This is a genomic window from Streptomyces sp. NPDC021225, assembly GCF_044332865.1.
Lineage (GTDB): Bacteria > Actinomycetota > Actinomycetes > Streptomycetales > Streptomycetaceae > Streptomyces.
The window spans coordinates 399,302-456,972 of the sequence record NZ_JBIRPV010000004.1 but is presented as its reverse complement, the minus strand read 5'-3'; the positions used below and the strand labels follow the sequence as shown (position 1 = coordinate 456,972).

Sequence of the window (57,671 nt, the reverse complement as noted above, 5' to 3'; positions counted from 1 at the left end):
CGTCGGGTCGGCGGCCGGGGACGGGGCCGAGGTGCCGGGGGGCGGCGGCAGGGGGCGCGCGTCGAGCGCGCCCTGCGAGCCCTGGGCGGAGAAGCCGAGATACGAGCCGATGGCCTCCAGGTCCAGCGGGTCGAAGCCGCGCTGGGCCGGGGTGTTCTTGATGCCGAAGGCGGCGAGCGACTCGGTCTTCAGCCGCGCGCGGGACCCCGTGTTCGCGCTGTCGAGGTCGGACCACCACGGGACGGGCGCCTCGTTGCCGGTCACCTCGGCGTTCTTGACCACCCACTGCCCGGCGAGGGTCGGCACCTTGTTGACGGTGATCCGCTGATAGCCGATCTTCGGGTCGTGCCAGGCCTTCATCCGCTTGGCCTGGTGGTTCCCGGACTCCTCCAGGTAGCGCACCTGATGTCCGATCAGGGCGTAGCCCTCCAGGTTGCCGCTGCGGAAACCAAGGTGCTTCAGGTTGCCGCCGGAGGCCTGGGAGAGGTGGTCGAAGACCTGGAACTGGACCTCGCGCGTCTCGTCGGGGAACGCCTGCCGCCAGTCGTCCGTCTTCCAGAACTCCGTGAGGTCGTGGACGTTGTCATAGCCGTCGGCGAGCCGCTTCAGCGCGCCGCTCTGCGCGCTGTCGCCCGCGATGATCACATTCGTGCCCGGTGGCAGATGGTCGATGATCTGCCGCAGCCCGGTCGTGCCGCTGTCGTGCTGGGGGTGCGCGTCGCCCTCCTGACGGCTGCCCAGCCGCGACCACAGCACCACATGCGGGCCGCCCTCCGGCACTCCGCGGGCCGCGAGGAAGCGCCGCACCCGCTCGGTGTGGTGGTTGTCCAGGCCCCAGGCGCCACGGATCTTCGCCCGCGAGCGCCCCTGGCCGTCCCATACCTGCGCCACCTCGCTCGTGGCGTACTTCGTCGGCTTCTGGAACCGGGTGCTGCGCAGCCCCGCCGGCACGGGCGGGCTCATCGCGTCGTAGGGCAGGGCCTCGTAGCCGTTGGCGGTCTGTGTGTACAGCTGGTGCGGGTCGTCGGTGTGGAGGGTGTGGAGCCGGTCCTCCTGTGCGCGCAGCTCGGCGTCGCGCCGGGCGGTGAGCCGGTCCCGCTCCTGTGCGCGCTCGCTCGGCGACAGCCCGGTGTTCGCCTCGAGTTCGGCCATCGCCCGGGCGTGGCGGGCGTGCACCGGGGCGGTGAGGGTCTTCCGGAGGAACGGCCCGACCTGGTCGCGGGTGCGCGGTCCGGTCACCACGCCGACGTGCAGCTTCGGGTTGAGCGAGAGGGCGGTGGCCAGGCCGAACATGTCGCCGGTGAAGTTGCCCGCCGTCAGGACCAGGGCGCGGTGCGGGCCGGACCCGGCCCGGAAGCTGTCGGCGAGGTCGGTGAGGGTGGTGCGCAGCCGTTGGACGTCCTCCGGGGTGGCGCCGAACTCACGCCACTGGGCCTCCAGGGCCTCGCGCGCGGCCCTGGTCCCCATCAGCCCGTTCAGCACGTCGATGAACTGGCTCGTCACATCCGCCTTCGCCTGGGCCGGCCGCTGGGCGGCGTACTCCGAGCCCCGCCGCCGCACCAGCTCGTCGGCGAGCGCCGCGTCCAGGCCCGGGTGCCCGCCCAGCGCCCACAGCAGGTCGAACAGGTCCGAGCCGCGCTTGTGCCGGTCCGGCCGCGCGGCCAGCGCGTACGCCGTGTCGACCAGGGAGTCGACGAGGGACGGGACGGCGATGCCGTCGGCCTCGTCCGTGTCGCGGTACGGGTCGGTGCTCGGGCCGATGGTGATGTCGACGCCGTTGATCCGTCCGCTGAGCGCGCGGGGGTCGCGCCCGTCCTGCCGCAGGACGCCCAGCGGGGCGCCGGGCGGGCTCGGGAAGTGCTCGGCCAGGGCCCGGTTGAGCAGGTCCTCGTGGAGCCGCACATCCGGGGTGGCGAGCCGGAAGTCCAGGCCCGCGAGGGGGCGCGGACTGCCGAAGCGCAGATTGGCCTGGGCGCCGCCGGTGAGCACGACGGGCCCCTGGACGTCCCGCGTCCGCCCGTCGCCCGGGAACAGCCCGTTGATGAGCGCGGCCACGTCGCGGCCCACCGTGAGCGCCCGCGCGTTGGCCTCCGGCGTGGTCGCCGGGTCGTACGGGGGACGCGGCGGGCCGGCCGGCCCGGACGCGGGGGCGGTGGCCGACTGCGCCGACTCGATGCGGATCTCCCGGCTGACGGTTCCGCGGTGGCCGTCGGCGTTGAAGGAGAGCAGCACCTTGTGGGTGGCCCCCGCCGTGAGCTTGGCCTTGGGCTTGGGCACGGTGAAATCGCCCGCCCGGTCCGTGGCGCCGAGCCGCTCCAGGACCGCGGTCATCAGCTGCGGCGCGGTCACGCTGGCGCCGTCCACCGTGATGGTGAGTGGCCCGCCACCGGGGCCCTGGCGCTCGACCGCCCGGTCCCACAGCTCCTTGATGTCCTCGACGTCCTTGGGCGCCGCGGTGACCCCGACGTTCGCCTGGGACGGCGGATGCGCCGGTCGCAGCTGGGCGGGCGGCAGCAGATCGGCCGGGTCGCCGGAGGTGGTGGTCGGCAGGGGCCGGGCCGAGACCGGGTGGTCGGGCACGGCGGGACCGGAGTCGGCGGCGTCCTCGATGGTCCGCAGGTAGTGCGCCGGCACGGCGCGGTCGGGCAGCGTGTTCGGATCGGCCATGATCCCGACGCTGTCGACCGAGCCGTTCTCGATGCGGCGGAAGAGCGAGGAGGGGTCGAGCGACCGGTCCCCCAGACCGGCGAAGTGCATCAGCTCATGCAGCGACCGGGCGTCGTTCTTGCGGCGGCGCACCGCGTTCTCCTCCGGCCCGAGAGACGGGTCGTCGGAGTACAGCCGGAAAGAGAACTGGTCGAACTCGGTGGGGTCGGCGGTCGAGCTGAGCTCGATGGCCTCCGGGTGGTCGGGCGCGTGGACGAAGTTCACGTCGATGTGGAGCTGGTCGCCCGAGCGCGGCAGCGTCAGCCCGTGGTTGATGTGGGTGTCCAGCAGTTCGCGCATCCGGCCCTCGAAGCCGGGGAGCCGGTCGGCGGGGAACCCTTCGCCGAACCGCACCGGCAGATTCAGCGTCAGGTTGCGCACCCAGCGGCCGTCGTCGGCCTGGACCCGCCGGATCCACGCACGGATGACGGTGTCGCGCCCGCCCAGCGTCTGCGGCCCGCGGCCCGGACCCTCAGCCAGCGGGTCGGCGGCCGGGTCGTAGCGCTCGGTCCACAGGGGCGCCGAGGGCGCCCCCTCCCGCCGGGGGCGCCACTGCTCGGGGCGCACCGGGTCGACGACGGGCTCCACCATCACCGGCTTGCGCGGAGCGGGGTCGACCGGCGACGAGGAGGCCGTGGCCAGGACCGTCGGCTCGGGCACGGGGGCCGGGTCGGTGTCGACGGTCTCGGTGAGGGCGGCGGGGCCGTCGGCCTCGGTGAGGGTGCTGGTGGGTGTCGTGGACGTCGTGGCGATGGCCACGGGCGGGGTGGGCTGGGTGTGGTCGGCCACGGAGGGGGTGGGCGGCGGCGCCTGGTCGGCCACGGCCGGGCCGGTGTCGGTCAGGTCCTCGACGGTCTGGAGGTGGTCAGGGCGTACGGCGGGGCCTGGCAGCGCGTCCGGATCCACGTCGAGGCCGGCGTAGCGCAGTACCTGGCGCAGCGCGGTCCCGTCGTTGCGGAGCTGGCGCCGGGCGCGCTCGGGTCCGCCGAGTGACGGGTCATCCGGGGACATCCGGACGTGGCGCTGATCGGACGGGGCGGGGTTGGCCGTCTCGGTCAGCTCGATGGCCTCGGCGTTGCCGGGGTCGTGGACGAGGTTCAGGTCGATGTACAGCTGGTCGCCGGAGCGCGGCAGTGGCAGGCCGTGGTTGACCTGGGTGTCCAGCAGTCCGCGCATCCGCTCCTGGAACTCCTGGAGCCGGTCGGCGGAGAACCCGTCGCCGAACCGCACCGGGAGGTCCAGGGTCAGGTTGCGCACCCAGCGGCCGTCGTCGGCCTGGACGCGCTGGACCGTGGTGCGGACGACCGTCGGGTCCTGGGCGGGCTGGGTCACCGGGCCGCCGTGACCCTGTTCCTGGCTCTGGTCCTGGTCCTGGTCCTGGTCCTGCGTCTGGTCGTCGGCGGCGGGCCGGATCTCGGTGTGTATCTCGGTCGGGGACCCCTGCTGCCGCCCGCGCCACTGCTCGGGGCGTACCGGATCCCGGACCGGGTCCGCAGCCGCCGGGTTGTCGTCGCTGTCCTGGGTGATGGTGTCCGGGGCGGGGGTCGTGTCCGGCGTGTCGTCGGGGGTCGCGTCGAACCCGTCTCCGTACAGGTCCGTGTCGCGGCCGCGTGGCGAGGCGTACGGCGTCGTCGAGGGGGTCGGGGTGGGCGTGGCGGACGGTGTGCCCGGGGGCACGAGCGCGGTGGGGCCGGCCGACGCGGGATCCGGGAGCGGGTTGCTGTCGGCTGTGGTGTCCCGCCGCGGGGTGTTCGACGACAGCGGCAGCGGGTCGGGGGCCCCGGCCTTGGGAATGGTCAGCGGCACGGCGCCCGGGGCGGTGCCTGGGTCGGTGCCCTCGTATGCGTCCCAGTCGGTGATGTCCGAGTACGCGTCCGAGTTCGAGGTCGAGTTCGAGGTCGAACTCAGAATCGAGTCCGTGTCGCTGTCGGAGTACGGGGCGTTCTCCGGGTCGAAGTCCGGGTAGAGATCCGGGACGTCGCCCGCCGGGATGTCGACGTCGTTGTTGTGGACGATCGGAGGGGTGACCGTCGTGTGCACGGGTGTGGGGGGTGGCGTCGTGATCGGGGGCGGCGTCGGGGTGTGGGAGGTCGGGGTGTCGTTGGTGACCGTGTCGACGGTGGCCGGCCCGCCGGAGCCGGTGCCACCACCGCCCCCGCCCAGGACGGAGTTGGGCCCCGGTCGGTCGTTGAACAGCATGATGCTGAAGAGATTGCCGCCGATGAACTTGGTGTTCAGGCCCTTGCCGAGGTAGCCGAGTCCGCTGCCGATGATGTGCTCGGAGGCGCCGCCGAGACCACCGCTCACGATGGTCATGGGGTCGAACTTCCAGTTGCCTTCGAAGAGGCCGTTGATCAGGAACTCGGCGAACGCCTCTCCGACGCCCTCGCTTCCGAAGCTGTTGAAGAGCTCCGCGCCGAAGTTCCCCCACTTGTTGTCGCCGAAGTTGTTGAAGATGTTCTTGAAGAGGGGCCCGAGTACCGAAGAGAGGCCGCTGATGAAGAACCCGGCCAGGGCACCGAAGGCGGCGGACTTGCCGATGTTGCCCCAGTCGATCCCGTCGGGGCGGCGATCTCCCTTGTTCAGGCCCAGCATCGCCATCCGTACCGCGAAGGTCGTGAAAGCCTCCTGAAGTGCCTCGCTGAACGTGGGCGCCAGATGGGTCATCCGCAGCAGCCGGTCCAGGATGATCAGCACCGCCAGACGGCTTCTGGTCCTCGCCAGGACGGCGTCGCCGAAGGACAGCCCGCCGGTGAAGAACGCCATGGCGGCGATGAAGGCCAGCTCGATGATCAGTTGGATGATCTCGGCAATGACCTCCCACTTGCTCTCCATGATGTTTCTGGAGTGCCCGACCTGCCCCTTGCTGATCTCCCTCAGGTTGTCGGCGAACTCCCCCATGGCGTCCTGGCCACCGGCGCCGGTGAGCATCGCCATCGCCTGCTTGTAGACGTCGGCCACCTGCGTCGGCAGCGCGCCGTCGACCCGGTTGACCGAGTCCATGATGCGATCGCGCAGGTCAAGCAGCGCCTGCGCGTACTCGTCGAACGGCATGCTGCTGCCATAGGCCATGTCCGAGGACGCCTGCGGCGGCTCGAGGCCCAGGGCGAACAGCATCTTGCGGACGTCATCGGGAAATTCGATGGAGTCCTCGGGGACGGAGCCTCCCCGGTCGGCACCGCTCAATGTTTTCCGCCGCCGCCTTGGGTGCCGTCCCCGCCCACGGAGTTCACGGCCTGCCGCAGTTCGTCCACGCTGTCCAAGGCGAAGGACTCCGCCCCCCGGACCTCCTGGAGTTCCTGGAGGCGGCCCTCGACCACGCCGATGACGGCGTCGGAGATGGCGAAGAAGGTGTCGCTGACGCCCTCGACGGTCTTCTCGTACTGGGGGCCGTACCCCTCGGCGACTTCGTCGTCGATCCCGTACCACCGCCGCGTGGGTTGCAGGGCCGAGGTGAATCCGCTCGGGAGCTCCCTCGCCTGCTTGGCGATGGCTCGGATCTCATCCATCATGGCGATCAGCCGGGCCGGGTCGGCCTCGTACCGCTCGCCGCCGTAACCGTAACTCACCGTGGCCTACCTCCGGTCCCCGTCCTCGTGGATCTCGTCTCTCAGCCGGTCGCTGGAACGGGTATGCGCGGCCCGGCCCTTCGAGGCGGTGTCCGCGAGCGGTGCGAAGATCTCGTCCCATTCGATGCCGACACCGTCGAGGCGCGGGGCGCCGCTCACACTGTCGGACAGCGGCCGGAAGGTGTCCATGACCGTCTGGGCCATCTGCGCCTGGGCCTGGGTCACCGCCTCCAGCACCGAGGCCGCGAGCTGCGCGGCAGCCATGGTGCGGTACCTGCCGTCGAGGAACTTCACATCGGCGAGCTGTCCCTGCGCGCCGACGGTCGCCTCGACCGCGCGGTCCCGCGAGCGCACGGTGACGGAGGCCGTCCTGAGCTGCGCCTTGGCCTGCGCCACGGCCTGCTGGGTCCGCTCCATGTCAGCCATGGCCCGGGCCAGCTGATCCTTGATCGATTCCCTGTCCATCGCTACGCCTTCCTCGCCGCTCTCAACGCCCGATGACGGCTGGAGCGCCGCCCTCGTCCGTGCCCCAGACGTCCTCGTCCTCCTCCAGCCACGCCGCCCGTTCGCGGTCGGAGCTCTGGGTCTGCGGCTGGCCGCCGCCCATGCCGCCGCCCATCGGCGGGGCGAAGGGCATGCCACCGGCGGTGGACATCCCGCCGCCGCGCGCGGCGACGATCTCCTCTTCCTGGTAGCTCGAACCGGACGGCCGGGAGCCGCCGAGGCGCCGCACGATCGGCTGGGTGGGGTCGTCGTACACCCCGCGGACCCGCTCGGTGTCGCCGGAACCGGCGCCGCCGCTCATGGACCCGTTCATCCGGGTGCCGGGGGGCAGCATCGGCATGCCGCCACCGGACGAGCTGCCGTCCGCACCATATCCGTTGCCGGACGGCGTGCTGTTGTACGGGGTGGAGTCGTACAGGTCGTCCTCATAGCCGCCGCCGTACAGGCCGTCGTACGAGGAAGAGCTCGACGGCGAGTGGAGGTTGGAGGAGCTGCCGAGGTTGCTCGGCAGGGTCTCGCCCGACTCGATCGGGGTGGTGGTCGTGGTCCCGTCGGGCTGGCGGTTGGTGATCAGCCCCTGCTCCGGGTCGATCCGGGTGCTGCTGCCGTCGGGGAACTCGGTGTTGAGGGTCCCGTCCCGCTCCAGGGTCGTGATGCTGCCGTCGCTGTTGGTGATCGAGTCACCGGGGCGCAGCGTGTCGAAGTCCGTCGAACCGTCCGGCAGGACCGTGGAGATGTCGCCGCCCGGCACATCGATCGTCCGTGAGGTGCCGTCCGGGTACTCCAGGGTGACCGTGCGGTCGGGGTTGAGGGTCGTGGTGCCGCTGGTGCGGTCGAGCGAGGGGCTCTGGCCGCCGTAGTCGTCGGGCAGGTCGGAGGGCAGGTCCGGGCTTTCGTACCGCCCGGGGCTCCCGCCGCCGAGCTCCCGGGTCTGGCGCTCGTAGCGCTTCTCCGCATCGGCCTGGCGCTGTTCCTGTTCGCGCTCCAGCTTCTCCTGTTTGGCCTCGGCCTCCTTCTGTTTCTGCTCCTGCTTCGCCTCCTGCTCCGCCTGCTTGGCTTCCTGCTCCGCCTGTTTGGCCTCGGCCTTGGCCTCCTGCTCGGCCTGCTTGGCTTCGGCTTCCTTCTCCTTCTGCTCCTGCTTGGCCTCCTGCTCCTTCTGCTTGGCTTCGTATTCGCTCTCGGTCTGAATGCGCTTCTGTTCCTGCTCCTCCTGTCTGGCTTCCGCCTCCTTCTCCTTTTCGGCCTGCTTGGCCTCCTGCTCGGCCTGCTTGGCCTCGGCCTCCTTCTCCTTCTGCTCCTGTTTCGCTTCCTGCTCGGCCTGCTTCTCTTCCGCCTTGCGCTCCTGCTCGGCCTGCTTCTCCTCCTGCTCCTTTTCCTTCTCGGCCTGCTTGGCCTCCTGTTCCGCCTGCTTCTTCTCCTGCTCCTTCTTCTGCTGCTCGCGTTCCGTGCGTGCCAATGTCGTAGCAGCTTGCTGTTGTGCCTCTTGCTCCTTGTACCGCTCCTCCTGCTTCCGTTCCTGCTCGGCCTGCTTGGCCTCGGCCTCCTTCTCCTTCTGTTCCTGCTTGGCCTCCTGCTCCGCCTGCTTCTCCTCGGCCTTGCGCTCCTGCTCGGCCTGCTTCTCCTCCTGCTCCTTTTCCTTCTCGGCCTGCTTGGCCTCCTGTTCGGCCTGCTTGGCCTCGGCTTCCTTCTCCTTCTGCTCCTGCTTCCTCTCCTGCTCCCGCTGCTTCTCCTCCTGCTCCTTCTCCTTCTGCTCCTGCTTCCTCTCCTGCTCCTTCTCCTTCTCTTCCGCCTTGCGCTCAGCCTCGGCCTGCTTCCTCTCCCACTCCTTCTCCTTCTCCTCGGCCTTGCGCTCGGCCTCCTCCTGCTTCTTCTTCCACTCCTCTTCTTTCCTCTTGTTCTCCTCCTCTTTCCTCTTGTTCTCCTCCTCGATCCGCTTCCTCTCCCTCTCGGCGTCCGCCTTCTCCTTCGCCGCCTGGTCCTTGGCGAACTCCTGGCTCAGGCTGGTGGTCTCCGTGTCGATCTTCTTGGGCAGGTCCTGGTCGTTCACGGAGTTCTGAATGGCGAGGATGGCTGCCTTGCCCGCCTCCCCGAGCACGTCCACGACGGACTGCTGCCACTTCTTGATGGCCTCTTCGCCGATCTTCTTCCAGGTCTCCTTGTCCTCGAGCTGGCCGTAGGTCGGGTGGTCGCCGTGGAAGCCGTCCAGCTTCACCGCGTGGTACGAGTCGTAGGAATCGTATCCGTAGTCCTCGTAGTAACGGACCTTGGTGATGTTGTTCTTCCAGATCCACTCGGAGACATCCAGCAGGATGTCGTGCAGCCAGCGCAGCGGATTTCCGGTGAGCAGCTGCCAGGTGTTCCATTTGTTGTACAGCGAATAGGAGGCGTTGTGGATGTCCTGCCGGTATTTGCGGAGCTCATTGCCGTACTTGGATCCGTTGCCCTGGAGGGGAATCTGCTCGTTGTACGACTTGTAGTTGCGCGCCATCCCGTGGACCATGTCCCGGAAGACCCCGGCGGCCATTCCCTTCCATGACGCCTCCTCCTTGCCGAGGTCGAACTCCCAGTCCCGGAGGTCGTCGTACCGATTCTTGAAGAAGCGCGCGGCCCGGTCGAGGGCTTCGGCCGACCTGTTCAAGGAATCCAGGTCCACCGCGTCCTTCTCGTTGACCCTGAGGCCATACCAGTCGAATCCGGTGGTCTTGCCGTTGTTGATCAGCGACACCAGCGCCATGCCGCCGCCGTAGCTGTAGTGCGACAGGCCGACGTTGCTCCAGGTCGTGTCCTTCGACTGGCCCTCGAAGTCCTTGCCCAGCCCGCTCTTGAACTCGCCGCCCACGACCACTCCGCCGGCCGGGGGGTCGTCCGTGCCGTTGGTGCCGAGCAGGGTGATGCGGGCCTGTTTCATCACGACCTTGGTGCCCGGGGCCGCCCCGCTGATGGGGCCGTGTTTCCCGGAGTAGAACGGGATCACGAAGTCGGTGTTGTTGATGCGCCAGCCGGAGTTCTCGGTACGCCACGACATGTCGTTGACCGCTTCGACGATCGCGTTGGAGGGCTCGCCGTTGTAGTCGGAGAACTCCAGCCGCATCAGCGGGATGTCGTTGTTCCCGAGGAGGCTGTCGAAGAGGTCCGCCCTGGCGGGCAGGACGACGCCCGTCAGCACCCGAACAGCCCTGGCCCACCAGTCGTTGTCGGAGTGGGCGACGGGGACTTTCTTGGACATGGCGCGGGACCTCCGGCGGGCCGGTCAGCGGGGTGGGGGGCGGGCGGGAACGGGGGCGGCGGGACGCTCAGCGGCTAGTCGTCATCGTCGCCGCCACCCTTGCCACCGGCCAGGTCGTCGTCCACGTCCTCGAAGATGTCCAGGAACTCCTGGCCGTCGATGGTGGTCAGATTGCCGCTCTGGGTGGAGAACAGCGTGGAGATGGTGGTCTCCAGGTTGTCCTCGATGTCCCCGAAGAGCTTGGCCTGCTCCTTGTAGATCTCGACGAGGTTCTCCGCCATCGTGGCGAGGCTCTTGTTGAGCTTCGCCACCTGCCCGTCGACTTCGCCCTCCTGGAGCATCCAGCCGAGCGACAGCGGCTTCCCGGCCTGGTAGGAGTCGAAGTCCTCGATGCTGATGTCTTCTTTGCCGATCAGCGAGCCCATCGAGGGACCGAACGTGGGGTCGTCCTCGGTGATCTTGCGGATCTCGTCCTTGAAGGGCAGCACGCGATTGTCGAGGAAACTCTGGAGACCGGCCTTGTCCAAGGTCAGCTTGGTCGTCTTCTCGTTCGGATCCTTGGTGTCCACTCCGGGTCCTTCCCGCTGGGGGTGTGATGGGCGAGCCGGCCGCGGGGGCCGGCCCCGCCGGCGGGCGTCAGCGGCCGATCTTCACCGAGTCCCACATCTGCGTCAGCGACTGCTCGCTGTACTGGTAGTTCTCGGAGACCGAGGTCAGCAGGGCGGAGTGCTTCGTCAGCAGGTCCTCCATCCCCTTGACCGCGTTGTCCCAGGCCTGCTGCTTCTGGGTGTAGACGTCCTTGTCGTCACCGATCCAGGTGTTCTTGAGCTCGTTGAGCTCCATCTCCAGGTTCTCGAGCGTGGTCGCGATGGCCTTCGTCTGCGTGATCATGTCGTCGGCCGCGTTGCTCATGTGCGAGTAGTCGACGTAGATGTAGCCGTCGGTGAAGTCGCTCATTGCCTGTCCTCGTCTCGCCTAGGGTCCGAAGGTTGGTGGGGAAACCGGCGGTCGGATCAGCCGGTCAGGGTGTCGAAGACCGCGTCCGACTGCGAGTAGGCCTGGTTGATGGCCTCGTTCGAGGACCCCTGCTGCTTGCCCTGCTCGACGAGGGTCTGGTTGAGCGTCTCGATCATGTCCTGGACGTTGGTGAGGATGACATCGGCCTTCTCCTCCCATGACGTGACGAGGTCCCGGAAGGCGCCACCGTCACTGCCCTTGTAGTGGGTCATGAGGTTGTTCTTGGTGGACTCGACGTCCTGGCGGCACTTCATGACTCCGCTGAAGGCCATCTCCAGGGCCTGGATGCCGTTCCGTGTCGCGGATTCCTCTGACTGCTGCATGCCGTTGGCAGACATACGCGCCCCTCTCCTCGATCGGCTTCAGGAGGGCGATGCTACGAGGCTCCGTTTGTCTTCTCGTTCGTCTGACTTGTCGTCAGATTGTTTTTCGCTTGTTCGCCCTTGCCGGGGAAACGGCAGCGCGGCGCCGTCACGTTGACCTGGCCGTTCTGCGCCGCCTGCGGATACAGGTCGGGGCCGGAGGGGAGCATCGACAGCATCAGCGAGGGCATCTCCTGCGGGCCCTCGCCCTCGTAGCCGAGCGCCTTGACCGCGTCCTGGTTCGCCAGCCGGTGCTTCACGCCCGAGTCGGTGACCAGGTAGACCGTGCTGCCGACCCGGCCCCCGCCGGCGCCCAGCGCCCGTACGAGAACGCCGCGGCCCGGCGGCACGGTGATCCGGTCCACGGGCAGACACGCGGGGGCCGCGGCCGCGCCCGCGGAGTGCTGGGCCACCGGGCCGAGGTCCGGCTCCTCGACCAGCGTGACCCCGACCCGGGTGCCCTTGCCCTGCGGCGCTACCCGGACGCACGGGGTCTGCTCATCAGACACGGTGACCGCCTTCGGCGGCGAACTCGGGGCCTGGCCGGGGCCCTTGTTCAGCGAGCCCTCCGGCGCGAGATTGCCCTGAAGCGCCTGGGAGGTCACCGGCGAGGCGACCGGAGCCTGGCCCCCGTATGCCTTGGCGCGGGTCTGCGGATCGCCAAGCACCAGCGCCAGCTCGGTCGCGGTGAGCGGCGCGAGGCCCTCCTTCCGCAGCAGGTAGTAGCGGCTGTCGGAGCCCGGGACGTCCAGCGCGAACGCCTGCCCGACCCGGGTGGAGCGGCCGCCCAGCCGCGGCCCGAGGTCGCCGAGCCCGGGGGTCTCCGGCGGTGCGAGGTCGGGGCCCGCGGGCAGCGCGCTCAGAAACCCGGCCGACACCGGCACCGGCTTGGTGGTGGCGTAGCCGAGCGCCTCGGCCGCGCCCGAGTCGCGGTCCAGCCGCAGCCTGCTGCCCTGCCACAGCAGGTAGCGGTTGCGGTCCGGGCCCAGTACAAGCACCCCCTCGCCCTTGCCGAGCGCGTCGCCCGGCGTCTCGGCGCCGACCGCGAGCGTGGTGCCGACCTTGCCGTCGTTCTCCGCCGACGGTGCCGAACACACCTGCCACGGGTCGTCGGACAGGTCACCCGCCTTGGGCAGCGAGTCCGGGGCGCCCTCGATACCGATGGGCGTGCCGAGCGGGGTCCCCTTGAGGGACTTGGAGCCCACCGTGGTGGTCTCCAGGTCGGAGCCGGCGAGCAGCAGCGCCGAGGCGTAGTTGCGCACCGGGCGCAGCCGTCCGTCGAGGTACAGGTAGCGGGCGCCGGTCTGCTTGTCGACGATCAGATTTCCGGCCGAGCGCCAGGAGTCCTTCTGGCCGGGCGAGATGAGGCCGAGGACGAAGGCCCCGGCGCACAGCAGCACGGTGATGATCACGCCGATGGCGACGCCGCGGTTGGTGCGGCCCTGGGGGCTCTCGGGCGCGTCCGGGTCGGAGCGCAGCATGCTGGAGGTCAGCCGGCCCATGAGGAACATATGGGCCTGGACCTGGTCGCGTTTGGTCTGCATGGAGAACTCGTCCTTGGGCGGTCTTGGGCGTTATCCGTTGAGGGAGCGGAGGGCGCCGTAGACGCCGAGCACCCACAGCGACAGGGGCAACATGGCGATCGCCATGGCGGAGTGCAGCAGTTCGGCCGCCCGCCCCCAGTACGGGACCAGCCGCCGCCCCGGCACCGTCCAGGAGGCGATGGCGATGGCGGCGGCGACCGCGAGCAACCCGCCGACCAGCAGGAGCTTGCCGGACGAGCTGTACGAGGTGGCCGCCTCGTAGATCAGCAGGGCGCCGCCCCACAGCGCGGGGACGACCAGCGACAGGCGCTGAAGGGTGTTGCCGAGGCCGCGGCTGTGCAGCAGGAGCAGCACCGACAGGGCGGCCATGGTGAGGATTTCGGGGAGATCCTCGGCGCGCGCGAGGCCCAGCATGCAGCCGGCGCAGATCGCCCCGGCCGCGGCGTACAGGCCGGTCATCCAGCCGTCGGCGATGACGGTGCGGGCGGCCACGGCGGACGGCGAGTGGGGTTCGATGCCCTCCTGGAGCTGCTGGGCGTTGGTGGGCAGCGGGGGCATGCGCAGCCCGGAGAGCCGGAACGACATCGAGGGCACGAACGCCCCGAAGAGCACGGCGGCCAGGGAGACAAGACCGGCGGCGTGGGCGGCCGACAGATCGGCGGTCATCATCAGGACGGCCGCGAGGACGCCCGCGGCGGCGACCGCCACGGCGGCCACGAAGAGCGCGGCGAAGGCGACGACCAGGGCGACGGCCAGCATGGCGCCGCCCGCCGCCGCGGCGCTCGCGGCGAGCAGCCGGGAGCCGAGCACCTCGTACGGGTGCGGTCCGCCGAGGTCGCCGCCGGGCAGCAGCCATCCGGCGAGGGCGCAGTACGGCACGGCGGCGAAGCCGAGCGCCGCGCCCGCCTCGGCGTCGCCGACCGCGCGGCTGGCCGAGGCGGCGCCGCCGAGCAGCAGCGCCGCGGCGGCGGCCGCGGCCAGGGCGCGCAGTTCGGCGGGCGGGCCGGGTATCGCGAGGACGGCGAGCCCGGCGGCGAGGGTGAGGATCAGCGTGCCGAGGAGCAGCCGGCGGCTGATGGTCGCCGTCCAGCCGAAGGGGCGGTCGGCCATGGTGGTGGCGATGCCGTCGACCAGGTCGTCCAGCCGGACCTCGGGCAGGACGTCGGTGCGCGGGCTGAGGTAGAGCGTCTCGCCGTCGAGCACACCGAGGGATTCGAGGCTGCTGTCCTCGGCGAGCGGTTCGCCACCGAGCCGCTGGAGCACCCAGCCCCCGTGTTCCAGACCCTGTTCGGCGAGGTCGTCACCCGCGTACCGCACCAGCGTGGGCAGCAGATCGACGACGGGGACATCGGCCGGGACCGCGAGGTCGATGGAGGTGGCGGGGGCGCGCACGGTGACGCGGCAGAGCCCTGCCGTTGCGCTGTCAGTCATGAGAGTACTCACGCTTCTTCGGGAGACGTGTTCGGGACACGGGGTAAGTCTCCGTGGGGGGTGTGGGGCGTTGGACGTGTGCGCAGGGAGGCTGCACACTACTTGCTGAACCGCCTGCTTCGGTCACGGCCGTCGAAGTGAACCGTGGAATCGGATCGTAGACTCTTCTTCACCGGCCCGGGATTCCTGCCCCCGGCTCGGGTTCACCGCTCCTGCCGTCCGCCGCGGCTGCCCTGATGGCCGGGCCCTGCCTGCCCCGGCCGCGCGTGTCACCGTCCGTTCAACGGTTGTTTTCAGCCCATTGGCAGCATCCCGGCAGCACCCCCGGCCCCGAAGGAGACCACCCGCTTGAGTACCGTCCTGTTCCGCAGGCCCGCGCGTCGGCGCGGCCCGGACATGCCCGAAGGGGAACTGAGCCTCCAGGAGCCGCCCTCGCTCCCGGAAGTGACGCCCGACAGCTCGGCGGTGTGGAACTACCTGCCGATGGCGCTGATGTCGGTGTCCATGATGCTGATGTACATGCGGCCGGGCGGCTCCAAGAGCGGCGCGTTCATCTATCTGGCCCTCGGGATGATGGTGGTCTCCGCGGTCGCCATGATCCTGGGCCAGGTCGTGCGCCGCAACAGCGAGCGCAAGCAGCGGCTCAAGGGCGAGCGGCGGGACTATCTGCGCTATCTGCGGCAGACCCGGAAGAAGGTCCGGGCCGCCGTGGTGGAGCAGCAGCGCGCCCTCCTGTGGCGTCATCCGGAGCCGACCGCGCTGTGGTCGCTGGTGGGCACCACCCGGCTGTGGGAACGGCGCCCGGGCGACCCGGACTTCGGGGAGATACGGGTCGCGGTGGGCGACCAGAAGCTGGGGCTGCGGCTCTCGCCGCTGTCCACCAAGCCGGTGGAGGACCTGGAACCGCTCACCGCGCACGCGCTGCGCAGCTTCATCCGCGCGTACTCCACCGTCCCCGGCCAGCCCATCGCGGTGTATCTGCGGACGTGGGCGCGGGTGCTGTTCCGGGGCGATCCGGCCCGGATCCGGGAGCTGACCCGGGCGATGCTCGCCCAACTGGCCACGCTGCACTCCCCCGAGGACCTGTGGATCACGGTGGTCACGGCGGACGAGCAGCGCGCCGAGTGGGACTGGGTGAAGTGGCTGCCGCACAATCGGCACGCGCAGGAGAGCGACGGCGCCGGCTCCGTACGGATGGTCGTGGCCTCGGTGAACGAGCTGGACGACCTGCTCGGCGGGGAGTTCCAGGAGCGGCCGCCGTTCGACCCGGACGCGATGGCGGGGCGCGAGGAGCCGTACACGGTGATCGTGCTGGACGGTGTCGCGCCGCCCGGCGGACACCGCATGGAGGGGCCCGGCCACCGCAACGCGGTGGTGCTCGACATCACCGGCGAGCTGCCCTGGCGGCCGGGGCGCGCCACGCTGCGGTTCCAGGTGTCCGACGAGACCATGAATCTGGTGCGCACGGACCGCGACCGCAAGGAGCAGTCCACCCCGCTCGGCCGGCCCGACCGGCTGAGCACGACCGTCGCCGCGTCGCTGGCGAAGCATCTGGCCCCGTACCGGATGGGCCTGGCCACGGAGTCGGCCGAGCCGCTGGCCGCCGATGTGGAGCTGACCTCGCTGCTCGGCATCCCGGACCTGTACCGCCATGAGCCGCCCACGCTGTGGGAGCGCCGTACCGGATCCGCCCGGCTGCGGGTGCCGATCGCGGTGGGCTCGGACGGGGTGCCGGTGGAGCTGGACATCAAGGAGTCGGCGCAGGGCGGCACCGGGCCGCACGGCATGCTGATCGGCGCGACCGGCTCGGGCAAGAGCGAGCTGCTGCGCACCCTGGTGCTGGGGCTGGCGCTGACCAACTCCTCCGAGACGCTCAACTTCGTGCTGGTCGACTTCAAGGGTGGCGCGACCTTCCTGGGTCTTGACGAGCTGCCGCACACCTCCGCCGTGATCACGAACCTCGCGGACGAGGTGGCGCTGGTCTCCCGGATGCAGGACGCGCTGCACGGCGAGTTGATGCGCCGTCAGGAGTTGCTGCGGGCGGCGGGCAACTACACCTCGGCCCTGGAGTACGAGAAGGCGCGGGCGGACGGCACGCCGCTGACGCCGCTGCCGAGCCTGTTCGTGGTGGTCGACGAGTTCAGCGAACTGCTCTCCGCGCACCGCGATTTCATGGAGCTGTTCGTGATGATCGGCCGCCTCGGCCGCAGCCTCGGGGTGCATCTGCTGCTCGCCTCGCAGCGCCTGGACGAGGGCCGGATGCACCAGCTGGAGAGCCATCTGTCCTACCGCATCGGCCTGCGCACGTTCTCGGCGATGGAGAGCCGGGGCGTGCTGGGCGTGCCGGACGCGTACGAGCTGCCGCCGACTCCCGGCAGCGGCTTCATCAAGACGGGCGTCGAGGCGCTGACCCGCTTCCGCGCGGCCTATGTCTCGGGCCCGTACCGGCGGCGCAGCGGCTCGGCTCACCAGGCGCGGGTGGCCAGCCAGGTGGTGCCGTGGACGGCGGGCTGGGTGGTGCCGCGGCAGCTGCCCGACCTTCCGGACGAGCCGGAGAAGCCGGACGAGAGCGAGGCCGGGGACGGCGACGCCCTGCTGTCGGTGGCCGTGGACCGGCTGCGGGACGCCGGGCCGCCCGCGCACCAGGTGTGGCTGCCGCCGCTGACCGACCCATCGCCGCTCGACGAGTTGCTGCCGCTGCTCGCACCGCACGCCGAGTACGGGCTGACCACCACGGATCTCACCAGGCGGGGGCGGCTGTCGGTGCCGGTCGGCGTCGTGGACCGGCCCTTCGACCAGCTCCGGGACGAGCTGCGGGTGGACCTGTCCGGGGCCGGTGGCCATGTCGCCGTCGCGGGCGGCCCGCAGAGCGGAAAGTCGACCCTCGTCCGTACGCTGATCACGTCTCTCGCGCTCACCCACACCCCGCGCGAAGTCCAGTTCTACTGCCTGGACTTCGGCGGCGGCACGCTCGCGGGTCTGGTGGGCCTGCCGCATGTCGGCGGGGTCGCGGCCCGGCTGGACCAGGAGCGGGTCGGCCGGGTGATCGCCGAGGTCTCCGCGGTGCTGGCGCACCGGGAGCGGTTCTTCCTGGACAACGGCATCGACTCGATGGCGACGCTGCGGCGCCGCCGGGCGGCCGGGGAGTTCCCAGGGGAGAAGCACGGTGATGTCTTCCTGGTCATCGACGGCTGGTCGACGGTCCGCCAGGAGTACGACCAGCACATCCCCACGTTCAACGCCATCGCCGGCCGGGGCCTCAACTACGGCGTCCACCTGATCGTCACCACCGCCCGCTGGGTCGAGCTGTCCTCGGCGGTCCGGGACCAGGCCGCGACCCGTCTGGAGCTGCGCATGGGCGACCCGATGGACTCGGGGATCGATGTGCGCAAGGCGGCGGGCGTGCCCCGGATCCCGGGGCGTGGCCTCACCCGCGAGTCCAAGCTGCACTATCTGGCGGCGCTGCCGCGCATCGACGGCGTGGCCGGGGCCGATGACCTCGCGGACGGCGTGGCCGGGCTGGTGGCGGCGGTGCGCGAGCACTGGTCGGGCCCGCCCGCTCCCCCGGTGCGGATGCTGCCGACGAAGCTCCCGGCGGCCGAACTGCCGCCCGCCGAGGGTGATCTGCGGGTGCCGCTCGGTCTGGAGGAGGACCGGATGGGCACCGTCTGGCATGACTTCAGCGCCAATCCGCACATGATCGTGGTCGGCGACACGGAGAGCGGCAAGACCAACCTGCTGCGGCTCACGGCGCAGGCGATCATGGCCCGGTACTCCCCCGCCGAGGCCCGGATCATGGTCGTGGACTACCGCCGCGAGCTGGTGGAGGCGGTGCCCGACGAGTACCGGCTGGGTCACGCCGTCTCGCTGGACGCCCTCAAGGAGCTGGTCGGTGGCGCGGCGCGGGCCGTGAAGACCCGGATGCCGGGCCCGGACATCGCCCCGTCCCGGATGCGGCAGTGCGACTGGTGGACCGGGCCGCGGCTGTTCGTCCTGGTCGACGACTACGACATGGTGGGCGGCGGCGGACCGCTGAACCAGCCCTTCGAGGGGCTGACGAACTTCCTCGCGCTGGGCTACGAGGTCGGTCTGCACATGATCGTGGCCCGCGCGGCGGCGGGCGCCGGCCGGGGCCTCAACGACCCGCTGATGCGAAGGCTCCAGGAGGTCAACACCCCCGGAATCCTGCTGTCCTGCCCGCCGACCGAGGGCTATCTCTTCGGCAACGTCAAGGGGCGCATCCTGCCGCCCGGACGGGGGCTGCGGATCGCCCGGCGCAAGAGTGTGCAGATCCAGACGGCCCTGATGGGCCCGGAGGATTCATGACACCGGGCGGCGATCGTGGTGCCGGCGTACGGAGCGCGCTCCGTACGCCGGCACCGCCGTGCCGTGACCCGCTCGCGTGGAGTCCGGTCCTACCCGGCCGGGCGCCAGCCGCGGGCCTTGCCGCGGGGGACGATGAACGCGGCGGCGGCCACCAGCAGGACGACGGCCGCGGCTCCGCCCGCGATCAGCAGGGCCCGTACCCGCGGCGACTTGGGGGCGGCGGGCGGGACATGGGCGGCGGCGGCCTTCGGCTCGGCCCGGGTGCCGTCGCCGAGGACCGCGGTCAGCCCGGCGTAGGTGTCCAGGCGCGGGGCCTCGCCGGGGTAGGCGGCCTCGGTCAGCCGCCGGGAGACCTCGGCGGCGGACAGGTCGGGGTGGTAGGAGCGGATGAGCGCCGCCGCCCCCGCGACATGCGCGGCCGCCAGCGACGACCCCGAACCGATGTAGTGGCCATTTCCCTTGGGCCCGATGCCGACCACCGCGTCGCCGGGGGCGGCCAGGTCCGGGGCGAGGGGGGCCGCCGCCTTCTCCGGGCGGCCGCCGCTCGGCCCGTAGTCCACCACCGACAGCACCTGCGGGACCTGGGCGGGCCAGTAGGCGCGGGCTCGCGGATCGGGGCGCCCGTCGGCGCCCTCGGGGGCGATGTCCGGCGCGGCCGGGGCGATGACCAGCACGTCCTTGGTGGTGGCGTAGGCGACCGCCTGGGTCAACTGGCTTCTGCCCACGGCCAGGGCCTGCCCGGTGTAGATGATGTCCGCGCCCTCGTCCACGGCGGTCCTGATGCCGTCCGCGACCTGCTGGGCGGTGGTGTTGCCACGCGCGTCGGTGGCCCTGACGGCCAGGATGCGGGCCCGTGGCGCGACGCCGACGACCGCGCCCTTGCCGCTGGGGGCCCCGGCGATGAGGCCCGCGGCGAAACTTCCGTGCCCCACGCAGTCGACGCCCGCGTCGCCCGCCTGGGTCACCCGGCCGGAGAGCGCGGGAAGGTCGTCGCCCACGCCCGTGTCCACGACGGCCACGGTCACATCGGCGCCCTTGGACAGCTGCCACGCCCGGGAGAGCTGCAACGCCTGCCATGTCCAGGGCTGCTGCTCGGCGGCCTTGAGCGACGCGGTGGCACAGCTCTCGTCGGGGGCGACGCGGGAGCGGAGCGCGGGCAGGCTGACCGGGTCGTCCTGGTCGGCCTGTGCGGGCGTGGACATCATCAGCGCGGGGAGAGCGGCTGCCGCCGCGAGTGTCACAGAGGCGCGGCGGTAACGATCGCTTCGCATGCCACGCATGATAGGGGAAGCCCGGCCGCCAACACGGTTCGGTCCGGGCACAGTTCACTGCACCATGAATTCAGGAGGTCCGAGCGTGTCACGGCAGGTACTGACGGTCTGCCCGGAACAACCGGAGAGTTTCCGGACGATCGGTGAGGCGCTGGCCACGGCACGCACCGGTGCGGTGATCCATGTCCGGCCCGGCCGTTACGCCGAGAACCTCACCGTCAAGACCCGGGTCACGCTCGTCGCCGAGGGCGAGCCCGGCAGCGTGGAGATCTGCCCGCGCCGCGGCACCGCGCTGACGCTGGTCGCGGACGCGGTGATGCTCACCGATCTGACGCTGCGCGGCGGCAGTGAGGACGTGGCGGTGGTGGACGCGCCGCGCGGGCAGGTGGCCATGGACGGCTGCACGGTGATCGGTTCCGGCTGGACGGCGGTGCTGGCCCGGCAGAGCGGCTCGCTCGCCATGCGGGGCTGCCGGGTCACCAACCGCGAGGGCGCCGCGATCGTGGACACCTCCGAGGTGGCGAGCGTCATCGAGGACTGTGTGCTGGAGAACCTCGGCACCTCCGGCGTCGTGTTCAGCGAGAGCGCCCGCTCGACGGTGCGCGGCTGCCGTATCCGCGACGCCCGCGGCAACGGCATCCTCGCCAACGGCGAGTCGCAGGGCTCCATCGAGTCCTGCGACATCACCGCCACCGACAAGCCCGCCATCGCGCTGGAGGGCAACAGCACCACGTACGTGTCCCGCTGCACCGTCCGTGACACGGCGGTGGGCGTCTATCTCACCAGCGGGTCCCGCCCCATCGTCGAGGACGTCACGGTCTCCGGCACCACCGGCCCCGCCATCGCCCTGTCCGCGGGCGCCGACCCGCTGCTGCGCCGGTGCCGGACACTGCGCACCAAGGGCGCCGGGGTGGTCGTCTCCGAGCGGTCCCGAGGCACCTTCGAGGACTGCGAGTTCACCTCGGTCACCGGCCCGGCGATCCGGGTGACGGGTTCCAGCTCGCCGTCGTTCACGCGCACCACCGTGCGGGACTGTGCCGACGCCGAGGCGGCCGTGCTGCTCACCGAGGAGTCGACCGCCGAGTTCGACCGGCTGGAGGTGATGGACGCGGTCGGCAGCGCGGTCGCCATCCGCTCGCACGCCAACCCGCTGCTGCGCGGCGCCCGGATCACCGCACCCGGCAAGTACGGCTTCGAGGTGGGCGACGACGGGCGCGGACGCCTGGAGTCCTGCACCGTGGAGCGGGCGGGCGGCGGCGGGATACGCGTCGCCGACGGCGGCAACACCCGGATCGACGACTGTGTGCTGCGCTCGTCCTCGGAGACCGGTGTCTCGGTGGGCCGCGACGCCGTCGCGGCCGTGCTCGACTGCCAGATCGACACCTGCGGCGCCTCGGGCGTGGCCGTCGAGGAGGGCGGGGAGCTGACCCTGACCCGGGCGCGGATCACCGGGGCCGGGGCACACGGTGTGCTCCTCGCCGCGGGCTCCCGCGCCGAGCTGCACAGCTGCGAGATCAACGGCAGCGTGGGCGACGGCATCCGGATCGACAGCTCCGAGCCGGTCAGCGTCACCAACTGCACCGTGCGCGACAACCGGGGCGCCGGGCTGACCCAGACCCGGGTGAGCGAGCGCCTGGAGGTGCTGGAGCTGACCAGCGCCGACAACTCCACTCCGGATGTCTGGGGCGCCGAGGTGGCCGCGAACACCACCGCGCGCGCCGCGGGGAAGGACTCCGGCGGCGGCGAGCCCAGGGAGCCGCTGGACGAGCTTGAGGCCCTGATCGGCCTGGAGGGCGTCAAACACCAGGTGCGCACGCTGGTCAATCTCAACCAGCTCTCCCAGCGGCGCCAGCGGCTGGGCATGCCGGTGCCGTCCATGAGCCGCCACCTGGTGTTCGCGGGCCCGCCCGGCACCGGCAAGACCACCGTGGCCCGGCTCTACGGCTCCATCCTCGCCCAGCTGGGCGTGTTGCCGTCCGGCCATCTGGTCGAGGTGTCCCGCGCGGATCTGGTCGCCCAGGTCATCGGCGGCACGGCCATCAAGACCACGGAGGCGTTCAACGAGGCCCTCGGCGGTGTGCTGTTCATCGACGAGGCCTACACCCTCACCCCCGAGGGCGCCAGCTCCAACGACTTCGGGCGCGAGGCCGTGGACACCCTGCTGAAGCTGATGGAGGACCACCGGGAGGACGTCGTGGTCATCGCCGCCGGCTACTCGGCGGAGATGTCCTCCTTCCTGGAGTCGAACCCGGGCCTGGCCTCGCGCTTCACCCGCACCATCGAGTTCACCAACTACTCCGTCACGGACCTGGTGACCATCACCGCGAGCATGTGCGCCTCCCACCAGTACGAACTGGGCCCCGGCACCACCGAGGCGCTGGCCGTGCACTACGAACGGATGCCGCGCGACGCCACCTTCGGCAACGGCCGGGCCGCCCGCCGGGTGTTCGAGGAGATGGTGGACCGCCAGGCCTTCCGCCTCGCCACCATGGCCGAACCCGCCGAGCGGGACCTCACCCTGCTGCTCCCCGAGGACATCAGCGACGAGAGCGACGTCGAGCAGAACACCGGCGAGGACCGGGAGGCGATGCTCGCCCGGCTGGAGGCCATGGTCGGCCTCACCGCCGTCAAGCGCGAGGTCACCGATCTCGTCTCGCTGCTCACCACGGCCAAACAGCGCGAGGCCGCCGGGCTCCCCGCCCCGAAGATCAGCCAGCACCTGGTGTTCTCCGGGCCGCCCGGCACCGGCAAGACCACCATCGCCCGCCTCTACGCCCAGCTGCTGCACTCTCTCGGCGTCCTGCCCCGCGGCCAGCTCGTCGAGGTCGCGCGCGCCGACCTCGTCGGACGCTATGTCGGCCACACCGCGCAGCTCACCAAGGAGGTGTTCGAGAGCGCGATGGGCGGTGTGCTGTTCATCGACGAGGCCTACACCCTCACCCCCGAGGGCAACTCCAGCGACTTCGGCCGCGAGGCCGTGGACACCCTCCTGAAACTGATGGAGGACCACCGGGACCAGGTCGTCGTCATCGTCGCCGGCTACACCGGCGAAATGCGGCGCTTCCTCGACTCCAACCCCGGTCTGGCCTCGCGCTTCTCCCGCTTCGTCGAATTCGAGAACTACTCCACCGACGAGCTGCTCACCATCCTGGAACGGACCGCCGAGGAATCCGGCTACGCCTGCCCGGCGACGACGCTGGACGCGCTCCGCACCCATATCGAGGCGATCCCCCGGGACCGCTCCTTCGGCAACGCCCGCCTGGCCCGGCAACTGCTCGAGACAATGATCACGCACCAGGCCCGGCGGCTCACCGCCATCCGCACACCGAGCGTGGACGACCTGCGGGCGCTGCTGCCGGAGGATCTGCCGGCCGCCGGGCTGGGCGTGTCCAGGTGACGTAGTGCCAGGTCGGGTGACCTGGTGCCAGGTCGAGTGGCCTGGTGCCAGATCCCGGAGGTCAGGGGCGCGGTCCCACGGTCGTGGCGCCGTCGCGGACGGTGATCGCCTGCGCGGGGCAGGAGTCCGCCGCGTCCAGCACCCGCTCCTCCTCCGGGACCTCGTCGCTCAGCGGCTCGGCGTGCTCCGCGCCGAGGGCGAACAGATCGGGAGCGATTCCGGCACACATGCCGGAGGCCATGCACCGGCCCCCGTCGATCTCCGCCTTCCAGGTCATGCCGGCTCACCACCCGACCGGCATGACGCGCGGCCCACGCACCAGCATCTGGTTCTTCCACTCCACGTCCCCGGCCAGGCGCAGCCCCGGGAAGCGGGTGACCAGGGCGCCGAGCGCCTCCTGGAGCTCCAGCCGGGCCAGGGGCGCACCGAGGCAGTGGTGCACACCGTGGCCGAAGCCGAGGTGCTGGGTGGCGGGGCGGGCCACGTTCAGCGTGCCGGGCTCGTCGAAGCGCAGCGCGTCGCGGTTGGCGGAGCCGACGGCGACGAGGACGGGCTCTCCGGAGCGCACGAGGGTGCCGCCGACCTCGATGTCCTCGGTCGCGTAGCGGGGCTGGGAGGCGCCCACGCCCAGGGGTACGAAGCGCAGCAGCTCCTCGATCGCGCCGTTCAGCAGGGCGGGTTCCTCACGCAGGCGGCGCAGCTCGTCGGGGTGGTCGAGGAGCGTCAGCACGAAGTTGGGGATCTGCGAGGCGGTGGTCTCGTGTCCGGCCACCAGGATGCCGACGCACAGGTCGACGAGTTCGAGCTCGGACAGCCGGTCGCCGGCGTCCCGGGCCTCGATCAGCGAGGTCATGAGGTCGTCCTGCGGCGCGGCGCGGTGGTGTTCGATCAGTCCGGCCATGTAGGCGCGCAGTTCGTCGCGGTTGCGCTCGAACTCCTCGGCGCTCAGCGAGCTGGTGGACAGCGCGGCGTCGCTCCAGACCCGGAACTTGGGCCGGTCCTCCTCCGGCACTCCGAGCAGCCGGCAGATGACCCCGACCGGGATCGGCAGGGCGTAGCGGTCGACCAGGTCGGCGGGTGGCCCGGCGGCCTCCAGTTCGTCGAGGAGTTCCTGGGTCAGCCGCCGCACCGACGGCCGGAGCTTCTCCACCTGGTGGACGGTGAAGGCCTTGGCGACCAGGGTGCGCAGCCGGGTGTGGTCGGGCGGGTCCATGGTCAGGATGCCGCTGTTGCGCCGGCCCTCGGACTGCCGGGGCTCGTCGTGGTGGAGCGCCGCCGCGCGGCTGAAGCGCCGGTCCCCGAGCACCAGCCGGGCGTCGGCGTACCGGGTGACGAGCCAGGCGGGCTCGCCGTACGCCATGCGCACGCGCAGTAATCCCGCGCGTCCCCTGGCCTCTTGGTACGCCTGGCTGAGCCCCAGACTCTCGGAGGTGTTGAAGGGATAGGTGATCTCCGTCGGATCTACGGTCGTCTCCGCTGTGGTCATGGTGACCTCCCTCGCGTAAGCACGTGCTTACAAACGTAGGAGCCCCTCCTTGGTACGGTCAACGGCCCGATTGCGCCGTTGATCCGACGGTCCGGCGGGGGGACCGCGGAAGGTGCGACGAGAGGAGTGTCGCGATGGGAACGACCACGTCAGCGGGGCGGCGGCGGGACGCACAGGACACCCGGCGGCGGTTGCTCGAGGCCGCGTCCGCGCTGTTCGCCGAGCGGGGCTACGAGCGGGCCACGGTCCGTGAGATCGCGGATCGCGCCGGGGTCAACCAGGCACTGCTGTTCCGGTATTTCGGCTCGAAACGAGCGCTGTTCGGCGAGGTGGTGGCGCGCAACGGGGAGGCTCAGGTGCGCAACACCCCACCCGGCGAGCTGCTCGAGGCCGCCCTGCGCGGGCTGCTGGGCCACCGCGGCAAGGAGCCGGCCAACCGCGCGCTGGCGACCCTGCTGCGGTCGGTGGGCAGCGGTGACGAGATCGGTACGGCCGTGCGTGCCACCAGCGACGACTACGCGCGGGTGCTGGCGTCCCTGAGCAGCGCCGAGAACCGTGCGCTGCGGGCGGACCTGGCGCTGTCCTGGATGCTCGGGATCGGCATGATGCGGGTGGTCGTCGGCAAGGAGCCGCTGGCCGACGCCGACCCGGACGAGGTGTGCGCGCTGGTCATGGTCGCACTCGGCGCGCTGCTCGACGGTCTGCCCGGGATATCGTCTCAGGGTTCGGCGAACACCGAATCATCGGCCCTTTAGCGTCGGTGCCATGCGAATCACGCGAGAGGACACCGCATGACGCCGGGGGACATGGTCGCCGTCTTCGCGGCCGGCATCAGTGCGGGCGCCATCAACACCGTCGTCGGCTCGGGGACCCTGATCACCTTCCCGGTCCTGCTGGCGACGGGCCTGCCGCCCGTGACCGCCACGGTGTCCAACGCGCTCGGCCTGATCCCCGGCTCAGTCAGCGGCGCCATCGGTTACCGGAGCGAGCTGAGCGGCCAGGCCCGGCGGGTGCTGAAGCTCGGCGTCGGCGCCGTGCTGGGCAGCTTCGCCGGCGCCACGCTCCTGCTGGCCCTGCCCGCGACGGCGTTCGAGACGGTCGTGCCCGTCCTCGTCGGCCTCGCGCTCGTCCTGGTCGCGCTCCAGCCCGTGATCGGCGAGCGGGTGCGCCGCCGCCGCGAGCGGACCGGCCGCCCCGCCCACCGCGACGGCGGCCCGCTGCTGTTCACCGGGCTGACGCTCGCCAGCGTCTACGGCGGCTACTTCGCCGCCGCGCAAGGCATCATCTACATGTCCCTGATGGGCATGCTGCTCGATGAGCCCCTCCAGCGCCTCAACGCCGTCAAGAACGTCCTCGCCGCCATCGTCAACACGGTCGCCGCGCTCTTCTTTCTCTTCGTCGCGGATTTCGACTGGACGGCCGTGGGGCTGATCGCGGTCGGCTCGGCGCTCGGCGGCCAGATCGGCGCCAAGGCGGGCCGCCGGCTGCGCCCCGTCGTCCTGCGGAGCCTCATCGTCACGATAGGCACCGTCTCCATCGTCCAGATGCTGCTCAACTGACCCGGTGGCGGCCGCCACCGCCGGTGCGGTTCACAGTGCGGTACGGCGGCGGGCGAGCACCACGCCGCCCCCGGCGAGCGCGGCAACCGCGACGACGGCGCTGAAGACGGTGGTCCCGGCCGACAGCCCGACCGCGTCGCTGAGGTAGCCGGCCGCGACCGGCAGCAGCCCGGCGGGGAGGTAGCCGCCGACGTTCAGCGCCGCGTTGGCCTCGGCCAGCCGGGCGGCCGGGACATGGGCGCCGATCAGCGTGAGGCCGCCCAGCTGCCCCATCCCCTGGCCCGCACCGGCCAGGACGGCCGCGAGGGCCAGCAGCGGGGTGGCCGACAGCTGGACGGCCAGCGCCAGCGCGCCCATGGCCAGGGCGGTCGACGCGGCCCCGGCCGCCAGGATGGCGCCCACCTTCAGCCGCCGCACGGCGAACTGGACGGCCGTCGCGGCCGTGAACATCACAAAGGCGGTGGCTCCGGCGACGACGCGGCTGGAGGTGCCGAGCAGATCCGCCAGGAGCGAGGGGCCGAGCGACAGGACGAAGGAGGTGGAGGTGATGCCGGGGGCGAACACCACCACGCCCAGCAGGAGGTGGCCGCGGTTGGGGCGGGGCACGGACGGCACCCGGACCCAGGCACCCGGTCGGCGCGAGCCCCGGGCGGGACCCGCGGCGCGGCGCAGCGGCATGCGCAGCACGACCACCACCGCCAGGGCCAGGAGCACGATCTCCACCAGGAACACGGTGACCGTGGGGCCGGGCAGGGTCTCCGAGAGGATGCCGGCCAGCAGCGGGCCGAGCCCCGCCCCCAGGACCATCGCGGTGGAGGCGAGCAGCGCGGCGAGCCGCTTGCGGTCAGGCCCCGCCACGTCGGCGACGGCGGCCATGCCCGCCGAGACGATGGAGCCGACCGCGACGCCGCTCAGCAGCCGGGCGATGGCCAGCGCGGCGATCGAGCCGGCGGTCGCGAACAGCACACTGGCCACGACCGCCAGGGCGAGGGCCGGCAGCAGCACCGGCTTGCGGCCGACCCGGTCCGACACCACCCCGGCCACCAGCAGGGCCGCCAGCAGCCCCACGATGTAGCAGGCGAAGACGACGGTCAGCATCCCGGAGGAGAAGCCGAGCTCGTCGCGCCACAGGACGTACAGCGGGGTGGCCGTGTTGGACAGGATGAACACGGCGGTCACCGGCCATGCCGCGAGCCAGACCTCGCGGCGCGGCGGGGGCGTCGTGGGCTTCGTAGGTGTCGCGGGTGTCGTCGCCGGGGTCTCGGCGTGCCGGGCGCTCCCCATGGGTCCCCTCCAAGCCGCACAGCATGCTGTACGAGAAAACTCGAACCACTAGTACGGCCAGAGTCGAACATAAACTCCTGTACGATGCAACTCGTACTGATGGTTGTGTTGTCTTCCCCGAGGTGACGCGGATGTCGCAGAGCGCCACGGCCGACAGGTTCGCCGGCCCCTACCCCGCCCCCGCCGGCCTGCCGGAGCCCCTGCCCGAGCCCGCCCGCGAGGAGCTGCGTCTCGAGGTGGTGATGGCGGCGCTGAGCGACCCGCTGCGCATGGGCGTGGTCCGCACCCTGCTGCTGGAGTCGGAGGCGTTCGACCACCCGTGTGGCTGGTTCGGCATCGACCGCCCGAAGTCGTCGCTCACCCACCACTTCCGCGCCCTGCGCGACGCGGGGCTGATCCGGCAGCGCCAGTACGGCCTAGAGCGCCGCAGCCATGTGCGCGTCGACGACCTGGAGGCGCGCTTCCCCGGGCTGCTCGCCCTGATCGCGGACTGGACGCCGCCCGGCAGCTGAGCGCCGCGGCTCAGCGCGCGGCAAGGGCCTCCACCGTGGCCACGGTGCGGTCGACGACCGTGTCGTAGAGGCGGCGTTGAGCCTCCGGCAGATGGGACAGCAGCGGCTCCACGGCCTCCCGCTCCTCCCGGGGCCGCTGCGCCGCGGCCTCCCGCAGGGCGGTCAGCTTCTGCTCGGCGGGGCGCCGGTGGCTCTCGTACACGGCGTGGCCGAGAACGGTGGAGCAGACGAGGGTGACGGCCAGGGCGAGGTCTTCCTCGCTCAGCCGGAGCGGGCGCAGCACCCCGGTGAGGGTGACCAGCGCGGGTACCCACGCGGGCTGTTGGGTCGCGGCCATGTAGGACAGCAGCTGCCGGTAGGGCAGCAGGCGGTCGCGGCTGGTGTGCATCCAGGCGCGCAGCTGGTCCTGCCAGGTGTCGCCTGGCGGGTCGGTGTGCTCCGCGTCCGCGATGATCCGGTCGGCGACGGCCTGGAGCAGGTCGTCGCGGTCGGGGAAGTAGCGGTAGAGGGCCATGGGGGCGGAGTCCACGGCCTCGGCGACCCGCTTGATCGTCAGCACGACCCCCGGCTCACGCGCCGCCAGTTCCGCTGCGGCGCGCACGATCTGATCGCGCGACAGACGCGGCGGACGCCCCCTTCCCCTGCGGGCCGTCCCGTCCGCCTGCTGCGCCATCCGGTGGTTCCCCTCTCCCGTCCGCCCCCGCCCGCCGACGCGGGCACCGGAGGTCAAGGCTACGCAGGTGACCGGAGCCCCTCGTACAGCGCCCGCGCGGCACCCCGCCGCACGGCACCGGAGCCCCGGGAAGATTTGACGTACGCGTTACACAAAACTGTGCGACACTTGCCGCCGCCCCTGCTGAGGGGCCGTCATACAGCAGCGGCGACACGGTGTTTCCCGTGGCGCCGGCATCCCGGAGGACACCCGTGGCCCAAGCGCCCCATACGGCCGAGACGACGGCGGACACCCACGCACCCCGCTCCGGACCGGTGGTCGCGGTGCTCGCCTTCGGCGGGATCGTGGTCGCCCTGATGCAGACGCTGGTGGTCCCGCTCATCCCGGACCTCCCGGAGCTGCTGCACTCCTCGGCCTCGGACGCCTCGTGGGCGATCACCGCCACCCTGCTCGCGGGCGCGGTGGCCACCCCCGTGCTCGGGCGGCTCGGGGACATGTACGGCAAGCGGCGGATGCTGCTGATCAGCCTGGGGCTGCTGGTGGCCGGGTCGGTGGTGTGCGGGCTCAGCGACTCGCTGGCGCCCATGATCGTCGGCCGTACGCTCCAGGGCTTCTCCTCGGGCGTCATCCCGCTCGGCATCAGCATCATGCGGGACGAGCTGCCGGCCGAGCGGCTCGGCTCGGCCATGGCGCTGATGAGTTCGTCGCTGGGGGTCGGCGGCGCGCTCGGGCTGCCCGGCGCCGCGGCCCTGGCCGAACACGCCGACTGGCATGTGCTGTTCTGGGTGTCGGCGGCCGCGGGTGTGCTGGTGATCGCGCTGGTGCTGGCGGTGGTGCCCGAGTCCCCGGTCCGCGGCGGCGGCAGATTCGACCTGGTGGGGGCCGTCGGGCTGTCGGCCGGTCTGCTGTGTCTGCTGCTGGCGATCTCCAAGGGGGCCGACTGGGGCTGGACCAGCGCCGTCACCGACGGGCTGTTCAGCGCGGCGGCGGTGATCCTGCTGCTGTGGGGGCGGTGGGAGCTGCGGGTCGGGCAGCCGCTGGTGGATCTGCGCACCACGGCGCGCCGCCAGGTGCTGCTGACCAACCTCGCCTCGATCGTCATCGGCTTCGCGATGTACGGGATGTCGCTGGCGCTGCCGCAGCTGCTCCAGCTGCCCGAGGCCACCGGCTATGGCCTGGGCCAGTCGATGATGACGGCGGGGCTGTGCCTGGGCCCCTCCGGGCTGGTGATGATGGCCGTGTCGCCGGTCTCGGCGCGGATCACCGCCACGTGGGGGCCGAAGTTCTCGCTGCTGATCGGCTCGGCGGTGATCGCCGTCGGATATCTGCTGGCCATCGCGCTCATGTCCGAGGTCTGGCAGATCGTCCTGGTGTCCTGTGTCATCGGCGCCGGGATCGGCTTCGCGTACGCCTCCATGCCGGCGCTGATCATGTCGGCGGTGCCGGTGTCCGAGACGGGCGCGGCCAACGGCCTCAACACCCTGATGCGGGCCATCGGCACCTCGACCTCCAGCGCGGTGGTCGGCGTCGTCCTCGCCCATATGACCACCCGCGTGGGCCCGTTGGCGGTGCCCTCCGAGAACGGCTTCCGCACCGCCTTCGCCATGGGCGCCGGCGGTGCGCTGCTGGCGCTGGCGATCGCCACGATGGTGCCGGGGAAGGGCGCGGGCCGGCCCGCCGTCGTGGGCGCGACGCACTCCGGTAGCCGGGACGTAGCATCCCGTTAACGGTTGACGCTTCTCTGTCAACTGTTCGAGCGGGCCCCGGAGGGCGGTTTTAGGATGCAGCATTCACTGCCGTGACCGAGACCGCCCGAGGGCCGCCCATGACCAAAGTCCTGAATCTCGACGCTCCACCCGGGATCACCGCGCTCAAACGTGCCAAGAGAAGGCGCCCAGGACTGTTGGTGGCCAATGCGGTGATTCTACTGCTGGCCGCCATGGCGGTGTCGACGATTCTCACCAATCCCCGCTTCGAATGGGGAACAGTCGGCAAGTACTTCTTTGAGATCCGCATCATCAAAGGAATCGGCGTCAGTCTCGGCATGACGGCCGTGACCATGCTGCTCTCGCTGGTCCTGGGTACCGTGGTCGCGTTGATGAGAATGGGTTCCTCGCGATTGATGGCCACAGTCGCGGCCGCCTTCATCTGGGTATTCCGTTCCATTCCCATGCTGGTGCAGCTGCTTTTCTGGTACAACTTGGCGGCGCTCTTTCCCACCCTGTCACTCGGGATCCCGTGGGGCCCGCGGTTCGTCACCTTCGACTCGAACTCGCTTCTGGGGCCACTGACCGCCGCGGTCATCGGGCTGACGCTGCACGAGACCGCGTACATCGCGGAGTTGATCCGCTCGGGGCTGCTGGCGGTCCCCGATGGGCAGCGACAGGCGGCCGCCACCCTCGGACTGACGCCGGGTCAAACCTTCTTCCGCATCACGCTTCCGCAAGCGCTGCGCGTCATCGTGCCGCCGCTGGGAAATGAACTGATATCGCTCCTCAAGGCCACCTCACTGGTCAGCGTGATATCGCTCGCCGATCTCCTCTATTCGGTCCAGCTCATTTACGCGAAGAACTTCCAGACGGTTCCCCTGCTGATCGTGGCGGCCATCTGGTACATGATCATCACCGGCCTCATCACCCTCCTCCAGCAGCGACTGGAGCGTCGCCTCTCGCGACACACTCTGATACCGGCCGAGCGGGCCGGAAAGGTCAAGGGGAGCGAGCACTCGCTATGAGCGTGACATCGGAAGAAAGCACGCAGGCGATTGTCTCCCTGCACGGAATCCGCAAGTCGTTCCGGGGCACCGAGGTGCTTCACGGGATTTCCCTGGAGATACACCGGGGCGAGACGGTATGCCTCATCGGCCCGTCCGGGTCGGGCAAGAGCACCCTGCTGCGCTGCATCAACCACCTCGAGGTCCCCGACGACGGCCTGGTGACGGTCGACGGCAGTGTCATCGGCTACCGGCTCAGCGGCGACACCCTGTTCGAGCTGGGCAAACGCGAGCTGGCAGCACAGCGGGCGAGCATGGGCATGGTGTTCCAGAACTTCAACCTCTTCCCCCACCTGACCGCCCGCGAGAACATCGTCCACGCCCCGCGCCATGTCCTCGGGCTCTCCCCGGCCGAGGCCGACGCCCGGGCCGAGCAGCTCATGACCCGCGTGGGTCTCGCGCACAAGCTCGACGCCTACCCGGACAAGCTCTCCGGCGGCCAGCAGCAGCGCGTGGCCATCGCCCGTGCCCTGGCGATGCGGCCCAAGGTGATGCTCTTCGACGAGCCGACCTCCGCGCTGGACCCGGAGATGGTCCAGGAGGTGCTGAGTGTCATCAAAGACCTCGCCCGCGAGGGCATGACGCTGGTCGTCGTCACCCATGAGATGCGCTTCGCCGCCGACGTCGCCGACCGCGTCGTCTTCATGGACGACGGTCGCGTCGTCGAGGAAGGCCCGCCCGAGCGGCTCCTGAAGGCCCCGGCCCACGACCGCACCCGTACGTTCCTGTCGAAAGTCAGCGCATGAGCAACAGCCCCCGCCCCCTCCCCCGCAAGACCCGCGCCCGCCTCGACCTGTGGCGCTCCTACCGGTCCTACCAGTACCTGGAGGCCGGCCGGGACTTCCGGGCCTTCGACCTCGTGCCCGCCCTCGGACGCGTCGCGGACAGCGGGCCCGTCTGGAGCGAGAGCGTGGAGACGCGCGCCCGGGCCTTCGAGGAAGAACACCTGGTGATCTCCGCCCACGACCATCTGTCGCTGCGCCCCGCGGACCCCTCCGACTTCGCCGCGTACCGCCGCCAGGGCCGGGAGTCGATCCCGTACGAAGGGATCGCGCACTCGGGCGTGGACCTGTTCTTCGACGGCGGGCCCGCCGCCGTCAGCATGATCCGCTCCCACACCTCCTGGGACTGGGACGACGCGGTGAGCGACCTGGCCATGCGCCGGGCCGACATCGCCCACCAGCAGCTCGTCGCCGTCGTGACGACCCTGGAGGAGGCACGGCGGGCACGGGCCGAGGACCGGGTCGGCGTGGTGCTGACCCTGGAGTCCGCCAGCCCCATCGGCAACGACATCGACCGGCTCGATCTCCTCCACGGCCTCGGGGTCAGGCTGCTGGGCCTGGTGTACAGCGAGAGCAACCAGCTCGGCTCCGGCCTCGCCGACACCGGCGACGCGGGGCTGACCGCGCTCGGCCGGCGCGCCCTGCGCAGGATGAACGACCTCGGCATCATCGTCGACGTGTCGCACACCGGGGACGCGACGGCCCTGGACGCGGCGCGCCGCTCGTCCGCGCCCGTGGTCATCACCCACGCCGGGTCCCGGGCGCTGTGGCCGACGGCGCGGATGAAGCCGGACGAGGTGATCCGGGCCTGCGCCGACACCGGAGGGTTCATCGGCGTCGAGGCGGCGCCGCACACCACCATCACGGCCCGGCATCCCCGACACTGCCTGGACTCGGTGATGGAGCACGTGGAGCGCTGCGTGGAGCTGGTGGGCATCGACCACGTGGCCTTCGGGCCCGACACCAACTTCGGCGATCACACGGCCTGGCACCGGACCTTCGCCCCGCTCTTCGGCAAGGACGACAAGGACGCCTCCGCATCCTCCGGGCTGCCGGCGCACGAGAGCGTCGAATACGTGCACGGCTGCGAGAACCCGGCGGAGGCGGTCGGCAACATGATCCGCTGGCTGTTCGACCACGGCTACTCCGAGGAAGACATCGCCAAGCTCGCCGGCGGCAATGTGCGGCGCGTGGCCGCCGCGGTATGGGGCTCGTGAGCGCCCCCCACACCCGCCCCTCCCCGTCCCCCCTGTTCCTCCGCTGTTCTCCTCTTCCCCTCGCCCTCAGCCTCCCCGGTCCCCCCTGCACACTCCTCCCGAACGGACCTCTTCCATGCGCAACCGTCCCCGCGCCGCCCTGGGTGCCCTGTCCCTGCCCCTCGCCCTGTCCCTGACCCTGGCCGGCTGCTCGGTCGACGACTCCGCCGGCACCGACAAGCCCAAGGCCAAGTCGTCGGCCGCCGTGCGCCTCGAACCGCTGGACCGCGAGCTGGCCGCCGAGGTGCCCGCGCAGTACAGGAACAAGACCCTGATCATGGGCGTCAGCGAGTACGCGCCGTACAACACCTTCGGCTCGGACGGGCGCGTGACGGGTCTGGTGCCCGACCTGGCCGCGCAGCTCTCCGCCATGCTGGGGGTGAAGATCAAGGTGGAGAAGACCACCTTCGACGCGATCATTCCCGGTCTGAAGTCCGGCCGCATCCATCTCAGCGCGCCTGCCGGCGACTTCGTCGAGCGTCAGGAGCAGGTGGACTTCGCCGACTTCGCGAAGAGCAGCGTGACGCTGATGGTGAACAAGTCGGCCTCCTTCCAGCCCAAGACCGGGCTGGAGGTCTGCGGGCGCAAGGTCGGCGTCGAGAAGGGCGCGGGCACCCAGAACGTCGTCGCCGCGCTCACCGAGCGGTGCGCCGCGAAGGGCAAGCCGGCCGTCGACGAGCAGGTCTTCCCCGACCTGTCCGGCGCCGCCCTCGCGCTCCAGAGCAAGCGCATCGAGGCGGTAGCCGCGCCGAGTGCGGCCAACACCTCCGCCAGCAGCGGCTCGAACGGCCGCTTCCAGACGCTGGAGCTCAAGGACATCCTCGATCTGCCCGCCGCGACGGCGATCTACGGCATCGAGGCCAAGAAGGGCTCCGGGCTCGCCCCCGTGATCACCAAGGCGCTGCGGGAAATGTACGAATCGGGCACCTACGCCAAGCTGTTCGGCCTGTGGCGTCTCCCGCTGTCCACGGTGTCGAAGTCCCAGCTCGCCGTGAACGGCTCGAAGCAGTCCCAGACCAAGTGACCGGTTCCATGACACAGACCACCGACACCACCGACACCGCCCCCCTGGAGCACCTGGCCGAGCGCGGGATGTGGCGGCGCACCCTCGGAGTCCCCCTGCGCGACGGCGTGGTGCTGGCCGCGGACCTGTACTCCCATGCCGCACGGCCGGAGCCCCGCCCGGTGATCCTGGAGCGCACCCCGTACGGCCGCCGCCAGATCCGCGGCTCGGACCAGAACCGCCACGACGAGCCGCTGCCGACGCCGGAGGAGACCTCCGCGTACTTCGTGCGCGCCGGGTACCACGTCGTGCGGCAGGACTGCCGCGGCCGGGGCGACTCGCAGGGCACCTTTGTCAAGTACCTGGGCGAGGGGCCCGACGGAGCGGACACCATCGAGTGGATCGCGGCCCAGCCCTGGTGCGACGGCCGGGTGGCGATGATGGGGGTCTCCTACTCGGCACACGCCCAGACGGCGGCCGCGGCCGAGTCCCCCGGTCCCCTGGCCGCGATGTTCATGGACTCCGGCGGCTTCGCGAGCGCGTACGAGGCAGGCATGCGGATGGGCGGGGCGTTTGAGCTCAAGCAGGTCACGTGGGCGTTCCGGCACGGCGAGGAGAGCCCCGAGGCCGCCCGCGACCCGCTGGTGCGCAAGGCGTTCGAGGGCACCGACCTGCGGGACTGGTTCACCGTCCTGCCGTGGCGGCCGGGCGTCTCACCGCTGCGCCAGGTCGGCCCGTACGAGGACTATCTGCTCGACCAGTGGCGCAACGACTCCTTCGGGGCGTACTGGCGGCAGCCGGCGATCTACGGGCGCGGCCACTACGACCGCTTCCCCGATGTCCCCACGCTGCACATGTCCAGCTGGTACGACCCGTACGTGCGCTCGACCATCGAGAACTTCACGGCGATGGGCCGTCTGAAGGACTCCCCCGCGTATCTGGTGATGGGGCCCTGGACGCACGGCCACCGTTGCGTCACATACGCCGGCGATGTGGACTTCGGCCCCGCGGCCACGCTCAGCGACAACCTCGACGCCTCGTATCTGTCCTTCCGACGGCACTGGTTCGACGCGGTGCTCCGGCATGACGGCGATCCGGAGTCCATTCCCCGGGTCCGGTACTTCCTCATGGGCGGCGGGGACGGCCGCCGGGACGAGGCCGGCCGGATGCGCCACGGCGGCCAGTGGCGGACCGACACGCGGTGGCCGCCCTCGGGGGCGCGCGAGACGGCGTTCTACTGCCACGCCTCGGGCGAGCTGAGCGAGCGGCCGCCGACCGGGCGGCGGGCATGGGTGGAGTACGACTTCGACCCGGCGGATCCGGTGCCCACCCTGGGCGGGCAGGTGACCTCGGGCGAGCCGGTCATGGTCGGGGGCGCCTTCGACCAGGTGCCGGACGCCCGGTTCTACGGGGCGCGGGAGCCGTATCTGCCGCTGAACGCCCGGCCCGATGTGATCTCGCTGGTCACCCCGCCGCTGGCAGAGCCGCTGGTGGTGGCGGGCCCGGTCACGGCCCGGCTGTTCATCTCCTCGACCGCTGTGGACACCGACTTCACCGTGAAGCTGGTCGATGTGCACCCGCCCAACGACGACTATCCGCACGGTTTCGCCATGAACCTGACCGAGGGCATCTTCCGGTGCCGCTTCCATAAGTCGTTCGAGCACCCCGAGCCGCTGATGCCGGGCGAGATCTACGAGATCGAGATCGCGGCACCGGACACGGCGAACCGCTTCGAGGCCGGGCACCGGCTGCGGGTCGACATCTCCTCCAGCGACTTCCCCCGCTTCGACGTCAACTCGGGCACCGGCGATCCCGAGGCGGTGACCCGCCGCAAGGTGATCGCCACCAACCGGGTCCACATGGACGCCGAGCACCCCTCCGCCGTGCTGCTGTGGACCCAGCCCGGCCAAGCCGACGACAGCGCCTGAGGGCCCCGGCGAGCGGTCACCGCATGATGGTCGCCAGCACATCCTGCCCCAGCCGGAGCAGGGTGCTGGTGGCCAGCCGGTGGTAGACGTACCTGCCCTCCCGTTCCGATTCGATCAGGCCGGCCTCCCTGAGCTGCCTCAGGGTGCGGGAGACCTGTGTGTCATCGAGGCCGAGCCGCTTGGCCAGCTCGGAGGTGGTGATCGGCTCCCCCAGCAGATGGCGGCACAGCTCCATCCGGCCCGGAGAGGCCAGCACGGAGAGCCGGGCGTGCAGCTGCCGCAGCGTGAGTTGCTCGGGCGCCCGGACCTCCGGTGCCGCGAACTGGAGCACCACCGGATAGGACCGCTCGTCCTTGATGGTCAGATGCGGCCACACATGCACCGAGGGCACCAGGAACAACTGCCTGGGCCCGATCCCGATCTCCGCGATCGCCAGCTTGTCGTAGCGGACGTGTGAGCCGTCCCCCGCGACCACCGCGGTCGGGCTGAGCCCTGCCAGCACCTCGGCCAGACCCTTGCGGGTCACCTCGGTACGGAACCGCATGGCGGCCGCCTCCAGCCGGTCGTGCACCGCGCGCCACTCGGCCGCGAAGAACGCTCCCCCGCAGCGGTCCAGGAAGTTGATCAGTCGGGCCCGCACGTCCTCCGGCGAGGCCATCAGGTCGTGCGCCAGTGCCCCGCGCCGGAAGGATCGGCGCTCACACTGCGTGACATAGCAGCGGGCGGCCTCTTTGTCGTCCAGCAGGAGGCGCGCCGGGGGGACGGCCTCGCGGAAGCCGAGAACCCCCTGGGCACACAGATCGACGAACTCATCCAGGGGCAGCTTCTCCAGGTGCCGCAGCTCCCCTTCCAAGGTCTGGTCCAGCGGCAACGCCAGAGGGAACAGCAGCCGGCACCGAAGACGCGCCCACAGCGGCGACAGCGCGCTCATCTCGTTGGCCAGGGAGTCGTCGAAGGTCGTTCCGAGCTGACGGGTCCAGCGCTGGGCCTCCGGATGGTGGTCCGGTTCGGCCAGGATGTGCAGCACGGACATCAGCTCGGCCAGCGCGGATCGGCCGACGTGCACATCGGCCGATCGCGCGTTTCTCAGGTCGAGCGTGATCCCCACGGGGGCAGCCTACATACCCGCTGGCAGCGGCATCGCGGGCGGCCACGGCGGGGCCCGCCGCGGCGACGGGCCGGGGCCCGGGCCGGGGTCACACCAGGTCGACTCCGGGCCGCCCGTTCTCCACCCGTAGCCGCGCCAGGGTCCGCGCCGCCGACCGGGGCTGGGTGACGGTGTCCACGATCCGCACCTGGGCGTCGATGCCGCCGCGGTCGATGTCGAAGAGGTGGTAGCCGCGGTGGGCGTCGAGGAGCTTCCAGTGCGGGTTGTCGGGGACCAGGGGGTCGAACTCGGCGTGGAAGGCGTCCTGGTCCTGGTCTCCGTTGGAGGTGATGGAGGTGCCCACGAACTCGGCGCCCACCACCGGCGAGGCGGGGTCGGCGAAGTCCCGCTTGAGGTCGCTGATCATCGTCAGATGGCGGTCCCCTGAGAGCACCACCGGGTTGCGGACCTGGGCGAACTCGGCCATCAGCGCGTTGCGCTCCACCTGGTAGCCGTCCCAGGCGTCGTAGAACCAGAGCTTGCCCGGGCCCGCGAGCCGGTCGGTCTCGGCCATCATGATCTGTGAGCCGATCAGGTTCCAGCGGGCGGGCGAGCGGTGCAGCCCGTCCAGCAGCCACCGCTTCTGCTCGGCGCCGAGCATCGTCAGCAGCGGGCTCTGCGCGCCCTCCTGCGTGGTGACCTGGTCGCTCCGGTACTGCCGGGTGTCCAGCACCTGGAGCCGGGCCAGGCGGCCGAAGTCGAGGCTGCGGTACATCGTGATGTGCGGGCCGCCTGGCACGGCGGTGGCGCGCACCGGCATGTGCTCGTAGAACGCCTGGTAGGCGGCGGTGAGCCGGGCGACGAACGCGTCGTGCGACTGCTTGTCCGGGTCCTGCGGGATCTCGCCCGCCCAGTCGTTGTCCACCTCGTGGTCGTCGAAGGTGACGATCCAGGGTGCCTGGGCGTGCATCCGGAGCAGGTCGGGGTCGGTGCGGTACTGCGCGTAGCGGTTGCGGTACTGGACGAGCGAGTACGGCTCGCCGTTGCCCTCGTGGCGGCGTACGGCGGTGGCGGAGGGGGAGCTCTCGTAGATGTAGTCGCCGACGAACAGCACGGCGTCCGGGTCCTGTTCGGCCATGTCGGCATACGGCGTGAAGTAGCCGTGCTGCCAGTTCTGGCAGGAGGCCAGGGCCAGGCGCAGCGGGCCGGCGGCGTTCGGCGCGGGGGCGGTGCGGGTGCGGCCGACCGGGGATATCTGGTCCGCGGCGCGGAAGCGGTACCAGTACTCGCGGTGCGGCCTCAGGCCGCGCACATCCACATGGACGCTGTGGCCGAGGGCGGGCAGGGCCTGCGCGGTCCCCTGCCTGACGATGCGCCGGAAGCGCGAGTCCTCGGCCACCTGCCAGGCGACGTCGACGGGCCGGTCGGGCATGCCGCCGCCGTTCAGCGGGTCGGGGGCGAGCCGGGTCCACAGCACCACCCCGTCGGGCAGCGGGTCACCCGAGGACACGCCGAGCGTGAACACGCCACTGGGCAGGGCGGGGTCCGCGGCGCGCGCGGTGCCCGCGAGGGCCAACTGGCCCACGGCTACCGCGCCGACGGCCGCGGCACCGGCGGCGAGGAATTGGCGTCTGTCGGAAGGGGATCTGTCGGATGGCTGTGATCCGGTGGCCTGTCCAGGCATGGCGGTCCCTCTCGTCACATCGAGCGATGGGTCATTGTGACCGGACGAGACGTTTTCAGGCAGACCGGGGACGGCCCTTGAACAGGATCTGTCCAGAAGATGACGCGTCCATGTTCAGTGAGCGCCGACGGAGTGTCAGGCCCCGTGATGGCGCGCGTCGTCGTGTCATCTCGGCCCGGCCCGGGAGCGCCGGCGAGGGCGGCTCATGGGGGGCCCGCTAGTGGATCTTCACCCAGTCGAGCGTGCGCTCGACGGCCCGTTTCCAGCCCGCGTAGCCCTCTTCCCGGCGCTCCCGGCTCCACTGCGGCTCCCACCGCCTGGACTCCCGCCAGTGCGAGCGCAGTTCATCGGTGTCGCGCCAGAAGCCGACGGCCAGACCCGCGGCGTAGGCGGCGCCGAGCGCCGTGGTCTCGGCGATCTGTGGGCGGCTGACCGGGACGCCGAGGACATCGGCCTGGGTCTGCATGCACAGGTCGTTCCCGGTGACCCCGCCGTCCACCTTGAGCACATCGAGGTGGACCCCGGAGTCCTGGTCCATGGCCCCCACCACGTCCCGGGTCTGGTAGCAGATGGCCTCCAGCGTGGCCCGCGCCAGGTGGCCGCCGTTGTGGTAGCGGGAGAGGCCGACGATCGCGCCGCGCGCGTCGGAGCGCCAGTACGGGGCGAACAGCCCGGAGAACGCCGGGACGAAGTACATCCCGCCGCTGTCCTCGACGGAGCGGGCCAGCCGCTCGCTCGCGGCCGCGTCGTCGATGATCTTCAGTTGGTCGCGCAACCACTGCACGGCCGAGCCGGTCACCGCGATGGAGCCCTCCAGGGCGTAGACGGTGGGGCCGTCGCCGAACCGGTACGCCACGGTGGTGAGCAGCCCGCTGCGCGAGCGGACGAGCTCGGTGCCCGTGTTGAGCAGCAGGAAGTTGCCGGTGCCGTAGGTGTTCTTCGCCTCGCCCGGCGCGAAGCACACCTGGCCGACGGTGGCCGCCTGCTGGTCGCCGAGCACCCCGGTGATGGGGGTTGCGGTGCGCAGCGGGCGGGTGGTGCGGGTGCGGCCGAACGCCTCCGGGTGGGCGGAGGGGTTGATGGTGGGCAGCATCGCCCGCGGCACGCCGAAGATCTCCAGCAGCTCGTCGTCCCAGTCCAGGGTCTCCAGGTTCATCAGCATGGTGCGGCTGGCGTTGGTGACATCGGTGGCGTGGACACCACCGCCGGGGCCGCCGGTGAGGTTCCACAGCACCCAGCTGTCGGTGGTCCCGAACAGGGCGTGGCCGCGCTCGGCCGCCTCGCGTACGCCGTCGACGTTCTCCAGGATCCACTGGATCTTCGCGCCGGAGAAGTAGGTGGCCGGGGGCAGGCCGGCCTTGCGGCGGATGACCTCGCCGCGGCCGTCGCGCTCCAGGCCGGCGGCGATGGTGTCGGTGCGGGTGTCCTGCCAGACGATGGCGTTGTAGTACGGCATTCCGTTGCGCGGATCCCAGACGACGGTGGTCTCCCGCTGGTTGGTGATGCCGATCGCCGCCAGGTCGGCGGGCGCCAGTCCACTGGCCCGGACCGCGTTCTGCATGACCGAGTTGGTGCGCTCCCAGATCTCCACCGGGTCGTGCTCGACCCATCCGGAGCGCGGCAGCAGCTGGCGGTGTTCGAGCTGGTACTTCGCCACCTCGGCGCCGTCGTGGTTGAAGATCATGAAGCGGGTGCTGGTGGTTCCCTGGTCCACCGCACCGACGAATTCCGGCATCCTGCCGCCTCTCGTGGCTCGGGGTTCGGCTCAGGTCTCGGGGGACGGGGTCTGCCCCACCTCCTGCGGCCCGGGCCCGAGCACCGGGAGGAAGGGGCTGACCAGGATTCGGTAGAGGGCCCCGCCGACCAGGCCGCCGACCAGGGGGCCGACGATGGGCACCCAGAAGTAGAGGTTTCCGTACTGATCCCGCCAGGCGGTGTCATAGCCGGTGATGAAGCTGGCGAGGCGGGGGCCGAAGTCACGGGCCGGGTTGATGGCGTACCCCGCGTCGGTGCCCCAGGCCATGCCGATGGCGACCACGATGAGCCCGATGACGACGGCGGCGAGGTTGGCGCCCGGGGGCGTGTTCAGCAGGTCGGTGACCGCGAAGACCAGCAGCATCAGGATCGCGGTGCCGATGACCTGGTCGCGCAGCGCACCCCACTCACTGACCGGAAGCACACCGTTGCCGGGCAGGGTGGAGAAGACGAACTGGGTCTTGAGGGTGTGCCCCGGATCGGCCTTGGCCAGCACCTCGGTGTAGTTCCAGCGCACCAGCAGGGCCGCCACGAACGCCCCGGCGGTCTGCGCGATCGCGTACGGCAGGACCTTGCTCCACGGGAAGCCCTTGAACGCCGCCAGGGAGAGGGTGACGGCGGGGTTGAGGTGGCCGCCGCTGAGCCGGGCCGCGACGTACACCCCGAACGTGACGCCGAGCCCCCAGGCCCAGGCGATGCTGTCGTGGTCGCCCAGTCCCCCCGCCACCACCTGGGCCACCACGCCGCAGCCGAAGAGGATGAGGACCATGGTGCCGACGAACTCGGCGGACAGCTCGCCGATCAGCCCCGTCCTGTGGGCGGCTGGTTTCTGCTCGCTCATCGGGCCACCTGTCTCCGGCGCTGTGACGACCATCGTGACCGGGCCGGGTCCCGGCGGCTTCCGCAGCTGGGCCGATCGGGGCAACTGAGGGGCGCGTGGGACTGTACGAGGTGGTGGGCAGCCCTGTACTACGGTTCCTGGCCGCCTCGCCGGGCGACCACTTCGGCCAGAACCCCTTGACCGAAACCGAGCACTTCCAGGACAGGATCAGGAACGCGGATGCTGACAACCGGAGCCCCGACGAACTGGGCCGGAAACATCACCTTCGGTGCGGCCCGGGTGCACCGACCGACCTCGGTCGACGAGCTGCGAGGGATCGTCGGCTCCGCCGAGCGCGTCCGCGCGCTCGGCACCGGCCACTCCTTCAACCGCATAGCCGACACCAGCGGCGATCTGATCCGCCTCGACCGGCTGCCGCAGCGGGTCGAGATCGACCCCGACGGCTCACGGGTGACCGTCGCCGCGAGCATGCGGTACGCCCAGGTCGCCGAGGCCCTTCAGCCGGCGGGCCACGCGCTGGCCAACCTCGCCTCGCTGCCGCACATCACGGTCGCGGGGGCCTGTGCGACCGGCACCCACGGCTCCGGCGTCGCACAGCGCGGCCTGGCGGCGTCGGTGGCGGGTCTTGAGATCGTCGGCCCGGAGGGAGACCTGACGCGGCTGAGCCGGGAGGCGGACGCGGACCGGCTGGCCGGGGCGGCGGTCTCGCTGGGCGGGCTCGGCGTCGTCACCGCCGTCACCCTGGACATCGAGCCGTCCTTCGAGGTGGCCCAGTGGGTCTACGACGGGCTGCCCCTGGACCGGCTGGCCGACAGCTTCGACGAGGTGTTCGGCGCCGCGTACAGCGTGAGCGTGTTCACCGACTGGCACGCCGGGGACGGGGTGGTGTGGCTCAAGTGCCGCACCGACCGGCCCGGTCCGCCCCGGCCGGGGCAGCCGTGGCTGGGCGCCCGCCCGGCCGACGGCCCCCGCCACCCCGTGCCCGGCATGCCGCCCTCGCACTGCACCGCGCAGGCGGGCGTGCCGGGGCCCTGGCACGAGCGGCTGCCGCACTTCCGGCCCGACTTCACGCCCAGCAGCGGCGAGGAGCTCCAGTCGGAGCTCATCCTGCCGCGCGGCGCCGCGCCCGAGGCCTTCGCGGCGCTGCGCCGGCTGGGCGACCGGATCGCGCCGGTGCTGCTGGTGTCCGAGGTCCGTACGATCGCCGCCGACGACCTGTGGCTGAGCCCGGCCTACGGCCGTGACTCCGTCGCCCTCCACTTCACCTGGGTGCCGGACCGCGCCGCGGTGCTCGAGGTCGTCGCCGCGATCGAGGAGGAGCTGCTGCCGCTGGGAGCGCGGCCGCACTGGGGCAAGCTGACCGCGGCCGCGCCGGCGGACGTGGTCGCGCGCTACGAGCGCGCCGCGGACTTCGGGCGGCTGCTGGGCGAGTTCGACCCGGCGGGGAAGTTCCGCAATCCGTACCTGGACCGTCTCTTCCCCACGGGCTGAGGGGGCCGAAGGTCCCTGATCGGACCCCGGGCAGCCCATGCCGCCCGGGGTCCTGTCGCGGGAGGGTGGCCGCGAGGGGCGGAGAAGGGGCCCGCGATGAAGCACCGCAAGATCGGCAATGTGATGACCGACGACGTCGTCCGGATCGGCTCCGGTGCCTCGCCCGAGGAGGTCACGGAGTTGCTCGCGCGGCATCGCATCGGCGGGCTGCCCGTGGTGGACGAGGACGAGAAGGTCATCGGGGTGGTCTCGGCGGCCGATCTGCACGCCGCGTCCGGGGCCCGCACCGCCGGGCAGCTGATGTCGCGGCCCGCGGTCACGGTGCGCCCGCAGGACAGCGTGGTCGACGCCGCGCGGACCATGGCGCGGTACGGCGTGGAGCGGCTGCCGGTGATCGACGAGGAGGACCGGCTGATCGGCATCGTCACCCGGCGCGATCTGCTGCGGGTCTTCCTCCGCCCGGACCACGAGATCCGCGCCGAGGTGATCGACGAGGTGCTGGTGCGCGCCTTGTGGCTGCTGCCCCACGCGGTCGACGTCACGGTGACCGACGGGGTGGTGCGGCTGGAGGGGCAGTTGGAGCGGCACAGCGAGGTGCCCATCGCGGTACGGATGGCCGGCCAGGTGGACGGGGTGGTGGCCGTCGTCGACCGGCTCACCTACCGCGTCGAGGACGCGCGCCCGGGGCCCGTCGGCCGGCCGGTCGGAGGCGGGTGAGGGCCCGGCGCGGGTGATGGGACAAGGAGATCCGGCATGTACTGGTGGTACGGCCACATGATGGGCGGCTGGGGCTACTCCCTGCTGACCTTCATCGCGATCGCGCTGTGGGTCCTGGTGGCACTGGTGGCGGTGGCGCTGTTCCGGCACGTGGAGCACGGCGTCCGCGCGCCCTGGTCGTCGGCCGAGCGGGTGCTCTCCGAGCGGTTCGCGCGCGGGGAGATCGACGAGGACGAGTACCGGACGCGGCTGGCCGTCCTGCGGGGGCGGACCGCGCCGCCGCAGGCCGGGCCGAGGGCCTGGCCCGGGTCCGGTGCCGGGGGCGACGCGAAGTCCGGTCCCGGCCCAGGGTCCGGTCCCGGCCCAGGGTGAGGACGGGAGGCCGCCGCCATGACGCGTTCGGGCACCCCGCCGCAGGACGGCCGGGTCGTGGTGGGCCTGGACGGCTCGGACAGCGCGTGGCTCGCGCTGGACCGGGCGGTCGGCGAGGCCCAGCGGCGCGGGTCGACGCTGGAGATCGTGCACGCCTGGCCGTGGGCGCAGACCGACCCGGCCGCGCTCGACGTGGGCGCCGAGCCGCAGCGGACCCCGGTGGAGATCGCCCGGACCGTGCTGCGGCTCGCGGTGGCCCAGGTGGCCGAGAAGGCTCCGGAGCTGCGGGTGGTGCCGACCCTGACGGCGCAGGACGCGGTGCCCGAACTGCTGCGCATCGGCGCGGACGCGGCGCTGACCGTCATCGGCACGCGCGGCCTTGGGGGCTTCACGGGGCTGCTGCTGGGCTCGGTCGGGCTGCGGCTGGCCGCGCACACCACGCGCCCGCTACTGGTGGTGCGCGGCGACATCACGCCCGTACTGGGCCCCGAGGGCCACGGCAAGGTGCTGGCCGGACTGGAGACGAGCGCCGACGAGGCCGCGGCGCGGTACGCGTTCGAGGAGGCGGTGCGGCGCACCGCGCGGCTGCGCGTGCTGTACGCGGGGACGCACTCGCAGCTGTTCCGGGGCGATCACACGCTGCCCTCGCGGGAGGGCCCGGCGGCGCGGGCGGAGCGGGAGCAGGAGGGTGCGCGCCGGGTGGTCGCGGCGCTGGGCGAGAGGTTTCCGCAGGTGCGGGTGCGCGAGCACCTGACCCGCGGCGCCCCGGCGCAGGCCCTGGTGGAGGCCTCGCGCGCGGCGGACGTCGTGGTGCTCCCGGTGCACCGTCATACGGCCCGACTGGGGATGCAGCTCGGCCCCGTCACCCACGCGGTGCTGCACCACTCCCACTGTCCGGTGGTGCTCGTCCCGATCGACGGGGGCGAGTGAGCGCATACAGAGCACCTACAGAGCCCGTGCACGGTACGTGCCCAGCGAGGACAATGGGTATATCCATACAAAAGCGAGGAAGCGGTCATGAAAGCACTCGTCTTCCACGGACCCGGAAGGCCCTCCTGGGACGAGGTCCCCGACCCCGGTCTCCAGGAGGCGTCCGACGCGATCGTCCGCGTCGACACCGCCACCATCTGCGGCACCGATCTGCACATCCTGAAGGGCGATGTGCCGGATGTGCGGCCCGGGACGGTCCTCGGCCACGAGGCCGTCGGCGAGGTCGTCGAGACCGGCGGCGACGTGCGCACCGTACGCCCCGGGGACCGGGTGCTGGTCTCCTGTGTCTCGCCGTGCGGCCGCTGCCGGTTCTGCCGGGAGCGGGCGTACGGACAGTGCCACGGCGGCGGGGGCTGGGTCCTGGGGCGGCTGATCGACGGCGCCCAGGCCGAGTACGTCCGGGTGCCGTTCGCCGATCTGTCCCTGCATCCGCTGACCGGCGCGGCCGACACCCTCGAAGCCGTGCTGCTGGCCGATGTCTTCCCCACCGCCTACGAGGTGGGGGTGCTCAGCGCGGGGGTGCGGCCCGGCGACACGGTCGCGGTCGTCGGCACGGGGCCCGTGGGGCTCGCCGCGATCGCCACCGCGGAGCTCTTCTCCCCCGGCCGGATCATCGCCGTCGACCTGCTGCCCGAACGGCTGGACGCGGCCAAGCGGCTCGGCGCCGACGCGGTGGTGCAGACCACGGAGGGGCCCGAGCCCCTGGTCGACGACCTCACCGGAGGGCTCGGCGCCGATGTGGTCATCGAGGCGGTGGGCACCCCCGCGAGCTTCGAGGCCTGCACCCGCATGGCGCGGCCCGGCGGGCGGATCGCCAACATCGGCGTGCACGGCCGGCCCGTGACGCTGCATCTGGAGGACCTGTGGATGCGGAATCTGACGATCACCACCGGTCTCGTCGACACCCGCACCACCCCCACGTTGCTGTCCATGCTGGCCGCCGGGCGGCTGCCCGCGGCGTCGCTCATCACCCACACCTTCGAGCTCGACCAGATGGAAGAGGCGTACGACGTCTTCTCGCGGGCGGCCGACACCGGGGCGCTCAAGGTCGCGCTCGGGGTGCCCACCAGGCCGCTGGTCGCCAGGGAGACGAGCGGAGCGAAGTGATCGGAGAAATCGAAGAAATCGAAGAAATCGGAGAGAAGTGATCGGCCATGTCCGAAGCAGCACGGCCGGACCCGGCCGCCACCCGGCGGCCCGGCGGCGGAGGTGACATCGGACGGCGCGTGGCCCTGCGGCGCGAGCGGCTGGGGCTGAGCAGGGAGGACGTGGCCGGGCGCGCGGGCACGTCGCCGAGCTATCTGCGGTACCTGGAGGAGAGCCCCGCCGACCCCGGCACGGGCTTTCTGCTGAGGCTGGCCGCGGCGCTGGACACCAGCGCGGCCGAGCTGCGGGGCGGAGGCGTCGGGCTGCCGCCGGGGCTGGGCCAGGCGGGCTCCCGCCCGGATCTGGTGGAGCTCACTCCCCGGGAGTGCTACGACCTGCTCTCGACCCATGGGGTGGGCAGGATCTCGGTGTCCACTTCCAAGGGTCCGAGCATCCTCCCGGTCAACTACAGCGTCATGGATGACGCGGTGGTCTTCCGCACCGCCCCGGACGCCTCCCCGGCGGCCGCCGCGGGGGCCGAGGTCGCCTTCGAGGTGGACCACATCGACGAGGCGCTCAGCGAGGGCTGGAGCGTGCTCGTGGTGGGGCGGGCCCAGCGGGTCACCGACCCGGAGGCGATACGGCGCGTGGCCGCCGACGCGTACAGCAAACCCTGGCCGGGCGGCAGCCGCGAGCTGTGTCTGCGGATCGACCCCACGCGCGTCACCGGGCGCCGGATCCGCGTCCACTGACCCACCGGGTCCGCCGGCGCCGGCCCCACCCGGCCCCCGGCCGGGCCCACGATCGCGGAGGTAGCGGCCATGCCACCGCAGGTCACCGCCGTCCCGCACCACGCGCCGTGCCCGGTGGGGGTGGTCCCGTACCGCTGAAGCAAGGAAGGAGGTCCCCGTGCACCGGACCTCGCACATCGTGAGTGATGTGATGACCCATACCGTCGTCGCCGTCGGCCGCGAGGCCCCGTTCAAGGAGATCGTGAAGACGCTGGAGCAGTGGAGGGTGAGCGCCCTGCCGGTGCTGGAGGGCGAGGGGCGGGTGATCGGCGTGGTCTCGGAGGCCGATCTGCTGCCCAAGGAGGAGTTCCGGGACAGCGATCCGGCCCGGCTCGGACAACTGCGCGACCTGCCCGACATCGTCAAGGCGACCGCGGTGACCGCCGAGGAACTGATGACCTCTCCGGCCATCACCGTGCACGCGAACGCGAGCTTGGCCGAGACCGCGCGGATCATGACCCATAGGCACGTCAAGCGGCTGCCCGTGGTCGACGACGAGGGCCGTCTGGAGGGCATCGTCAGCCGCGCCGATCTCCTGAAGGTGTTTCTGCGCCCGGACGAGGACATCGAGGAGGAGGTGCGGCGCGAGGTCGTGTCGTATCTCTTCCCCGCGTCGGCGGGGCAGCCGGTGCGGGTGAGCGTGAACGAGGGCGTGGTCACCCTCACCGGCCAGATCAGGGACACCGGCCTGATCCCGGCGGCGGCGCGGCTGATCCGCTCGGTCGAGGGCGTGGTGGACTTCGACAACCGGCTGACCGCCGCGCACCACGTCACCAGGCCGTCCTGACCGGCCCGTCCGGCCTGACCGGACTGACCGGCCTGACCGGCCTGACCGGCCGTCGGAGCGCGACGGCCGGCTCAGCCGCCGCGGCTGCTCCAGCGGGGCTCGACCTCGGCCCACGCGCGCTCCCACTCCGCGGCGCGCTGGCGGTCCAGCCGCCAGCGCACGGTGCGCCGGCCGGCCAGGGTCACCAGGCAGACACCGGTGGCCGCGGTGGCGCCGGTCAGGGCCGCCCGGGTCTCGGCCTCGCGCTGGGTGAGCGGTTCTGAGACCAGCCGGCCGCGCGCGTCGGTCCACACCACCGTCCGGCTACCGGCCGGCCGCCCCTCGTGCACCCGCGCCACGCCGGTGTGCACCGAGCCGTCGGGTGCCGTCCAGCGCACGGTGGCGGGGACGCGGCCGAACTTGCCGCCGTCCGCGGCCTGGGCCACCGCGGGCGCGTTCTCCAGCAGCCGCGCCGGGACGGGGTGGTGCTGGGCGCGCTCCGCAAGCAGGGGCCGTTCCACGGCGGCGGATGTGACCATGCCGGCCGTCGTGCCGCCGACCGCCATCACCAGGCCCGCGACCAGCGCGACCCAGGCCTCCACGACGTCCGAGCGGCGCTTGAGCGGGTTGCGCCGCCACCGCCACAAGAGCCGCCCCCGCGCCTTCGCACTCATCGCCGCACCCCCTGTCGTGTGCTGTCGCGTGCTGCGGGGCGAAACCCGCGCGGCAGCGCGGGGGCTCCCTACAAACGACCCTCGCACGCGCGGGCCGCGGGTGCGAGGGCCGGGCGGACCCGGCGGTGGGACCATCGGCCCCGCCGCCCGAGCGCCGGGGACCGTTCGGCCCTGGCGCGGCCGCCGGGGGCGAGTCATGATCAATTGAAGGGGGCCGATCGCCGGTCCCAGTCCCAGGGGGGCCGGGCCACGACAACCGTGCGGAAGGCCGCCATGACCGACTCTGCGCACCACTCCCCGCCGGCGCCGACCAGTCCGACCAGTCCGGTCAGGGTTTTTTTGCTGGACGACCACGAGGTCGTCCGGCGCGGGCTGCACGACCTGCTCGACGCCGAGCCGGACATCGAGGTGGTCGGCGACGCGGCGACCGTCGCCCAGGCCCTCGCCCGGGGGCCCGCGCTGCGGCCCGATGTCGCGATCCTGGATGTGCGGCTGCCGGACGGGGACGGGGTCACGGTCTGCCGTGAGCTACGCTCCACCATGCCGCGGCTGGCCTGTCTGATGCTCACCTCGTTCGACGACGACGATGCGCTGCTGGACGCGATCATGGCCGGGGCCGCGGGATATGTCCTCAAGCAGATCAGGGGTTCCGACCTGGTGTCCGCAGTCCGCACGGTGGCGTCCGGCCAGTCGATGCTCGACCCGGCCACCACCGCCCGGCTGATGAGCACCCTGCGCGGGGGCGGCGCCGAAGAGCAGCCGCAGGACGAGACGCTGGCCGGGCTGTCCACCCGGGAACGGGAGATCCTGGCCCTGATCGGCGAGGGAATGACCAACCGGGAGATCGGCAAGCGGCTCTATCTGTCCGAGAAGACGGTGAAGAACCACATCTCCCGCCTGCTGGCCAAGCTCGGCGTCGAGCGCCGCGTCCAGGCGGCCGTGATCGCCACCCACGCGGAGCCCCGGCACCCCGGCGCCCCCTCCGCGCGGCCGGACTCCGCCCACTGACCCCCGGGGACGTCCGGGCCCCGCCCAGGGACCATTGGCCCCTGCCCACGCCCGCCCACCGCCCCGCAGGCTGAGTGACCGTAACCCCCGCGCGTCCGCCGAGGAGATCACATGCAGCCCTCAGCACTCGACGCGGCGACCTTGGAGAAGCTGATCTCAGCCGCTGTGGCCGCCCCCTCGATGCACCACACCCAGCCGCCCTGGCACTGCCGGCTCGACCCCGACACCGTCACGCTCGAAGTGCGGGCCGCCCCCGGGCGCGTCCCGCGCCACGCCGAGAGGCCCGACGGCATGGCGCGGACCCTGAACCTCACCGTCGGGGCGGCCGTGTTCAACCTTCGGGTCGCCATGGCCCACTTCGGGTGGCGGCCGGTGGTCCAGCTGCTGCCGCGGCCCTCGGAGCCGGAGCTGCTGGCCACCGTCCGCCCGGAGCCCGCGCCGAGCGGGGGCGACGGCCACCTGGACGATCTGTACGAGGTGATCTGGCGGCGGCACGGCGATCGCCTCGCCTTTTCCGGCCGAGTCTCCGGCCGACGACTGCCGCAGCGGGTGCTCACCGAGCTGACCGAGGCCGCGCACACGCACGGCGCGACCCTGTACTTCCCCCGCCACGAGGAGACCACGCAGCTGCTGCGGATCAACGAGGAGGCCGAGCGGCGCAACGCCCGCGACCGCGGCCGGGCCACCGGGAACGGGTCGGGCCCGCACGGGCAGGAGCGGGCCGACGCCTTCGCGCAGCGGCCGACCGTGGCCGTGCTGAGCACCCGGCACGACCACCACGCCGACTGGCTGCGGGCCGGCCAGGCGCTCCAGCACGTCCTGCTGGTGGCCGCCGCGCGCACGGCGCGGGCCGCGCTGCTGCACCAGGCGCTGGAGTGGCCCGATCTGCGCTGGGCGCTCAGCGACGACCGCCGCGTCACCGACCACGCGCAGATGCTGATCCGGCTCGGCTAGGGCCCGGCCGACCCGGTCACCCCTGTCGTCTGAAGGCGGCAATCCGTTCCGACCCATCGGCGGTGTCCGCTGTGCGGGATCTCCGCGAGCTCCACGCCGCCCGCGGCCGGGCCGTTGGTCCTCAGTCCCGGCCCGTCAGTCCCGCGGCAGCGGCACGCTCCACACCAGGCGGGTGCCACCGCCCGGCGCCCCCTTGACCAGCAGCTCGCCACCGCGCTTCCCGGCGCGCTCGGCGAGGTTCCGCAGCCCGCTGCGCCGACCGCCCTCCGGGATGCCCACCCCGTCGTCGGTGACCGTGAGGGTCAGCCGGCCGGACCCGACGGCCAGGGAGATCTCCGCGCCGCGGGCCCGCGCATGGCGGGCGACGTTGGACAGCGCCTCGGCCAGAACCGCGACCAGGTCGTCCGCGACGGGGTACGGCACCTCGGTGTCGACCAGCCCCTCCGTACGCAGCGAGGGCGTGAAGCCCAGCGCGGGCACGGCCTCCTCGACCGTCCTGGCCGTGCGCACCCGCAGCCCCTGGGCGGCCGGGCCCGCCTCGTGCGACCGGAGACCGAAGATCGTCGATCGGATGATCTTGATGGTGTCGTCCAGGTCGTCCACCACCCGCAGCAGGCGCTCGGAGCCCTCCGGGTGCTGGACGAAGCGCATGGTGCTCTGGAGCGTCATCCCCGCGGCGAACAGCCGCTGGATGGCCAGGTCGTGCAGATCGCGGGCGATCCGGTCGCGGTCCTCCAGCAGCGCCAGCTGCTCGGCGTCGCGCCGCCGCTCGGCCAGCTTCATGGCGATCGCCGCCTGACCGGCGAAGCCGAGCAGCATGTCCGTCTCCACCGGGGTGAAGGGCGGGCTGCCCGCCGCTCGGGCCAGCGACAGCACCCCCTGGACGCCCTCGCTGGTCCGCATCGGGACCGCCACCGCGGGGCCGAGGCCCGTCCACCGGGTGGGGCCCTCGGTGATCCGCGGGTCGTTCTCGACATCGACGCTGGTGACAGCCTCGGACCCGAGGAAGGCTGCACCGGCGAACGAGCCCTGGCGGGGCAGCACGAGACCGCGGTGCGCCTCGGCGTCGATCCCGTCCGCGAGCGCCATCTGGAGGTCGGTGCTCCCCTCGACCGGCAGCGCGAGCACCCCCAGGTCGGCGGCGAGCAGCCGCCGGGCGTGCCCGACGATCAGCCCGAGCACCCGGGTCTCGTCCACACCGGACAGCAGGCCCTGGGTGACCTCGGCGTTCGCCTCCAGCCAGCGCTGGCGGTGCCGGGCCTCCTCGTACAGGCGGGCGTTCTCGATGGCCACCCCGGCCGCCACCGCGAGCGTGGACAGCACCGTCTCGTCCTCGCCGTCGAACTCCTTCCCGCCCCGCTTCTCCGTCAGATAGATATTGCCGAAGACCTCGTCCCGCACCCGGATGGGCACCCCCAGGAACGAGTGCATGGGCGGGTGGCCCGGCGGAAAGCCGTAGGATGCCGGGTGCTCCGACAGCTCGGCCAGCCGCAGCGGCTCGGGGTGGCGGATCAGCTCGCCCAGGATGCCGTGGCCGGACGGCAGCGCGCCGATCGCCGCGATCTGCTCCTCGCTGACGCCCACGGTCAGGAACTCCGCCAGCCACCGCCGGTCCTCGCCGATCACGCCCAGGGCGCCGTACTCGGCGTCCACCAGGACCACGGCCGCCTCGACGATCCGCCGCAGCACCTGCGGCAGATCCAGCTCCCGGCCGACCGAGAGCACGGCCTCCAGCAGGCTGTGCACCCGGTCCTGGGTCCCCCGCACCGCGTCGATGCGCACCTGCAACTCGTCCAGCAGCTCGTCGAGCCGCAGCCGAGGCAGATTCCTGGAGCTGCTCGCGCTACCCATGCCGACCGGCGCCTCCCACTCCTTACGGTAGCCGCGCACCCCGGGCGGTGAATGCTGCCCGGAGTCTTGGCGCGAAAGGGTCCGTTGGCTAATGTTCGGTGCTGTTGATTTTCGGATTGTTTTGGCAAGCCCGTACATCGACATCGAAGAGAAGGGTGGGCCCCGATGCCCCGTCTCCTTCGCTCCTTCCGCCTCCTTCCCCGGCTGATGCCCCGGCTCATCCCCCTGGCCCTGGCCGGAACGCTGGTGGCCCCCGTCCCCGCCGCGACGGCGAGCCCCTCGGCCCCGCCCGCGGACGTGTACAAGCTCCTCGAGGACCCCGAGGTCACCGCGGTCGGGCAGGAGCCGGCCCACGCGCCGCTGACGCCGTACGACAATGCCGCCGGCGCGCTCAAGGGCGGCCAGGACACCCCCTGGACCAAGTCGCTCGACGGCTCCTGGAAGATCCATATGTCCGATCGCCCCGAGAATGTCCCCAAGGACTTCTTCGCCGAGGGCTATGACACCTCGGGGGCGGGCTGGCGCGGCGTGAGCGTGCCGCACACCTGGCAGACGGACGGCCTGGACCACCCGGTGTTCCGCAACATCCCCACCGAGATGTATCCGGACGACCCTCCGAAGGTGCCGCACGACGTCAACCCGACCGGCGCCTACGTCAAGACCTTCCAACTGCCCGGGAGTTGGGAGAAGCGGCGGACGTTTCTGCGCTTCGAGGGCGTCACCAGCGGCTATCTGGTCTGGGTCAACGGCTCGTACGCCGGGTACGACCAGGGCGGCTACACGCCCGCGGAGTTCGACATCAGCGAGCGGCTCCACCCGGGCCGGAACACGGTCGCGGTGCAGGTGCACCGCTGGGGCTCCGGCGCCCATCTGGAGGACTACGACCAGTGGCGCTTCGCGGGCATCTTCCGCTCGGTCGGCCTGTACTCCACCCCGGCGACCCATCTGCGCGACATCACCGTCAAGACCGATCTGGACGCCGCCTACCGGGACGCCCGGCTGACCGCCCGGGTCGATGTCGCCGCCAAGGGAGCGGACGGCGCGAGCGGGGGCGGCGCGGGTGAGCGCGAGGTCACCGGGACGCTGTACGACCGGCGCGGACGCAAGGTGACAACGATGTCGGATACGGTCGATCCCGGCGGCGGCACCGGCTCAGCCACCCTGAGCGCCCAGATCGCCGACCCCGACAAGTGGACCGACGAGACACCGAACCTCTACACCCTCGTCATCCAGCTCCACGGCGCCGACGGCCGGGTCACCCACACCACCGCCCAGCCGGTCGGCTTCCGCGAGATCGAGATCAAGGACAAACAGCTCCTCGTCAACGGCCGCCGCATCCTCGTCAAGGGCGTCAACCGCGCCGAGACCGATCCGAACACCGGCCGTCACGCCACCAGAGAGCGCACCGCATCCGACGTCTCCCTGATGAAGCAGCTCAACATCAACTCGATCCGCACCTCGCACTACCCGTCCGATCCCTATCTGTACGAGCTGGCCGACGCGCGCGGGCTGTGGATCGACGACGAGGTCGACATCGAGACCCACCATCACGACGGCTGCCCGGACGACTGTCTGGCCGAGCGGCCCGAGTGGCAGAGGGCGTTCCTGGACCGGCTCACCGCGATGTACGAGCGGGACAAGAACCACCCCAGCGTCCTGATGTGGGACACCGGCAACGAGGCGGGTCTGGGCAAGGCCCACTACGCGATGGCCGAGTTCCTGGACCGTGAGGACCCGGCCCGCCCCGTTTACCACCAGCCCAACAACCCCGACGGCGACGCCCCGTTCGCCGATGTCTGGGGGCCGCGTTACCCCTCCCCCGCGGGCCTGGAGGAGAAGGCGAAGGCCACCACCAAGCCGATCATCATGGGCGAGTACGCCCACGCCATGGGCAACTCGCTCGGCAACTTCCGGGAGTTCTGGGACGTCGTCCGCAAGTACCCCCAGGTCCAGGGCGGCTACATCTGGGACTGGGCGGAGCAGAACATCACCCAGCCGCTGCTGACCACGCCCGACTCCTCCGGCAACGACATCCTGTCCTATGTCTCGGGGAAGCCCGGTCTGGTGGCGGGACACCGGGGCAGGGCGCTGGAGCTGTCCGGGCTCGACGACTTCGTGGAGGTCTACCGCGACCCGAAGCTCGACACGGTGGCGGACGCGCTCACCCTGGACGCCTGGGTGAAACCCGCCGACTGGACAGGCAGCTTCACCGTGATCGCGAAGGGCGACCACAGCTACGCCCTGAAGATGCGCGACAAGGACACCCTGGAGTTCTTCGTCTACGGCGACGGGGAGTGGCACACCGTCGCGGCCGACGTCCCCGGCGACTGGTACGGCTCCTGGCACCGCGTGTCCGGCACCTTCGACGGCTCGGCACTGAAGCTCTACATCGACGGCGGGCAAGCCGCCTCCACCGGCTGGCGCGGAACCGTCGGCTACTCCGCCCAACCGGTGAACATCGGCCGCAACCCCGAGACCGACCAGGAGAACATCCGCAGCCGCATGGCACACGGCACGGTCGACCAGGTCCGCGTCTACCACAAGGCGCTGGGCCCCGATCAGCTCGCCGCCGACCCCAGCGCGGACGCGGTGCTCGCGCTCGACTTCGACCGGCTCGACCGGAAGGGGGAGTTCCTGTCCTATGGCGCGGGGACCGGCGGGGTCGACGGGGTGGTCTCCGCCGACCGCACCGTACAGCCCGAGGCCCGCGCCATGGCGGCGGTACACGCCCCGGTCCGGATCTCCGGCGCCGAGGCCGCGTCGGGGCGGATCGATGTGCTGAACGAGCGTTCCTTCACCGGCACCGGCGACCTCAGGCTGCGGTGGCGGATCGCCGAGGGGGCCAGGACCCTGGCCCACGGGACCCGCTCCCTCACCCTCAACCCCGGCGAGCGACAGCGCGTCCGGCTGCCGAAGCCACCCGCCAACCCCGAGGACGCCGACCGGCAGCTCACCGTGGAGGCGGTGCTCGCCAAGGACACCACCTGGGCGAAGGCCGGGCACATCGTCGCGGTCGAGCAGTTCGACATCGGCGGCGCACAGCTCGCGGGCGCCACCCCTGCCAGAGCGCCGGGCAGACTGACCACCGCCACGGCCGACGGCCGGATCACCGTCACCGGGAAGGACTTCTCGTACGGGTTCGACCGCACGAGCGGTGAGCTGGTCTCGATGCGGGCCGACGGACGGGAGCTGCTCGGCTCCGGCCCCGAGCTCGACGCCTGGCGCCCACCGGTCAGCAATGAGATCGGCTCCGAGGAAGGGCCGTGGCGCGAGGCGGGCCTGGACCGGCTGCGGACCGGGCCGGGCAAGGTCACGGTCTCCGAGCGGGGCGGCGAGGTCACCGTCACCGTGCCCTCCACGGCCGCCGCGCCCGGCGTCAAGGGATCCTCCTTCGCGCAGACCCTCCGGTACACCGTCAGCGGCACCGGGGAACTGCGCCTGGACCACCGCGCCGAGGCACGCGGCAAGGCGCGCACGGTGCCCTACCTGCCCCGCATCGGGCTCTCGCTGCGGCTGCCCGAGCGGTACGACACCTTCACCTGGTACGGGCGCGGGCCGCAGGAGAACTACAACGACCGCGAGGACGGCGCCCCCGTGGGGGTGTATGCCACGGACGTGGACGAGCAGTTCGCGGGATACACCAGGCCCCAGGACTACGGAAACCATGAAGACGTGCGCTGGGCGTCGCTGTCCGACGGCAGAAGCGGCATCCTGGTCTCGGGCTCCGGGGGCTTCTCGGCCGGGGTCACCCCGTACACCGGCATCGACCGCGCCGCGTACCCGTTCGCCCTCCGGAAGGACCCCGGCGGCAACACCCTGCACCTGGACCACGCGGTGAGCGGCGTGAGCGAGACCTTCCACACCGTGCTGCCCCAGTACCAGGTGCGGCCCGCCCGGGAGTACGCCTACACGCTGCGGATACGCCCACTGACCGGCGCCGAGGCCCGCACCGGCACCCCGCGCGGCCCGGTCGTCTGCGCCCCCGAGGCCGAGCTCACCGCCGCCGATACCACCGTGCCGGCGGGCGGCTCCACCTCGGCCGAGCTGACCGTCACCAACCCCTGCGACACCCCGCTGCGCGATGTCACCGCGGCCCTCGACCTCGCCGAAGGGTGGACCGCCGAGCCGGGCTCCCTCGACCTCGGCGACCTCGCCCCGGGCAGGACCACGACCGTACGCGCCAAGGTCACCCGCGGCGAGAACACCCCCGACGGGCTCCGGCCGGCCGTCGCCACCCTCCGTGCGACCTCGGCCGGCGGGGCGCGGGTGAGCGGCTCGGCGGCGGTCGACCTCGACGGCACCCCTCCCCCGCCGCGCGGCGAGGTGTCCGTGTCCACGCTGGACTTCATCACCTCCGACAACGGCTGGGGCCCGGTCGAACGGGACCGCAGCAACGGCGAGTCCGCCCCCGGCGACGGCAAGACGCTCACCATCGGCGGCAAGACCTACGCGCACGGCCTCGGCGTGCACGCCGACTCCACGGTGGAGGTCTTCCTGGGCGGCAACTGCTCGACCTTCACCGCCGAGGTAGGGCTGGACGACGAGGTGGCCGGCGACGGCAGCGTCACTTTCGAGGTCTACGCCGACGGCGAGCGGGTCTACCGCGGCGGCGTCGTCGACGGCGCGGACCCCGCGGTCCCGGTCGAGGCCACGGTCGAGGGCGCGCAGGTGCTACGGCTGCGGGTCACCGACGGAGGCGACGGAAACGCCCACGACCACGCGGATTGGGGGGCGGCGACGGTGCGCTGCGGCTCGGACTGACGCGGGCCCTTCCGGCCCACCCCATGGGCCGGAAGAGCCCCTCCTCCCACCCCCGGTAAAAGAACTGCTTGATGGAGTACTTCCAGCACAGTGACGGATGCGGTTTCTTTCCCGTAGTCAGCGGCCCGTATCCAGCACCAGCCCAGTGATTTTGTGGTGAGTATCGGACAGCGACACGCCGGTCGTGGCGGCTACGGGACACGGACACAGCACCACGCCCGCAACGGTCGGTGG

At 71.7% G+C, this 57,671-nt stretch carries 41 protein-coding genes (1 of these 41 cut by a window edge); 21 read left to right on the top strand and 20 right to left on the bottom strand.

Annotation, left to right across the window (positions count from 1 at the left end; all coding sequences use genetic code 11):
* The 9 genes from ACH4S9_RS20500 to eccD form a co-directional block, all read right to left on the bottom strand.
* On the bottom strand, positions 1-5,892 hold the start of the coding sequence (locus ACH4S9_RS20500) for a lonely Cys domain-containing protein (protein WP_398373476.1). 19,923 nt of this gene lie to the left of the window's left edge; the window shows 5,892 of its 25,815 coding nt (coding positions 1-5,892); its start codon is at positions 5,890-5,892; its stop codon lies off the left edge, out of view.
* Positions 5,889-6,275 (bottom strand): hypothetical protein, encoded by a 387-nt coding sequence (locus ACH4S9_RS20495; protein ID WP_311725528.1) that lies wholly within the window; start codon positions 6,273-6,275, stop codon positions 5,889-5,891. The genes ACH4S9_RS20500 and ACH4S9_RS20495 overlap by 4 nt, the downstream gene beginning before the upstream one ends.
* 6 nt (positions 6,276-6,281) lie before the next feature.
* On the bottom strand, positions 6,282-6,740 hold the full coding sequence (locus ACH4S9_RS20490) for a YbaB/EbfC family nucleoid-associated protein (RefSeq protein ID WP_311725527.1): 459 nt from the start codon (positions 6,738-6,740) through the stop codon (positions 6,282-6,284).
* A 22-nt stretch (positions 6,741-6,762) separates the two neighbouring features.
* Positions 6,763-10,005 (bottom strand): AAWKG family protein, encoded by a 3,243-nt coding sequence (locus tag ACH4S9_RS20485; RefSeq protein WP_398373473.1) that lies wholly within the window; start codon positions 10,003-10,005, stop codon positions 6,763-6,765.
* Between the two features lie 74 nt (positions 10,006-10,079).
* Complete coding sequence (locus ACH4S9_RS20480; RefSeq protein WP_311725524.1) at positions 10,080-10,574, bottom strand: type VII secretion system-associated protein; 495 nt, start codon at positions 10,572-10,574, stop codon at positions 10,080-10,082.
* A 67-nt stretch (positions 10,575-10,641) separates the two neighbouring features.
* Positions 10,642-10,962: a WXG100 family type VII secretion target gene (locus tag ACH4S9_RS20475; protein WP_311725523.1), complete on the bottom strand. Its 321-nt coding sequence runs from the start codon at positions 10,960-10,962 to the stop codon at positions 10,642-10,644.
* A 56-nt stretch (positions 10,963-11,018) separates the two neighbouring features.
* The gene (locus ACH4S9_RS20470) at positions 11,019-11,360 is read right to left on the bottom strand and encodes a hypothetical protein (RefSeq protein WP_311725522.1); all 342 of its coding nucleotides are present in this window, start codon (positions 11,358-11,360) and stop codon (positions 11,019-11,021) included.
* Positions 11,361-11,398: 38 nt separating this feature from the next.
* Positions 11,399-12,928: a type VII secretion protein EccB gene (gene eccB / locus ACH4S9_RS20465; protein WP_398373470.1), complete on the bottom strand. Its 1,530-nt coding sequence runs from the start codon at positions 12,926-12,928 to the stop codon at positions 11,399-11,401.
* 30 nt (positions 12,929-12,958) lie between these two features.
* Positions 12,959-14,359, bottom strand: coding sequence for a type VII secretion integral membrane protein EccD (gene eccD / locus ACH4S9_RS20460; RefSeq protein WP_311725520.1), 1,401 nt, complete (start codon positions 14,357-14,359; stop codon positions 12,959-12,961).
* 348 nt (positions 14,360-14,707) lie between these two features.
* On the opposite strand from eccD, the gene eccCa reads away from it, so the two are divergent.
* The gene (gene eccCa, locus ACH4S9_RS20455; protein WP_398373467.1) at positions 14,708-18,685 is read left to right on the top strand and encodes a type VII secretion protein EccCa; all 3,978 of its coding nucleotides are present in this window, start codon (positions 14,708-14,710) and stop codon (positions 18,683-18,685) included.
* Positions 18,686-18,774: 89 nt separating this feature from the next.
* Here eccCa and ACH4S9_RS20450 read toward each other — a convergent pair whose 3' ends face one another.
* Positions 18,775-19,956 carry a S8 family serine peptidase gene (locus tag ACH4S9_RS20450; protein WP_358847290.1) on the bottom strand — a complete coding sequence of 394 codons (1,182 nt, stop codon included), beginning with the start codon at positions 19,954-19,956 and terminating at the stop codon, positions 18,775-18,777.
* 85 nt (positions 19,957-20,041) lie between these two features.
* Between ACH4S9_RS20450 and ACH4S9_RS20445 the strand changes: the two genes are divergently transcribed.
* Positions 20,042-23,353, top strand: coding sequence for a right-handed parallel beta-helix repeat-containing protein (locus ACH4S9_RS20445; RefSeq protein ID WP_398373465.1), 3,312 nt, complete (start codon positions 20,042-20,044; stop codon positions 23,351-23,353).
* Between the two features lie 61 nt (positions 23,354-23,414).
* Here the strand turns inward: ACH4S9_RS20445 and ACH4S9_RS20440 are convergent, their stop codons facing one another.
* On the bottom strand, positions 23,415-23,630 hold the full coding sequence (locus ACH4S9_RS20440) for a ferredoxin (RefSeq protein WP_311725516.1): 216 nt from the start codon (positions 23,628-23,630) through the stop codon (positions 23,415-23,417).
* Positions 23,631-23,636: 6 nt separating this feature from the next.
* Positions 23,637-24,839: a cytochrome P450 gene (locus ACH4S9_RS20435; RefSeq protein WP_398373463.1), complete on the bottom strand. Its 1,203-nt coding sequence runs from the start codon at positions 24,837-24,839 to the stop codon at positions 23,637-23,639.
* A 134-nt stretch (positions 24,840-24,973) separates the two neighbouring features.
* Between ACH4S9_RS20435 and ACH4S9_RS20430 the strand changes: the two genes are divergently transcribed.
* The gene (locus ACH4S9_RS20430; protein WP_358847287.1) at positions 24,974-25,594 is read left to right on the top strand and encodes a TetR family transcriptional regulator; all 621 of its coding nucleotides are present in this window, start codon (positions 24,974-24,976) and stop codon (positions 25,592-25,594) included.
* A 36-nt stretch (positions 25,595-25,630) separates the two neighbouring features.
* Positions 25,631-26,398, top strand: coding sequence for a sulfite exporter TauE/SafE family protein (locus ACH4S9_RS20425; protein WP_311725512.1), 768 nt, complete (start codon positions 25,631-25,633; stop codon positions 26,396-26,398).
* A gap of 30 nt (positions 26,399-26,428) precedes the next feature.
* On the opposite strand, the gene ACH4S9_RS20420 is transcribed toward ACH4S9_RS20425, so the two are convergent.
* Positions 26,429-27,682, bottom strand: a complete 1,254-nt coding sequence (locus ACH4S9_RS20420; protein WP_398373460.1) for an MFS transporter — start codon at positions 27,680-27,682, stop codon at positions 26,429-26,431.
* A gap of 131 nt (positions 27,683-27,813) precedes the next feature.
* Here ACH4S9_RS20420 and ACH4S9_RS20415 point away from each other — a divergent pair, with 131 nt between their 5' ends.
* Positions 27,814-28,194 carry an ArsR family transcriptional regulator gene (locus ACH4S9_RS20415; RefSeq protein ID WP_311725509.1) on the top strand — a complete coding sequence of 127 codons (381 nt, stop codon included), beginning with the start codon at positions 27,814-27,816 and terminating at the stop codon, positions 28,192-28,194.
* Between the two features lie 10 nt (positions 28,195-28,204).
* Here ACH4S9_RS20415 and ACH4S9_RS20410 read toward each other — a convergent pair whose 3' ends face one another.
* On the bottom strand, positions 28,205-28,795 hold the full coding sequence (locus tag ACH4S9_RS20410) for a TetR/AcrR family transcriptional regulator C-terminal domain-containing protein (protein WP_311725508.1): 591 nt from the start codon (positions 28,793-28,795) through the stop codon (positions 28,205-28,207).
* Positions 28,796-29,118: 323 nt separating this feature from the next.
* Between ACH4S9_RS20410 and ACH4S9_RS20405 the strand changes: the two genes are divergently transcribed.
* The 6 genes from ACH4S9_RS20405 to ACH4S9_RS20380 all read left to right on the top strand — a co-directional run bounded on the left by ACH4S9_RS20405 (position 29,119) and on the right by ACH4S9_RS20380 (position 36,609).
* Entirely contained in the window at positions 29,119-30,594 is a 1,476-nt protein-coding gene (locus ACH4S9_RS20405; protein WP_398373457.1) for an MFS transporter, read from the top strand.
* Between the two features lie 71 nt (positions 30,595-30,665).
* Complete coding sequence (locus tag ACH4S9_RS20400; protein WP_311725506.1) at positions 30,666-31,601, top strand: amino acid ABC transporter permease; 936 nt, start codon at positions 30,666-30,668, stop codon at positions 31,599-31,601.
* Positions 31,598-32,386, top strand: a complete 789-nt coding sequence (locus ACH4S9_RS20395; protein WP_311725505.1) for an amino acid ABC transporter ATP-binding protein — start codon at positions 31,598-31,600, stop codon at positions 32,384-32,386. Before ACH4S9_RS20400 ends, ACH4S9_RS20395 begins: the two co-directional genes overlap by 4 nt.
* The gene (locus tag ACH4S9_RS20390) at positions 32,383-33,639 is read left to right on the top strand and encodes a membrane dipeptidase (RefSeq protein ID WP_361191903.1); all 1,257 of its coding nucleotides are present in this window, start codon (positions 32,383-32,385) and stop codon (positions 33,637-33,639) included. The genes ACH4S9_RS20395 and ACH4S9_RS20390 overlap by 4 nt, the downstream gene beginning before the upstream one ends.
* A 115-nt stretch (positions 33,640-33,754) precedes the next feature.
* Positions 33,755-34,702 carry a transporter substrate-binding domain-containing protein gene (locus tag ACH4S9_RS20385; protein WP_311725503.1) on the top strand — a complete coding sequence of 316 codons (948 nt, stop codon included), beginning with the start codon at positions 33,755-33,757 and terminating at the stop codon, positions 34,700-34,702.
* Positions 34,703-34,710: 8 nt separating this feature from the next.
* Positions 34,711-36,609 (top strand): CocE/NonD family hydrolase, encoded by a 1,899-nt coding sequence (locus ACH4S9_RS20380; protein WP_398373453.1) that lies wholly within the window; start codon positions 34,711-34,713, stop codon positions 36,607-36,609.
* A 16-nt stretch (positions 36,610-36,625) separates the two neighbouring features.
* Here ACH4S9_RS20380 and ACH4S9_RS20375 read toward each other — a convergent pair whose 3' ends face one another.
* From ACH4S9_RS20375 to ACH4S9_RS20360, 4 genes are all read right to left on the bottom strand, one after another.
* Positions 36,626-37,717 (bottom strand): DUF5937 family protein, encoded by a 1,092-nt coding sequence (locus tag ACH4S9_RS20375; protein WP_398373451.1) that lies wholly within the window; start codon positions 37,715-37,717, stop codon positions 36,626-36,628.
* An 88-nt stretch (positions 37,718-37,805) separates the two neighbouring features.
* Positions 37,806-39,380 carry an alkaline phosphatase D family protein gene (locus ACH4S9_RS20370; protein ID WP_398373449.1) on the bottom strand — a complete coding sequence of 525 codons (1,575 nt, stop codon included), beginning with the start codon at positions 39,378-39,380 and terminating at the stop codon, positions 37,806-37,808.
* A gap of 217 nt (positions 39,381-39,597) precedes the next feature.
* On the bottom strand, positions 39,598-41,115 hold the full coding sequence (gene glpK, locus ACH4S9_RS20365; protein WP_398373447.1) for a glycerol kinase GlpK: 1,518 nt from the start codon (positions 41,113-41,115) through the stop codon (positions 39,598-39,600).
* A gap of 30 nt (positions 41,116-41,145) precedes the next feature.
* Positions 41,146-41,976 carry an MIP/aquaporin family protein gene (locus tag ACH4S9_RS20360; RefSeq protein ID WP_311725498.1) on the bottom strand — a complete coding sequence of 277 codons (831 nt, stop codon included), beginning with the start codon at positions 41,974-41,976 and terminating at the stop codon, positions 41,146-41,148.
* A gap of 219 nt (positions 41,977-42,195) precedes the next feature.
* Here ACH4S9_RS20360 and ACH4S9_RS20355 point away from each other — a divergent pair, with 219 nt between their 5' ends.
* From ACH4S9_RS20355 to ACH4S9_RS20325, 7 genes are all read left to right on the top strand, one after another.
* Positions 42,196-43,467, top strand: a complete 1,272-nt coding sequence (locus tag ACH4S9_RS20355; protein ID WP_398373445.1) for an FAD-binding protein — start codon at positions 42,196-42,198, stop codon at positions 43,465-43,467.
* 96 nt (positions 43,468-43,563) lie between these two features.
* Positions 43,564-44,184, top strand: coding sequence for a CBS domain-containing protein (locus ACH4S9_RS20350; RefSeq protein WP_311725496.1), 621 nt, complete (start codon positions 43,564-43,566; stop codon positions 44,182-44,184).
* Between the two features lie 36 nt (positions 44,185-44,220).
* A complete protein-coding gene (locus ACH4S9_RS20345; protein WP_311725494.1) occupies positions 44,221-44,556 on the top strand; it encodes an SHOCT domain-containing protein in 336 nt (111 codons plus the stop codon).
* An 18-nt stretch (positions 44,557-44,574) separates the two neighbouring features.
* Complete coding sequence (locus ACH4S9_RS20340) at positions 44,575-45,486, top strand: universal stress protein (protein WP_398373442.1); 912 nt, start codon at positions 44,575-44,577, stop codon at positions 45,484-45,486.
* A gap of 87 nt (positions 45,487-45,573) precedes the next feature.
* Positions 45,574-46,653, top strand: coding sequence for a zinc-binding dehydrogenase (locus ACH4S9_RS20335; RefSeq protein WP_311725492.1), 1,080 nt, complete (start codon positions 45,574-45,576; stop codon positions 46,651-46,653).
* 47 nt (positions 46,654-46,700) lie between these two features.
* Positions 46,701-47,384 (top strand): helix-turn-helix domain-containing protein, encoded by a 684-nt coding sequence (locus ACH4S9_RS20330; protein ID WP_398373440.1) that lies wholly within the window; start codon positions 46,701-46,703, stop codon positions 47,382-47,384.
* Positions 47,385-47,541: 157 nt separating this feature from the next.
* A complete protein-coding gene (locus tag ACH4S9_RS20325) occupies positions 47,542-48,210 on the top strand; it encodes a CBS domain-containing protein (protein ID WP_311725490.1) in 669 nt (222 codons plus the stop codon).
* Between the two features lie 71 nt (positions 48,211-48,281).
* On the opposite strand, the gene ACH4S9_RS20320 is transcribed toward ACH4S9_RS20325, so the two are convergent.
* A complete protein-coding gene (locus ACH4S9_RS20320; RefSeq protein ID WP_398373437.1) occupies positions 48,282-48,863 on the bottom strand; it encodes a hypothetical protein in 582 nt (193 codons plus the stop codon).
* 273 nt (positions 48,864-49,136) lie between these two features.
* Between ACH4S9_RS20320 and ACH4S9_RS20315 the strand changes: the two genes are divergently transcribed.
* Together ACH4S9_RS20315 and ACH4S9_RS20310 are read left to right on the top strand one after the other, a co-directional pair.
* The gene (locus ACH4S9_RS20315; protein ID WP_398373435.1) at positions 49,137-49,871 is read left to right on the top strand and encodes a response regulator; all 735 of its coding nucleotides are present in this window, start codon (positions 49,137-49,139) and stop codon (positions 49,869-49,871) included.
* A 111-nt stretch (positions 49,872-49,982) separates the two neighbouring features.
* Complete coding sequence (locus tag ACH4S9_RS20310; RefSeq protein WP_385336921.1) at positions 49,983-50,825, top strand: hypothetical protein; 843 nt, start codon at positions 49,983-49,985, stop codon at positions 50,823-50,825.
* A gap of 135 nt (positions 50,826-50,960) precedes the next feature.
* Here the strand turns inward: ACH4S9_RS20310 and ACH4S9_RS20305 are convergent, their stop codons facing one another.
* On the bottom strand, positions 50,961-52,676 hold the full coding sequence (locus tag ACH4S9_RS20305) for a GAF domain-containing protein (RefSeq protein WP_398373433.1): 1,716 nt from the start codon (positions 52,674-52,676) through the stop codon (positions 50,961-50,963).
* A gap of 165 nt (positions 52,677-52,841) precedes the next feature.
* Between ACH4S9_RS20305 and ACH4S9_RS20300 the strand changes: the two genes are divergently transcribed.
* Positions 52,842-57,437, top strand: coding sequence for a glycoside hydrolase family 2 TIM barrel-domain containing protein (locus tag ACH4S9_RS20300; RefSeq protein WP_398373431.1), 4,596 nt, complete (start codon positions 52,842-52,844; stop codon positions 57,435-57,437).
* Positions 57,438-57,671: the final 234 nt, after the last annotated feature.

Excerpts from the sequence above, each read along its gene's own strand:
- ACH4S9_RS20490 (WP_311725527.1), bottom strand. The coding sequence starts at position 6,740 with ATGGACAGGGAATCGATCAAGGATCAGCTGGCCCGGGCCATGGCTGAC.
- ACH4S9_RS20485 (WP_398373473.1), bottom strand. The coding sequence starts at position 10,005 with ATGTCCAAGAAAGTCCCCGTCGCCCACTCCGACAACGACTGGTGGGCC.
- ACH4S9_RS20475 (WP_311725523.1), bottom strand. The coding sequence starts at position 10,962 with ATGAGCGACTTCACCGACGGCTACATCTACGTCGACTACTCGCACATG.
- ACH4S9_RS20470 (WP_311725522.1), bottom strand. The coding sequence starts at position 11,360 with ATGTCTGCCAACGGCATGCAGCAGTCAGAGGAATCCGCGACACGGAAC.
- eccB (WP_398373470.1), bottom strand. The coding sequence starts at position 12,928 with ATGCAGACCAAACGCGACCAGGTCCAGGCCCATATGTTCCTCATGGGC.
- eccD (WP_311725520.1), bottom strand. The coding sequence starts at position 14,359 with ATGACTGACAGCGCAACGGCAGGGCTCTGCCGCGTCACCGTGCGCGCC.
- ACH4S9_RS20450 (WP_358847290.1), bottom strand. The coding sequence starts at position 19,956 with ATGCGAAGCGATCGTTACCGCCGCGCCTCTGTGACACTCGCGGCGGCA.
- ACH4S9_RS20440 (WP_311725516.1), bottom strand. The coding sequence starts at position 23,630 with ATGACCTGGAAGGCGGAGATCGACGGGGGCCGGTGCATGGCCTCCGGC.
- ACH4S9_RS20435 (WP_398373463.1), bottom strand. The coding sequence starts at position 24,839 with ATGACCACAGCGGAGACGACCGTAGATCCGACGGAGATCACCTATCCC.
- ACH4S9_RS20430 (WP_358847287.1), top strand. The coding sequence starts at position 24,974 with ATGGGAACGACCACGTCAGCGGGGCGGCGGCGGGACGCACAGGACACC.
- ACH4S9_RS20425 (WP_311725512.1), top strand. The coding sequence starts at position 25,631 with ATGACGCCGGGGGACATGGTCGCCGTCTTCGCGGCCGGCATCAGTGCG.
- ACH4S9_RS20420 (WP_398373460.1), bottom strand. The coding sequence starts at position 27,682 with ATGGGGAGCGCCCGGCACGCCGAGACCCCGGCGACGACACCCGCGACA.
- ACH4S9_RS20415 (WP_311725509.1), top strand. The coding sequence starts at position 27,814 with ATGTCGCAGAGCGCCACGGCCGACAGGTTCGCCGGCCCCTACCCCGCC.
- ACH4S9_RS20395 (WP_311725505.1), top strand. The coding sequence starts at position 31,598 with ATGAGCGTGACATCGGAAGAAAGCACGCAGGCGATTGTCTCCCTGCAC.
- ACH4S9_RS20390 (WP_361191903.1), top strand. The coding sequence starts at position 32,383 with ATGAGCAACAGCCCCCGCCCCCTCCCCCGCAAGACCCGCGCCCGCCTC.
- ACH4S9_RS20385 (WP_311725503.1), top strand. The coding sequence starts at position 33,755 with ATGCGCAACCGTCCCCGCGCCGCCCTGGGTGCCCTGTCCCTGCCCCTC.
- ACH4S9_RS20380 (WP_398373453.1), top strand. The coding sequence starts at position 34,711 with ATGACACAGACCACCGACACCACCGACACCGCCCCCCTGGAGCACCTG.
- ACH4S9_RS20370 (WP_398373449.1), bottom strand. The coding sequence starts at position 39,380 with ATGCCTGGACAGGCCACCGGATCACAGCCATCCGACAGATCCCCTTCC.
- glpK (WP_398373447.1), bottom strand. The coding sequence starts at position 41,115 with ATGCCGGAATTCGTCGGTGCGGTGGACCAGGGAACCACCAGCACCCGC.
- ACH4S9_RS20360 (WP_311725498.1), bottom strand. The coding sequence starts at position 41,976 with ATGAGCGAGCAGAAACCAGCCGCCCACAGGACGGGGCTGATCGGCGAG.
- ACH4S9_RS20355 (WP_398373445.1), top strand. The coding sequence starts at position 42,196 with ATGCTGACAACCGGAGCCCCGACGAACTGGGCCGGAAACATCACCTTC.
- ACH4S9_RS20350 (WP_311725496.1), top strand. The coding sequence starts at position 43,564 with ATGAAGCACCGCAAGATCGGCAATGTGATGACCGACGACGTCGTCCGG.
- ACH4S9_RS20345 (WP_311725494.1), top strand. The coding sequence starts at position 44,221 with ATGTACTGGTGGTACGGCCACATGATGGGCGGCTGGGGCTACTCCCTG.
- ACH4S9_RS20340 (WP_398373442.1), top strand. The coding sequence starts at position 44,575 with ATGACGCGTTCGGGCACCCCGCCGCAGGACGGCCGGGTCGTGGTGGGC.
- ACH4S9_RS20335 (WP_311725492.1), top strand. The coding sequence starts at position 45,574 with ATGAAAGCACTCGTCTTCCACGGACCCGGAAGGCCCTCCTGGGACGAG.
- ACH4S9_RS20330 (WP_398373440.1), top strand. The coding sequence starts at position 46,701 with ATGTCCGAAGCAGCACGGCCGGACCCGGCCGCCACCCGGCGGCCCGGC.
- ACH4S9_RS20320 (WP_398373437.1), bottom strand. The coding sequence starts at position 48,863 with ATGAGTGCGAAGGCGCGGGGGCGGCTCTTGTGGCGGTGGCGGCGCAAC.
- ACH4S9_RS20315 (WP_398373435.1), top strand. The coding sequence starts at position 49,137 with ATGACCGACTCTGCGCACCACTCCCCGCCGGCGCCGACCAGTCCGACC.
- ACH4S9_RS20310 (WP_385336921.1), top strand. The coding sequence starts at position 49,983 with ATGCAGCCCTCAGCACTCGACGCGGCGACCTTGGAGAAGCTGATCTCA.
- ACH4S9_RS20305 (WP_398373433.1), bottom strand. The coding sequence starts at position 52,676 with ATGGGTAGCGCGAGCAGCTCCAGGAATCTGCCTCGGCTGCGGCTCGAC.
- ACH4S9_RS20300 (WP_398373431.1), top strand. The coding sequence starts at position 52,842 with ATGCCCCGTCTCCTTCGCTCCTTCCGCCTCCTTCCCCGGCTGATGCCC.